Below are 56,283 nucleotides of genomic sequence, written 5' to 3'. Positions count from 1 at the left end.
CATCGCCGGCAATGACCACTTCGCCACCCTTTTTGACACCAATGATGGTGGTTCCGTGCCAGCCGGGGAATTGATCATCTGCCATTTAAGCCTCCAGTTTTGTTGCCTTCTATATGGATCTATCTCCGATGCTGTACAAGACTCGGCCGGATCAGCGGGCTTTGACCGTCCATCTGTTTTTGCCCCGGCTTGTTTCAACGCCGTTAATAAATTGCTTACGCGCTATGCACAGAGCGCAAATCGGGACTGATAAATGGGCAATTGTGAGACTCAGCAAGCTCTCCTACATGGAGCTTACAAGCAGACAACATGAATACACACGAACTTAAAGGACTAGTGCAATGACGACCGCAAACCTCCATGCGCCGCTGGGCGCAGTCTCCGTTCTTCGTTTGGTAGACGGACTCATGAACTTCAAAACCAATATGGTTGAATGGAATGAATCTCGCCAGACCCGCAAAGCGCTGTCTCAGCTCACTGCGGCACAGCTGGAAGACATCGGCCTGTCCCGGGCAGATATCACCAAACTGTAAGATCTACAGACCGGGTGCAGGATGCACCAGACGAGATAAGCCGCTCCAATCTGGGGCGGCTTTGTCTTTTTAGGAACTTAGCCGGTAAGCAGTTGCCTGATCCGGCAGCCAGGCCTCAATCGCGGCAGTGGCAACGATGTGCACCGCATCAGATTCAGGGTCCGTTACATTCAACCCGCCCTTGACGGCCCGCACGGTGGCGCGCCCACGGGGCAGGTCCTGCGCTACAAGATCACAATCCACCTGCGCCGGATCCTGCACCGCAATGGTGACATCCACCTGCATTTCGCTGTGATCAATACCCAGTTTGGCAAATAGGGTGATCGAGGAATGATGCAGCGAGTCCTGCACTGCCCGCCGCGCGGCCTTGGTGTAGTCCTGACCATAAAGATCGTTGCCAGTACCCATTTCCAGAATAATACGCTTGTTGCTCATGACATCGCCTCCATATCAAACGAGACAATCACCGCGGCATTGGCGATCACCGTCACGCTCTCAGCGTTGGGTTTTGCCACGTCCAACCCACCTTGCGTCACCGTAATGCTGGGCTGACCATAGGGAAATATCGCCTTCAGCGTGTCGATATCCACCTGATCTGGTTTTGCCACGCCAATCTCCGCATCAATGATCATGGCCTCTTTGGGAAAATCAAACAGCTCCGCAATGCTCACCGAGTTGTGCCAAAGCGCATCCTTGAGCGCGCGTTTTGCCGCCTCGGTGTAATCTTCCCGCCGCAACGACGTCCCCATGCCAAACTCCACCAAGACCCGTGTTTTACTCATGCCGACCTCCAGTCTCTCTGGCCTGTCACTCTCCGCAGCGCAGCTAAAAAGAAAACCCCCATTCTTCATTTGGCCACAAATATCCCGGGGGATAGGCCCACTAGGGCCTATGGGGGCAGCGCCTCCTTTTGAGCCAATGGCATCTGCCCCTAAGCAATCATTCACCAGATCGGATCATGTTGCGAATTCTTACCGCCTTCTCAAAATGATCCAGCTGATGGGTCTCAATCCACCAGCGCGCCACTTGCATCAGCAACAGCGGTTCATCGTTGCGATTTTTGAAAAACGCATAGAAAGACAGGCCGACACCAGGGCCTTTCTTGGCGATCTTATCGTCGCAGACTGCAATCGCTTTTTGACGAAATTCAGGGGTCATAAACCGGCCTTTCAAACCAAAAAAGACGCCCCCATTTGAGGACGCCTTTTGAAACGCAGTGATCGAATGGATCAGATGGAATCGTTGATCCAGCTCTGCAGCGCGGCCTTGGGGGCAGCACCGGCACGGTTGGAGACAACCTGACCGTCCTTGAAGATGAACAGCGCCGGAATGCCGCGTACGCCCATGGCCGCAGCGGCGTTGGGGTTGCTGTCGACATCCACTTTGGCGATCTTGATCTTGTCGCCATATTCCGCCGCCAGCTCTTCCAGAGCGGGGCCGATCTGTTTGCATGGACCACACCATTCGGCCCAGAAATCCACCACAACGGGGACTGCGGAGTTCTTGACTTCGGCGTCAAATGTTTCGTCGGTGACGGCTACGGTGGACATGGGAATGTCTCCTGAATTCTATGGCAACTGGAGTTGGAACCTAGGTAGCGCGTAACCAATCGTCAAGGTTTCAGCACCGGCTTGAGTGCTTCTGTCACAAGATCGTGCGGCAACATCATCAGGCTGGCGTTACGGGTCCACAAAAGTGCGGTCTCGATCTTGCGATCCGGGTAGATCTGCGCCAGCGCAGCAGCATAGGCACCCATCTGGCGCAACAACCCCTTGGGGCAGCTCTGCGCCTTTTCCGGCACCGCGGCATTAGATTTGAAATCCACCACCAGAACCCTGTCCGGGGTCACGATCAACCGGTCGATGATGCCATAGATACGCTGGCTGCCTAGCTGGGCAGTGACCGGCACCTCGGCCAGGGCTTCAGGCGCAAAGATATGGGAAAGCTGCGGATTGCTCAAAACAGCACTGGCTTCGGCCAAGAGTTCAGCACCATCTGTGGCCTCCGGCAACAGGCGCTCAGTTAACAGTGGCCAATCGGCGCTTGGCTGAGGGGGCAGATGTTCCAGCAACAGATGCAACCGGCTACCGCGCGCCTTTGCTTCTTCTTCGTCCAGTCCCTGATCACCAGGCAGCGCCTTGGCCCCGCCCAGATCAGAGGGCTTAATCGCGGGCTCCGGCGCCACATAGGCAGGCGCTGGCTGGGTAAAGACCTCTGGCAGAACGGGGCGGATTTTTTCCTTCACCTCATGCGCCACCAGATCCAGCGCCTCCCAATCTCCATGGCTCAGACGCAGGCCCTCGCCTCCGGGCAGATCGCAGGCTGTGGCACCCCCTTCAATCAGGGCCGCCTCGACCCGCTGATACCAGCTGTCGCCCTCTTTTGAGAGCGTCCCGGCAGTGGCCACAATCAGCCACTTTTCCGCTCGGGTCAGCGCCACATACAAGAGCCTCAATCGCTCATTCTGTTGCTTTTCCTGTGCTGCCTCGCGGGCGGAAAACAACAGGTCCGGCATCTGATCCTTGGGCAGCTTCCACAGCGGCGTGCCATCCGCCACCATGATCTCGGCATCACTGGGCGCATTGCGTTTGGCGGTATCGGGCAGGATCACAATTGGCGCTTCCAGCCCTTTCGAGCCATGCACCGACATGACCCGGATCATATCCCCCGAGGCCCCCATCTGCCGTTTGATTTCCAGATCATCGGTCTGCATCCAGACCAGAAACCCGGTGAGGCTGGGGATATCCGAACGTTCATAGGCCAACGCCTGGCTGAGCAGCGCATTGATGCCATCCTCGGCTTCAGGCCCGAGTCGGCCCAGCAGCATCTGCCGTCCTTTATGGCGGGTCAGAATGCGCTCAATGAGATCAAAGGGCCGTAGAAAGTCGGTCAGATCGCGCAGATCATCCAGCACAGCCATGGTCTCGGGGAAATCCTCCCGGCGGTCGCGCAGGGCAGGCCACAGGTGTTTGCTGCTACGGCGATGGGCGAGATCAAACAGCATCTGTTCGGACCAGCCAAACAGCGGCGATTTCAAAACCTCGGCCAGGGCCAGTGAATCCTCAGGTGTGGCCAGAAAGGACAAGAGCGCGGCGATATCTTTCACCGCCAGTTCTGCCCCAACCTTCAACCGGTCGGCACCGGCAATGGGCAGATTGGCATTTTTACAGGCGCGGATGATTTCCGAAAACAACTCGGAGCGGCGCTGTACCAGAATAAGAAAATCCCCCGCATGCACGGGGCGACGTTGAAATGTGCCGCGTTTGGGGCCGTCTTCGGGGATGGTGACTCGTGTGTCGATCATCTCCTTGATTTGGCGGGCGATGCGCTCGGCCAGAATGACCGTATGATGGCGGCTGCCGGGGCGGTCCACCGGATCGGTCCAGTCGCTGTCATCGTCATCATCGGTCTTATCCACGGCAGGCCAGAGATCCACCCGTCCAGGCAAGTCGGACTTAAAAGCGCGGTGCAGGGCATCGGCGTGAAAGCCGGCGCGGGGGCTATCTTTGAACACCAGATCCACCAGCCGGAGGATGGCGGCGGAGGAGCGAAAGGAGAATTCCAGCGCCGCATTCTGTAGGCCAGAGCCGGATTCAGAAAGCCGATTGGCAAACTCCACCTGCATCCGGTCAAAGGCATCAGGATCCGCACCCTGAAAGGAATAGATCGACTGCTTTTTGTCGCCCACCACAAAGATGGTGCGTTCCACATCGGACCGGGCACCCTCGCCGGCAGTGAATTCCTGCGCTAGTTTCTCAATCACGTCCCATTGCACCGGGCTGGTGTCCTGGGCCTCATCCACCAGAATATGATCGATGCCGCCATCCAGACGATAGAGCACCCAGGCCGCCACCGCCGGGTCATTCAGAAGATGGCGCGCGTTGAGGATCAGATCATCAAAGTCGAGCCAGCCACGTTGCTGTTTGCGCGCCTCATATTCTGGCAGGAAGGTCTGGGCAAATTGATGCAGATCGTGGGATTTCCGTGCCGCCACCAGCGCCAGCCGTTTGGCGCGGGCGTCTTCCACCCGCAGCATCAGGGGCTCCAACTGATCCATCAGGCTATGGTTGGCTTCGCGCAGTTTTTTGGTCGGGAACTTGCCGACCTTGGCAGTGAAGGGATCCGCAGCCCCGGCCCCGGTCAGGAAGATGCCTTCCAGCGTGGCCAGATCGCTCAGGGTTGGCGTGGTGATACCTGCAAGTTTGGCAGCAGCGCGTTGGTCAGTGGTGCCGCCGGTTTCCAGCATGGCACGGGTGCGCGACAGCAGCTCCGCCTCGCCGCCGATGAATACCAAAGCTTCCAAACCCGCCGAGTCAAACCCGTCAGGCAGTTCAAACCGCGATAGCAGCCCGGACCAGTCCAGCGGGACCTCAAACTCGGCCCGGCGCTGACACAGGGCCGCAGTGAGATCTTCAAAATCGCTGCCACCAACATGGCGTGCCAGCGGCTCTACCAGATGGGCCATCTCACCCTTGGCCATGTCCTCAACAATCTCGGCGCGCAACAGGGAGGCGGCGCGATCTTCCATCTCGGAAAACTGCGGGCTGACCCCGGCCTCCAGCGGAAAGCGCCGCAGCAGCGACGAACAAAATGAGTGGATTGTCTGGATTTTCAGCCCACCCGGCGTTTCAATTGCGCGGGCAAAGAGCGTGCGCGCCTGGGCCAGGTCTTCAGGCGCGGTATTGACCTCGCCCAATTCGCTGAGCGCAGCGGTGAGTTGATCGTCGCGCAGCATGGCCCATTCGCCGAGGCGCTGAAACAGGCGGTTCTGCATCTCGCTAGCGGCGGCCTTGGTATAGGTGAGGCAGAGGATGTGCTGCGGCTGCACGCCCTTCAGCAGCAGGCGTGCCACACGGTCGGTCAAAACCTTGGTCTTGCCTGACCCGGCATTGGCGGCCAGCCAGGTCGAGGCATCGGGTCGTGCGGCGCGAAACTGCGCTTCCGAGGCGGCATCGCGGTGCTTTGGAGAGATGTCGCTCATGTCAGATCCTCTGGCTCGGGCGTGGCGCTACGGTCCCATTCACCAAAGCGGGCGAGGTGATCAAAATCGCCGGCAATATCGTCGCGGTGCACCATGCGGCGGCTGGAATAGCCCTGATCCTGCTCAAAATAGGCGCCGATCAGCTGCTTCAGCTCCTCCCAGATCTTGGCCGGGGGCTGATCCTGCAGCGGCGCGGGCACTTCCTTCAGATTGCTGCCCAACCCAATAAAGGCAGCGCGGGCGACCTCGGCGGGGCCAATCTCCTTGAACGCCCCCTCTTCGGCCATCGCGGCCTCGATCAGCAATTGTTTTTCGAACTTCTTTTGCTGTGCCTCCGAGGGGGGGGCGCCAGTCTTGTAGTCATACAGATGCAGAAAACCGCGATCGTCCTGATCAATGCGATCAGCGCGGCAGGCAATGGTGAAATCCAATGGCTCCAGCCGGGCCTCGCCCATGACCTCGAGTTTCAGCGGCATGCCACGGGTCTGGCGGGATTGTTCTGCCAGGATGAATTCGCTGGCCAGACGCTGAATGCGGCTGAGCCACAACAGACGCGCTACGGGCCAGGGGACATCGCGTTCCAATAAGGCACGTGCGGTTTCAATCAGGTATTCTGCCGTTAGGCGGCTGGGATCTTCCAGACTGTCGCGGATAAAGACTTCAAAGATTTCATGCACCACAGTCCCGCGCAGCAATGCGTCCGGTTCCTGCACCAATGGGTTCAGCGGTCGCAGCCGCAGCACATGTTTGGCATAGATCGCATAGGGATCGCGGATCAGCCGTGGAATTTCGGTGATGGTCAGCCGACGCGGACGGCTGGCAACGGGTGGACGCGGAGAGGGGCGCAGGGCGCTGGGAATTTCATTGGGGTGTTCCAGAGCTTCGGCCCAGCCCAACCATTCCTGCCCCCGTGCCCGCATGGCATCCAATGCGGATTTACCGCCCTGATCGGGCAGGCCAGACAAAAGGTTGGTCAGACGGTTGAGCCAGCGCGAGGCCACCGTGTCAGCCTCATCCGAGCGCGCGGCACGGGTGAGCCAGACCTCGGGTGCGGCCACCGCCTGCTGAAAATCATGCGCCGAGAGGCCAATACGGCGTTCGGGCAGCAAGAGCCCGGCCTGATGGCGCAATTGCCGATTGAGCCAGGGGTCTGGCTTGGCGGCTTCGGGCCAGCTGCCCTCGTTCAGCCCGCCGAGGATCACCAGATCGGCGCCCTGCACCCGGGCCTCCAGCGTGCCCCAGATCATGATGGAGCCATAGGGGGTGTCGCGGTCGCGCACCTCGCCCTGGGACAGGATGGCTGACAGAAGATCGGCAAAATCGCGCGCTGACATTTCGCCACCATAGGCAGCTTCGGCCTCGAGGTTGGCAAAAATCTTGAGCGCCTCAATGCCGGCTTTTTTGTCCCAAAGCGTGCCGCTTTCGCCGGCGCCCTGTACCTGACTGCCGGCGGCAATGGCTTCGGCTCGGGCGCGCAGTAGCGCCACCCAATCGGTGAGGGGCAGCGGTGCGACCACCTGTTGGTCTGCAAAGTTCTGCGCCAGCCAGTCGATCCAACCGGGGGTTAGATCGCGTTCAGTGCCAAAGGCTTCAAAGCTGGCAGCATCGGGAAAGGGCGGTCCATTGCGGCGCAGATCCAACTCATAATCGCGGGTATGGCGCAGATGCTCACCGCGTGCGGCCTCGGCACTGCTGCCATCATGGGTCAGCGGGTGTTTCAGCAGGGTAAGCAGCGCATCCGCCGTCAGCGGGCGGCAGAACAGCTCCGCCACATGGCGCAGGAAACGCCCCGGAGGTGTCAGTTGTAGCGGCAGGCCGGCGGAATCATCCGGCAGGATGCCCCAGCGATCCAGCGCTGCAGATACCAGGCGGGTCAGCATCCGGTCAGGTGAGATCAGCGCAGCCGTCTTGCCCTCCTCGGCGGCCTGGCGCAGACGCAGAGCAATGGCCAGGGCCTCGCCGCGCGGGTTTGGGGCCTCGACCAGGGTGACATCGGCGCAGGCCTGGTCCAGCTCCGTGAGCTTTGGCCCTTCACTCATCCAGGCATGGGTAACAGGCGCCGGGCGCAGCGCCAGCGAGACCAGTCGATTGCGCGGCAGCGAGGCAGGTTGATCCGGGCTCCAGCGCTGCACATCACTGGGGGTCATGTCGAGATCCGATACCAGCTTGGCAAAGCGGTATTGCGGGTGATCCTCGGAGGTCAGCGCATCGCGCAGATGGGTCCAGACCTCGGCTGGCTGTTCATAGTCATAGCCCGGCAGCACCACCGCGCCCTGCGGCAGGCGGGCGATGGCTTCCATCAGCATATGGGTGGTGCCGCGCGATCCGGTGGAGCCGGCCAGGATAACCGGGTGCTGGGGCGGATCCATCTCCCACTTGGCGATCAGGTTCTCGACCATCTGGCGTTGCCGGGCCTGCACATCAACGGTGTCGCTATGCAGATCAACAAATTGATCCACAATGCCAATGAACTGCTGTGCCCGCGCCCAATGGCCGGACATATCCGAAATATCCAGGTTGCGGATCAACTCGGTGCTGACCCCTTCGCTTTGCATTTCATCGACCAGATTGGCGAGACTGTCGGAGAGATCATAAAGCGAAGAGCGTGCCGCAAGATCGGGCTGGGCATCCAGCAGCTTGGCGATGAGCTGCGACAGTTCCAACCGGCGGCGCAGCGGCGGCAGGGCCGGGGGCAGCCCCTGCAGGCTGGCCTCGCGGGCCAGATCGGTGAGCAGACGCATGCGCGGCAGCAGCAGGGCCGGGCCTTCCTCGAACAGGCTGCGGCAACGGCGCATCATCCGCGAGGTGTTGAGGATCACTTCGACCCGCGCCAGATCTTCAGGCGGCAGTGATTTGCCACGCTGGACCAAGCCCTGTGCAAGGGCACGGGGGAAATCAACGCCCATTGGCACGGCAAAGACGCGGGGGCTGTCCTGAGGTTCAAACAACATCATCGGCAATCAGTTCCTCGGCAATGGCGATCCCTTCGGGGTGCCCCACATCGCACCAATGGCCGGGGTATTCCACCGCAAACAACCGGTCCTTCTGGGCCATATCGTTCCATAGGATATTGAGGGAAAACACTTCTTCTTCAATATCTTGCAGCCCCTCGGTTTTGAGAATCTGTACGCCGCCATAGACCAGATCTCCGCCGCGTCTAAGGCGCCCCGCATGGTCGCGGCTGAAATCTCCAGCGCCTTTGCGGCCCCGGCAACGGCTGATGGGAATACAGACCAGCAGCGCGTCCATCTGTGCCGGATCCCAGGCGTCTAGCGCCACCTGAAACGGGTTTGCCCCTTTCCAGATCACATCCGTATTGGCGGTGAAAACGGGCGCCGTCCCCAACAGGGGCAGGGCATGGCGCAGCCCGCCGCCGGTATCCAGAACCTGCGGGAGTTCAGGACTGAGCAGCACGTCCCTGGGGGTGAGATGTGCCTCGAGCACCTGTGGCAGGTAATGCAGGTTGGCAACGATCCGGTCCGGCCGGAGTGCCTGCGCCAGCTCTAGCGTGTGGTCGATCAGGGGGCGGCCGGCAACCGGGATCATCGGTTTTGGACAGGTCTGTGTCAGCGCCTTCATACGGGTGCCAAAACCTGCGGCAAACAGCATTACATTATGAGCCATAGGAGGTTCCATCAGCGCAGCTTTGCCAGATTTTCCGGCGTCGGCGCGGGCAGTTCTTTCAACAGCCAATCAGCCAGGGGGGCGAGGGCGGGGTGCTCCAAGCCGTTGATGACATGGGCCCAGACCCGTGGGATCAGATCGATGTAATAGGGCTTGCCAAAATCCTGCGACAGCCGGGCAAAGACGCCCAATATGCGCAGATTGCGCTGCACGCCGATCACCGCATAGGCACTGCGAAACCTTGAGGCATCCAACCCGGTGGCGGCGAGGTAGCGGTTGATCATCCGCGCCTCGATGGCGGCAGGCACATCTCGGCGTGCGTCCTGCAGCAGCGACACCAGATCATAGGCGCGATGACCAAGACGGGCGTCTTGGAAATCGATCACCCCAACCTGGGCCAACCCTTCGCGATCGGGCAAATACATCAGGTTCTGCACATGAAAATCACGGTGCACAAAAACCATATCGCCTTTGACATTCTGGCGCAGGATATCCTCAAACTGGTTTTCAAACCGGCTTTGCAGGTCGGAGTTCACCGTGCCTTTGATGCCGTTGCAATAGCGTTCGATCACCAGCGAGGACATTTCCGCCATGACGCGAGGCCCAAGCGGATCAAGACTGGGCATGACCTGTGATCCAGAGGTTTTATGCAGTTGGACCAGAAAATCGGTGGCCAAAGAGTAGAGCATTTTCTCTTGGCTGGGATCCTGGTTGAGCTGTTCATAAAACCGCTGATCGCCCAGGTCTTCGGTCAGCAGAAAGCCGTTATCTTCGTCCTCGGCGATGATGGCGGGTGCGCTGAGATCCAGAGAACGCAGGTAATTGGCGATACGCACAAAGGAGCGGATGGTTTCGCCGCTGGCGGGGGGGGAATCCATCAGCACCAGGCAGCGTCCGTCCGGGCTGGTCAGCCGCTGGTAGCTGCGCGCCGAGGCATCCCCGGCCAGAGGGGCACGAGACCACTCGCCGCGGCCGATACGTTGCAAGAATGCTGAAATCTGGTCGTCACGATCTGTCATTTTCAATCTCATCCATGCGGGTTTGCCATTTGGCGTCGCTCCAGCTGAAGCGTAGGTGACGGCAGTCTTCCTCTGCGGGATCCAGCGAGAGCGTAAGATACAGGGCATGTGCCGGAGTCAGCTCTGCCAGCCGGTCGGGCCATTCAATCAGGCAGATGGCCTCGTCAAAGGCCTCCATGAGGCCCAGCTCTTCAATCTCTTCAAGGGCGGAAAGCCGATAGAGATCCGCATGCCACAGCTCCCCCGAGGGGACATCATAGGTCTGCACCAGGGTAAAGGTCGGCGAGGGCACGTCTTCGGGTTGCACCATCAGTGATTGGATCAGACTGCGGGCAAAATGGGTTTTGCCGGCCCCAATGGGGCCCTCCAGCAACAGGCAGTCGCCGGGATGCAGCTGGTGGGCGAGCTGTTGCGCCAGTTCTGCCGTTGCCTCAGGAGAGGTTAGCCTGAGGCAAATCGGGGCAGGTGGCCCGGGTAAGGCAGAAGCGGCAGAGGGGGCTGGATCAGTGGATTGTGTCATGGCCGCACAATGCCTTCGGGCTGCGCCGCCTGCAAGCGCGAAGGGGCGCAGTCACCTGGTGGGTGATCGCGCCCCTTCGGGTCCTGGGATTTGGCAAAAGGCCCTAATAATCAGGCAGAGCCGCTTTGATCCGTGATGGCAAATTTCTGTTGATCCATCGGCGGCAGACCCGGTTCTGGTGTCTGGAAGCTGACCATAGTTGCGCCATTCTGGATTGCGGTCACCTTGCAAAGCAGCGGTGTGCCATCGCGCAGTTGCACCTGAGCCCACCAGGGCGTGCGCCCCTCACTGCCGGCAACAAAGTCGCGGATCTCACCCCAGGCTGGTGTGGCGCTACAGGTATCCTGCCAGACGCGGGCGGCATCCATGATGGATACTTTGGCAAAGCTGGCATCGGGGTCCATTTTCCACAGCTCATGATAGGTCTCGTTCGAGAAGGTCATGGTGCCGTCATTGGCAAAGACGGCAATGGCTTCGCCCATCTGATCCATGATCGACTGGCCCATTTCCAGTTCAGAGCGGAACTGACGGGTCAGGGTGACCTCGGCGGTGATATCTTCAAACAGGAAGGCAATGGCACCATCGGGGTGCGGGCGACCCGAGACTGAGTAAACAGAGCCCGAGGGCAGCGACCAAGTTTCCTGATAGCGACCTTCAGCGGCGGCCTCGAGCAGGTCTTCGATCTGGTGGCGCCAGCTGGAGTAGTTTTTTGGCTCGGGCATCATGCGTTGATCGCGCAGGCGGTCAAAAAAGGTCATTATCGTGGGCCGCGAGCTGAGAAAGCCGGCGGGCAGGGCGGTGAGGTCAATCAGCACGGGATTGAACAGCACCAGCTGACGGTTGCGGTCAAAGATCGCCAGACCGATTGAAAGCTGGGCAAAGGTTTTTGCCAATGTCTGTACAAAGTTACGCTGGGCGACCTCGGCATCGACCACGGCGTTGACATCAACCGCGTGGCACAGCCAGCCGGCCTCGGTTTCGGTGGTCGAGATATTATACCACAGGCGTTTGGTCGTGTCCGGCATTGGGATCGAGATACGCTCAGCCTTGCCAGTGTTTTTCGGCTCATCCAGATTGTCGAACAGGGGCTCGGAGAATTCAGCGTCACGGCCACGGATCTTATGGCTGAGGTCATCATAGGCGAGGTTGGACCAGGTCACGGCGCCCTCATCCGATTGCAGCCAAACCGGGTAGGGGGCCTGATGAACTGCTGCGCGCAGGGTGGTGAGCTCTTGATCCAGGCTCTTGTTCTGCTCTTCCAGAGTGCTGCGGCGCAGCTGAACGCGGGTGATACCGTCAATCCACTCGCAATGGGCTTCGCGGCTTTCGGCAGAGGCGGTGCCGGACAGAACCAGTGGACCAACGTCTTTGAGGAAACCGGGGCTTTGCGGCAGGCCGGGGTAGTTGCGGGCCAATTGGTCCCGCAGCATGTTCCAGCTGAAATGCTCGGCATGTTCGCCGATGAATTTGCGCGCACCCGTGGACCAGCCGATCAGATTGGTGTCATCAAAGAGAAACACCGCATCGGTGCGGCCATCACCAACCAAGAGATCCTGTTCCATCCCTTTGGAGCGCTGCTCTGGCGAAAGCCACCAAACGGCGACAGCCGCCGTGGCGCAGCAAAGTGTGGCCAGCATCAACCACTCGATCGAGATGATATTCTGCATATTGTCCTGCCTCTAGTCAGTCCTTGTTTTCCCTATGATGGCGCGTAAATGGTTAACTGTAGTTTAATTAATTACCTAAAAATGAATAGTTAAACTTCTATCCATTTATTTTCACCCTTCGGCACGGCGTTCTCGCCGACCAATGCGTCAATCTTGTCTCGTGGCCAGCTTACCTTGACGATGGCCCCACGCCGATCCTGCGGATGCGGCAGTGGTTTGCTGGAACCATTGGCAAAGGTTAACTCGGCTCCGGTACGCTCTAACAAGGTTTTGGCGATGAACAATCCCAAACCCATTCCCTGATACTCTGGTCGTTGTTTTCGGTCACTTTCGCTGCGTCTTTTCCGCATAAAGGGATCACCAATGCGGCCAATCAGATGCGAAGGAAAACCGCGCCCGTCATCACAGATTGTCAGACAAATGCGGTCGTCGTTCCAGACCGCATCAATCCACACGGTGGAGCGGGAGAAATCGACGGCGTTTTGCACCAGGTTGCGCAGCCCGTGAATGATTTCGGGTTTGCGCAGGATAGTTGGGTGCTGAAAACTGCCATCTTCCAGCGGCCCCTCCTCAAACAGGATCTCCTTGCCACGATTGAGGTGCGGCTCAGCTGCCTCATGAATCACAGTCGAGAGCGGTGCCTGGCGCAGATGCAGGTCATCTTTGCCAGCCCGGCCCATGTCGCGCAGGATATGGCGGCAGCGTTCGGCCTGTTCGCGGATAAGTTCGGCGTCTTCGCGCAGATCCGGCTGCTCTTCCAATTCGTCAATCAATTCGGCACTGGCCAGTTTGATGGTGGCAAGCGGGGTGCCCAGCTCATGTGCGGCGGCAGCCACCACGCCGCCCAGATCGGTGAGCTTTTGTTCTCGCGACAGGGCCAGCTGGGTCGCAGCTACCGCGTCGGACATGCGCCGCATCTCGGTGCTGATGCGAAAGGAATTGGCGCCCATGAACAGGATGGCGATGACGATGGCGGTCCAGTTGCCAAAGATGAACACATCGGGGATGCGCAGGATGAAGCCCTGAGCCGTGCGCAGCGGCATGTGAAATTCAGCCATCAAGGTCACCAAAATGATGGCCGTGCCACCAATGATCAGGGTCGAGCGCAATCCCATCATAGCCGCAGAAATGGTCACCGGGGCAAGTACCAGCAAGGCAAAGGGATTATGAAGACCCCCGGTGAGGTACAGTAGAAAACCCAGTTGCAGCAGGTCGAATAGCACCATCAGAAAGTTTTCAAACTCCGACAGACGTTTGTTTTCCGGAAAGAAAAAGATCGCCAGCAAATTGCCGATCACCGAAACACCTATGGCCAACAGGCACAGGCCGAGCTCAAGTTGCAGGTTATAGAGCACCTGCGCCACGGAGATTGCGATGAGCTGACCTAAGATGGCGATCCAGCGTAACATAATGAGGGTGCGCAGACGGATCCAATGACTGCGGTCTTCTCCCTGCATCAGACCAAATTGTGTGTCGCTCATGCTAAAGCTCCTGGAGCTTGGGGTGATTTGTCGCCGGTTCACAGGCCTGTGACCATCTGGTCGGCTTGCATTGCCCGCGTTTCTTGATAGGTCTGGCGGCGGAAACGATCAACTCTCCTCCTCCAACATAAAGTGTGATCACATGGCTCGCCTCTATTCAATTCTCGCTGTTGCATTTGTCGCCGCCCTGGCTGGTGGCACCTGGTTCCTAACCCGCGGTGGTGAGGCAGATCAGTTCGCCCAGTGTCGTGGTAGCTCGATTGCCAGCGGTGGCGATACAATTGGCGGCCCTTTTGAGCTGGTCAACAGCAAGGGCGAGACGGTGACCGACAAGGATGTCTTTACCGAGCCGTCGATTCTGTATTTTGGCTATACATTCTGCCCCGATGTCTGCCCGCTGGATGTTTCACGTAATGCCGAAGCCGTTGATGTGCTGGCTGAGCGTGGGATGAGCGCCACACCGGTCTTTGTCTCCATCGACCCAGAGCGCGACACTCCAGAGGTGGTTGGCGATTTTGCTTTTAACATGCATGAAAAGATGATCGGCCTGACCGGATCGCTTGAACAGGTCAAGGCGGCGAGCCGTGCCTATAAGACCTATTTCAAGCGCCAGCCCGGTGACGAAGATTATTATTTGGTGGATCATTCCACCTTTGCCTATCTGGTGCTGCCCGAGATTGGTTTTGTTGACTTTTTCCGCCGGGATGAAACCCCTGAACAGGTTGCGGACAAGGTCAGCTGCTTTGTCGAAAACATGTGACTGGAAAACATGCAGCAAAGATGAGCTGTTTGACCTTCCCAGCCGTGTCGCTAGTATCAAATTCAAGAATGTGCGTATAACTATACGCGGAACTAGGCGGAGAACCGGGCATGGCCGATAATGCATTGCAGGAAATTGGACCAGATAAGTCACTCTTGCTTGTCGATGATGATGAACCCTTTCTGCGGCGACTGGCCAAGGCAATGGAAAAACGCGGGTTTGAAGTGGAAACCGCCGGTTCGGTTGCGGGCGGCAGCGCCATTGCAACTGCCCGCCCCCCGGCCTTTGCTGTGGTGGATCTGCGCCTAGAAGATGGCAATGGGCTGGATGTGGTCGAGGTGCTGCGTGAAAAACGCCCCGACAGCCGGGTTGTGGTTCTGACTGGATACGGCGCTATTGCCACCGCCGTGGCAGCGGTCAAGATTGGTGCAACTGATTATCTGTCGAAACCAGCGGATGCGGCGGACATCATGAGCGCACTGCTGAGCGGCGATGACGAATTGCCGCCCCCCCCCGAAAACCCGATGAGTGCTGATCGGGTCAGATGGGAGCACATCCAGCGTATCTATGAGCTCTGTGATCGCAATGTTTCCGAGACCGCGAGGCGGCTCAATATGCACCGCCGGACGCTGCAGCGTATTCTGGCGAAACGCAGCCCTCGGTAGGGATCGGAATGTCACAGAATACCAGTGGGTCGAATATTGATCCGGACAGCCAGCCCCTGCCAACCGGAGGATGGTCCGAAGAGATACTTACGCTGGCGGATGCCTGTGTGGTGCCCCCCAAGGTAAGCGCCTTGGTGCAGCCTGCGGGGGTATTATACGCCGATGGCAGCTATTGCCCCGAAGCGGCGCTCTGGCGCAAATTTCGCCCCATCTCCATCGAACCGGAACATCCAAAAAAAGTCCGGGAAACCCTGCAGGGGCGTTGGCTCTGGGGCGGGGTGCTCTGGGCGCATTTTGGGCATTTCCTGGTCGAAAGCTCGTCTCGTCTTTGGGCTTTGCCGAATGTCGAAGAGGATATCCGCGGCATTATTTTTATTCCCAAACGACCCAAAGTTGGCAAAGATGTTCGCGGCTATCATCGGGAGTATCTCTCGCTTTTTGGCACGGATTTGCCCATTCAGGTGGTCGATACCCCCACGCGCGTCGAAGAACTGGTGGTGCCGGGTCAGGGTTTTGGCCTGGGCAAAATCACCGTGGGAACCCGCAAATTCCGCCGCACGGTGCATGATCGTTTTGCCACCCATGTGGAGGCCGAAGGGCCAGAAAAAATCTATATATCTCGCTCAAAACTGGGCCTGGGCAAGGGCGGGCTGCTGGGCGAAGAGCAGCTGGAAACTCTGCTAGAAGCCGAGGGCTATGAGATCTTCCACCCCCAGGAACACAGTCTTACGGTGCAGGTTGCCCGCTATAAGGCTGCTAAAAAGGTGATTGCCGCAGATGGCTCAGCGCTGCATCTTTTTGCCATGGTGGGCGGAGCAGAGCAGAAGGTAGCGATGATCCTGCGGCGTAGTTCCGGGGCCAACAATCTGTTGGCCAAACATGTTGAGAGTTTTTGCAAATGCAATCCAGTGGTGATTGGCGGTCTGCGCGCTGAGTGGGTGCCTGAAAAGGCCGGGAAATCCAACCGGTTGAGCTTTGGTGAATTGAATCATCAGGTGATTGGTGAAACGCTGTCGCAGCATGGTTTCATCTCTGAAACCGCCGCGTGGCAGGTGCTGTCAGAAGATGAGCGTAATCAGATTCTGCAAGACAAAGGCCTGGGCGGGCAGAGCGGTTTTGTCGAAGCCAAGCCAAAGCGCAAACGCGACAAAGCCTCCTGAGCGGACCGGCAAGTACCCCCAAGATTTCAGAGATGGTTCAGCAAATCCGCATGGCGGGCCACAAAGGCCTGACGCACCTGTAGCGGTGGCCTCAGCGCAATGGTCAGCCCCGCTATGACTTCGGTTTTGGGGCGACCAAACAGTTTGTTGGCTTCGGCTTCGGAAAAGCCGGCGATCTGCACGGCCTCCATCCAGGCGCTGACCTTATCTGCCCGTTTGATCTGTGCCTTGATGGTTTTTGGCAGCTGCGCGGGCAGACCAAATTTGATGTGAATGGCCGATGTCAGACGCTGATCCAACTCACTATAGCCGGGCCCTACGGCGGCTTTCACCGGGGAAATCATATCACCAATGACATATTCCGGGGCATCATGCAGCAGGGCGGCCAACTGCCATTTGATCGGTGCCTTGGGATACATGCGCGAAAACAGCTCTTCTACCAACAACGAATGTTCAGCTACCGAATAGGCAAAATCCCCCCGCGTCTGACCGTTCCAGCGCGCCACAAAGGCCAGCCCGTGGGCGATGTCGCTGATCTCGATATCCATGGGAGTGGGGTCCAGCAGATCAAGGCGGCGGCCAGAGAGCATACGTTGCCAGGCGCGGGCGGGTTTAGCGGGCATTTCGGGCGATCCAGTGAATTCAACTTGCTTCTGCCTAGCTGGTAAGGGGCTTGGACAAAAGCCATTTTGCGGTGCTCGTGACTGATCAGAGCTGCCTTACCTTGGGGGCGCCCAAGGGAAGTTGAACGGCCGTGAGATTGAAAATGCAGCCTTTAGACCCAATGTTTACTATACCGCAGGGGCCCAGGACGCCCAATTGGCATGGCCCTTTTTATGAGACGACGCTCAACAAAAAAGGAGTCTGTCATGTTTAAACGTCTTCTCTCTTCCGCCTTGATCTTTGGTATGGCGGCGATTGCCCCGCCCGCCGTTGCCGCCAGTTGTGCCCCCCGCGATGGGGTGGTTGAACGGCTGCAACAGGCCTATTCCGAGAGCCTGAGTGCAGGCGGGCTACAGAAATCTCAGCCGGTCGATACAGTGGTCGAAGTTTGGTCTTCGACGGAAACGGGCAGCTTTACGGTCCTGGTCACGCACCCATCGGGAATCAGCTGCATTGTCGCCTCGGGTCAGCACTACTTTGAAGTGGCCACTCCGGCAGTTTTGCCGGGACTACCAGGCTGATAGGCCACCAAAACCGTGTCATCCTTGGCCATCGTAAACTTCTGCCTCTTCATTGCGCCCATCTTCGTTGCTTATAAACCATTGCAGTGGTACCTGCGGCAACCAAGATAACTCGTAACCAGAACGGAGCGGACTATGGCCGAGGACTATATTGTAAAAGACATTGCGCTGGCTGAATTTGGTCGCAAAGAATTAGATATCGCAGAAACCGAAATGCCTGGCCTGATGTCGCTGCGCGCTGAGTATGGTGACAGCAAGCCTCTCAAAGGCTCGCGTATCGTCGGTTCGCTGCACATGACCATCCAGACAGCTGTGTTGATCGAAACACTGGTGGAGCTGGGCGCCGATGTGCGCTGGGCCTCCTGCAATATCTTCTCAACCCAAGACCACGCTGCTGCCGCAATCGCAGCCGGCGGCACCCCGGTTTTTGCGATCAAGGGCCAGACCCTGACCGAGCATTGGGACTACCTGGATAAATCCTTCATGTTCCCCGAAGGCGCCAACCTGATCCTCGACGATGGTGGCGACGCGACCCTCTACGTTCTGCTGGGTGCCCGTGTTGAGGCCGGCGAGACCGATCTGATCGAAGTGCCAACTTCGGAAGAAGAAGAAGCCATCTTTGCCCAGATCAAAAAGCGCATGGCGGCAAGCCCCGGCTGGTTCACCAAAACACGTGAAGCAATTCAGGGTGTTTCCGAGGAAACCACCACCGGTGTTCACCGTCTGTATGAGCTGCAGAAAAACGGCCAGCTGCCCTTCCCTGCGATCAACGTGAACGATTCGGTCACCAAGTCGAAGTTCGACAACAAATACGGCTGCAAGGAATCGCTGGTTGACGGCATCCGCCGCGCCACTGACACCATGATGGCCGGCAAAGTTGCTGTTGTTTGTGGTTACGGCGATGTTGGCAAAGGCTCGGCTGCCTCGCTGGCCGGTGCTGGCGCCCGTGTCAAAGTCACCGAAGTTGACCCGATCTGCGCCCTGCAGGCCGCCATGGACGGTTTTGAAGTTGTGCGTCTGGAAGATGTTGTGTCCAGCGCTGATGTCTTCATCACCACCACCGGCAACAAGGACGTGATCCGCATCGAGCACATGCGCGAGATGAAGGACATGGCCATCGTTGGCAACATCGGCCACTTCGACAATGAAATTCAGGTGGCAAGCCTGAAGAACCACAAGTGGACCAACATCAAAGAACAGGTCGACATGATCGAGATGCCCTCGGGCAGCCGTCTGATCCTGCTCTCTGAAGGTCGTCTGCTGAACCTCGGCAACGCCACCGGTCACCCATCCTTCGTGATGTCGGCCTCTTTCACCAACCAGGTTCTGGCTCAGATCGAGCTGTGGATCCGCGGTGAAGAGTACAAGAACGAAGTCTACATCCTGCCCAAGCACCTGGATGAGAAAGTGGCCCGACTGCACCTGGAGCGCATCGGCGTGAAACTGTCGAGCCTGACCCCTGAGCAGGCCGCCTATATCGGTGTGACCCCAGAAGGTCCGTTCAAGCCCGAGCACTATCGCTACTAAGATCTGATCCAGATCTGAAAACTACGCCATCCAAGGGAGACCTTGGGTGGCGTCTTTATTGGAAGACAGGCTTCCAGTTTGACAGAATTGGGTGCTCGGCACTGTCTTATTGTCTTCGATAGAACTTGCAGTTGTCGGCTGTGAGACGCTGAAGCATCAGCTGGTCTGGGGGCAAACAGTCCCAATAAAAATTGGAGTTCGGGCCCAGCCTGAAGGTCATCAGGACGTCGTGATGAACAAGCGCACAGTCAATTTCATGAGGAAGCAGGTCAATGTCGCTGTGTGAAACAGCCAAGATATTGCATTGCTGCGCTGCATCTTGAACCATGAGTTTGTACCGATGCTTTTGCCATTGCAGAAAAGCTGCTCCCAGCAAGCCTAAAATCGCAGCGACCAAGAATACCCGCTTCATAGCATCCGACCTTTGTTTGCTGACAAAATGAACGAACTAGAAAACTGTCAGACTGACCCCACTGCGTAAAGATCACGGAATGCCTTGGGTGGCGTTCTTTGCATTTTCAACGCTTGAGTGTTGTTTTCACTCACTTCTCTCTACTCAGTCCTTCCTCTAGATCGACTGGTGCTAACCAGGTCGAAAAACTCTTCGGCCGAAAAGGTTTCTGACTGACAGTCGAACAAGTCTTGGTGGAGGGTGACTGTCTGCTTTTGGGGGTCTACTTCCAAAGTAAAAGTGTTAAACGGCAGCTCAGCGTTGTTCTTCGTTTTCAACGTTTTTTGAACGCGCTGTTTTACCCAAGCGACACTCTCGGCAGCTTCCATGTCCAAATATGAGATTGCAATGTCTCTGTTGCTTGCTGTCATGGTTGATCTCTGTCCGATCCTTGTTGCCCATCATAAGAGCTTCAGAATATCTTCAGCGGGGAAAAGCAGGCAAAACTTTTCCTTTGTCTCTTCTCGATCTGGCGTTAGTCTTTCGTTAAGCCTCTGCAATTTCTTAATTTTGGCCGACGACAACACTGTAGCTGGAGAACGTTTATGGGTAAGAGAGACGATCTGATCGCGCAATATGCTGACGATCTGAAAAACAAATGCGGCATGGACGCAGATATGGACCTGCTGACCAAGGTTACTATTGGTTGTGGTCCCGCGATCTATAACGCTGATGCCTCTACCGTGGCCTCCAGCCAGGAGAGCGAGCTGGAAACTGTTAAAGACAACTTCCTGATCAAGAAACTTGGCCTGGCTGACGGTCCTGAACTGATGGAAGCGATTGGCAAAGTTGTGGAAACCTACGGCAAATCCGAGCGCAACAAATATCGCGCCGTGGTCTACTACATGCTGACCAAACATTTTGGCAAAGAATCCGTCTACGGTTAAGCCAAAAACAAAAATGTGTTCAGGCTTAATTGTCTGATTTATATGGTTAAAACTAATTTTTTCGAGCAAGGAACACTCGGCGGAACTGCCGAGTGTTTTGCATTTGAATGGTATTGTCCGCGCATAGGGTTTGCCAAAACAACCACAAGTAGGCTACCACAGAGAGACCAGCCAGGACGGCTAGGACGGAATTTTCATACGCGTGTGGTGGACTGTGGAGCACGCGGGGTGGAAGGGAAGATCCTAACATTTCGGTTGGATCTTCCCTTTTCTATTTTTAGCCCTGAGGGCGGAGCTTTGAAAACAGCTCTAGGTTGCTAGATCTGCTTGTGACTTAGAACAGGGACAGCACCAGGCCGATTGCGGCGCAGGCCAATGCGGCATAGCCGCCGTCAATCACAGTCAGTTTCACCGGGCGCCCGGCATAGAGGTTGTTCAGCGCAATCCAGGGCGTGATGAAAAACAACCCAACACCCAGACCGGCAACCATACCAGCCCCTGCGCTGCCTATCCCTGACAAGGTAAAAACATGGCGCATCATGCCGGCGACGATTAGCTGCAGCACAAAGCTGAGCGCAAATATCGCCGGTGTTTGGTCGCTTTCGGGTTTGCCATCGGTGCCACGCTTGATACCGGCGGCGACCATCCAGGGCTCTGCCAAAATCCCGTAATAGACCGCGCCTAGGGCAAAACCGGCCGCAGCGGCGACAAGAACATTCAGAATTTCCAAGGGTCATCTCCTCCCGAACACATCCGTTTGGGAAAAGATTGGCAGATCAATCCGCCTCTGTCTGCCCCAAGGCGCAGATCGTGACCCATTCCTCTCGGGTGACAGGCTGCACCGAGAGGCGGGAGTTTTTGACCAGAATCATCTCTTCCAGTTGCGGATCGGTCTTGATCTGATCCAGCGTCACCGGCTGGGTAAATCCGCGCACCGCCTTGATATCGACGCAGTCCCAGCGGTCGTCCTCGGTGGTGCTGTCGGGATGGGCCTCGGCGCAGACCTCGACAATACCCACCACCGATTTTTCTTTTTGAGAGTGATAGAAAAAGCCGCGATCTCCCAGCTTCATCTCCCGCATGAAGTTGCGCGCCTGATAATTGCGCACGCCGTCCCATTCCTCGCCGCTCTCGCCCTTGTCGATCTGGTCTTGCCAGCCCCAGGTTGAAGGCTCGGATTTGAACAGCCAGTAGCGCATCAGCCGATGACCTTTTTCCAGGTGATCAGCTCGACCGCTTCAAACAGACCGGCCTTGTTATAGGGGTCCGCAGCGGCCCAGGCTTCGCCTGCGGCCATGTCTTCCACATCAAGAACAACAAGCGATCCGGCCATTTCGCCGTTTTGGTCCAGCAGCGGGCCAGCCTCGGCGACAACACCGGTTTCTTCGATATAGGCAAGGTGCGCCGCGCGGTTGTCCACTCGGGTTTGCAAATGGTCCGGTTTGTCGCGGGCGATCAGGGCAATCAGCATTTCATTCCTCTTTCAACGGGCGTGCCAGCAGTTGAGCGCTGGCAGTGGCAATCGTCAAGTCACCATTCAGTAATCCAACGACGGTCTCGGTCAGGGGCATGTCCAGCCCCATGGTTTTGGCTTTGGCGGCTGTGGCGCGTGCAGTGGCGGCCCCTTCGACGGTGATGTTTGGGTCAAACCCGTCACCGCGCCCAATCGACAGCCCCAATTGATAGTTGCGTGACAGGGTCGAGCTGCAGGTGAGGGTCAGATCGCCAAAGCCCGATAGCCCGGCCAGAGTTTCCGGTTTCGCGCCACAGGCCAGCGCCATGCGCTGCATTTCGGCATATCCGCGTGTCATCAGCGCCGCACGGGCGCTATCGCCCAGCCCGGCGCCGATCACCGCGCCACAGGCAATGGCGATGATGTTTTTCAAGGCCCCGCCCAGCTCGGCGCCGCTGGTGTCGGTGGTACGGTAGAGCCGCAGGTTTGTGGTGGTCAGCTGCTCTTGCAACTGGCGGCACAGATCCGCATCGGCGCAGGCCAGGGTCAGTGCTGTGGGCAGGCCACGGGCGATATCGGCGGCAAAACTGGGGCCGGTCAGCAGGGCTGATCTGGCATCTGGCAGCACCTCAGAGATTACCGCGATCGGGCCCAGCCCGGTTTTCAGCTCGATCCCCTTGCAGCAGGCCACCAGCACCTTTCCGTTCAGTTCAGCGCGCCGCTCTTGCAGCACCAAACGCAATTTCTGCATTGGCACCGCCAGCAACAGCACCTCTGCCTCAGCAGCCTGGCTGAAATCACTGGTCGGCGTCAGTTTCTCTGACAGCGGCACATCAGGCAGCCGGGCTGCGTTGCAGCCTGTTTGCTGCATCTCTGCCGCCTGCTGGGCGTCGCGTGCCCATAGGGTGACAGGGGCCTCTTTGGCCAGAGAGATGGCCAGAGCGGTGCCAAAAGCGCCGGCGCCGAGCACGGAGATGCTCATGCCTTGGCTCCTTTGCGTCCCGAGCCCAGCATGGCGGGGCTGGTTTGATCCAGGGGCCAGCGGGGGCGGGCGGTCAGATCCATTCCGTCGCGGGCGCCTGCTTTGAACCGCTCCATGCCGGCATAGGCGATCATCGCGGCATTATCTGTACACAGCGCCAATGGTGGGGCCACAAATTGAGTATTCAGCTCGGCACAAACAGTCTCTAATTTGGAGCGAATTGCGGTATTCGCGGCCACTCCCCCTGCCACAGCCAAGGTCGGCGTGGCGGGATTTTCAGCCAGATAGATCGCCAGGGCACGGCGGGTTTTGGAGGCCAGAACATCCGCAACAGCGGCCTGAAACCCTGCGCAAAGATCGGCGCGGTCCTGCCGTGTCAGGCCGGATTTTTCATCCACGATCTGATCACGCATCCGCATCAGGGCGGTTTTCAACCCAGAGAAAGACAGGTTGCAATCGGCGCGCTGAATCAGCGGACGCGGAAAGCGGAATCGTTTGGAAACGCCGCTCTCGGCCTCTTTCTGGACCGAGGGACCACCGGGCTGTGGCAGCCCCAGCAGGCGCGCGGTCTTGTCAAAGGCCTCGCCCGGGGCGTCATCAATAGTGCCGCCCAGCCGGGTGAAATCCTCGGGGCCGCGGGCGATCAGATATTGGCAATGCCCGCCCGAGACCAGCAGCATCAGGTAGGGATAGGCCACATCATCGGTCAGTCGGGGCGTCAGCGCATGGCCCGCCAGGTGGTTTACCCCGACCAGCGGCAATCCGGTTGCTGCGGCAATGCCCTTGGCGCACATCACCCCGGACATCACCCCGCCAATCAATCCCGGCCCGGCGGTGACGGCAATGGCATCGAGATCCTGTAGGGTCACCCCGGCAGCGGCCAGAGCATCCACAACGCAGTGGTCGAGTTTCTCCGCATGGGCGCGGGCAGCAATTTCGGGGACAACGCCACCAAAGGCGCTGTGCAGCTCGGTCTGGCCAAAGACCACGGAGGACAGCACCTCGGCGCGCTGGCCGGGTTCTTGCCGCACCACGGCGGCGGCGGTATCGTCACAGCTGCTTTCCAGTCCCAAAAGTGTCAGGCTTTGTGTCATGGTCTACCCGTTGCATCAGATTGCTGGTGGAGCTAGCACCTATGGGTGATGCAAACAATCCCAGGAGCCAAAGCATGAGTGACGCCCCGGTCTCCGGAACCGCTGCCAAAGCGCCAATGGTTGCCCTGTTGATGACCCGTCCAAGGCAGGCCTCGCAGCAATTTGTGGCGCAGTTGCCGCTCGAGCTGCAGGCGCAGATCACGGTGATCTATGCGCCGCTCATGCAGATCACCCCTCTAAACACAGAGATTGATTCTCAGGGCTACACAGGGCTGATCTTTACCTCGGCCAATGGGGTTGCGGCAGCAGGCGAGGCTCCGGTGCCCCTGCCGGCCTTTTGCGTCGGGCAGCACACCACCGCAGCTGCAGAACAGGCGGGATGGCAGGCGCAGCTCTGTGGTGGTTCGGCGACAGAGCTGGTCACGCATCTTTGTAAGGTGAAGCCTGCAGCGCCCCTGTTACATCTGCATGGGCGCCATACCCGTGGAGATATTGCCCAAACCCTGACTGCGGCGGGCCTGCCTTGTGAGGGGCAGGTGGTCTATGAACAGCAGCTGTTGTCGCCCAGCGGTGAGATGAAACAGAAGATTATTGAGCAAACCTCCGTGATTGTGCCGCTTTTTTCACCGCGTACTGCGCGGCATTTTGCCAGTCTGGGGTTGGATCAAGTGAATTTGTCTTTGATTGCGCTAAGTCAGGCCGTGGCGGCTGAGGTGAAGGGCTTGCACTACAAGGACTTGCAGGTAAGTAAGACGCCAGATGCTCGCAATATGGCTGTGATGGTCCGTGATGCCGCAGTTCGTTTGGCGCACCTTGAGGGTGGCAATCCGGCGCAGTAGGGTCTGGGGTATTGTGGTGAGTTTAGGTGATTTGAGAATCGAGGGGAGGCCAGGGTGGCTGACAAGACAACTGCGGATGATGTGATCAAGCCAGAGGCTGACACGCAGGACCCTGGGGCAAAGGATGTGCCATCCTCTGAGACCGAGAGCTCTGCCACTGAGGAGCTGGTCGAAGCCGAGGTGCTTGACCAGGAAGAGGTTGAGGTTCCCTCTGAGACTGAGACTGTTGAAGAAGCGCCAGTGCCACCCGCCCCCCAGCCCGAAGTGGAACGCATCATCGAAAAGCGCGGCGGATTTGGCTCGGCCCTACTTGGCGGCGCCGTGGCTGCTGTGCTTGGTTTTGTTGTTGGCCAGGGCGGATTTCTTAATTCAGTTCTGCCTGCCAGCCTTTTGGGCAGTGGCGGCGTAGACCAAGCAGCCTATGAGGCTGATGTGGCGGCCAACGCACAAGTACAAACAGCTCTGAAAGAGCAGCTGGCCGCCCTGCAAGCACAGCTTGGCGAGATGGATCTGCCGGATGTTGCGCCGCTGACAGCCCGGATTGAGACGTTGGAAGGCACAGTTACCTCTTTGAACGAAGCCCCTGCCGCCGGATCTGCGAGCGCGGCCGAGATTGCGGCCCTGGCGAGCCGGTTGGAGCAGATCGAATCGCGTCCGCTCACCGATGCGGCCTCTCCCGAAGCGGTTGCCGCCTTTGAAAGCGAATTGGCCAAGCTGCAAGCGAGCCTGGCAGAGCAGCGCTCTGAGGTCGAAGAGATGCTGGCTGAGGCCCGCCTGACAGAACAGGCTAGCTTGGAGGCAGCGCGCATTGCATCCGCGCAATTGGCGCTGGCAAAAATCCGTATCTCCCTGGATGCGGGGGGCAGCTTTGCTGAACCCCTGGCCGAATTGCAAAGCCTACAGGTTGATGTGCCGACGGATCTGGCGGGAAGCGGTGAGGCCGGTGTTGCCACGCTGTCGAACCTGCAGGCCAGCTATGCGCCGCTGGCGCGCGAGGCGCTGGCATTGGCGCGGCAGGAAACCAAGGGCAGCGGTGGTCTGATGGACTATGTCAATCGTCACCTCGGCGCCCGCTCGGTCACCCCGCAAGAGGGCGAGGGTGCTGATGCAGTACTGTCTCGCGCCGAGGCAGCGTTGCAGTCCGGTGCTGTTGCCGATGCGCTTTCCGAGATCGAGGCCCTGCCCGAGGCAGCCCGTGCCGCCTTTGCCGCTTGGCAGGCCTCAGCCCAAACACGTCTGGCAGCCATTGCTGCCACCGATCAACTGGCCCAAAGCCTGAACGCAAAATAAGGAAGCCGACATGCTCTGGTCATTGTTGAAAATTCTGGTCTTTGTTGCCCTGGTGGCGCTGATCGCCTTTGGTGCGGGGATCCTGATGGAAACCGCAGGCGGGGTGCAGGTCACCGTTGCTGGAACCGAATATACCCTTGGGGCGCTGCAATCCGTCCTGGCGCTGGGCGTTCTGGTGCTGTCAGTCTGGATCTTTCTGAAACTGCTGACGCTGCTGGTGGCGACGCTCAAGTTCCTAAATGGCGATGAGACCGCAATGTCGCGCTATTTTGACAAAGGGCGCGAGCGCAAGGGCTATCAGGCGCTGTCTGATGGCATGATGGCGCTGGCCTCTGGCGAGGGACGTCTGGCGCTGATCAAGGCGTCAAAGGCGGCACGCTATCTCAACAACCCCGAACTCACCGATCTGTTGACCGCCCAAGCGGCAGAGATGGCCGGGGATACCCATAAGGCGGCCGAGGCCTATAAGCGCTTGCTGAGCAACCAGAGCACCCGCTTTGTCGGGGTGCGTGGCATCATGAAGCAGAAACTGTCTGAGGGCGACAAGGAGACCGCGCTGCAGCTGGCCGAAAAGGCGCTGGCGCTGCGTCCCAAACACGAAGAAGTGCAGGATACCCTGTTGCAGTTGCAGGCTCAGGCCGAGGATTGGGCTGGGGCGCGCAAGACCCTGACCGCCAAGCTGAAATCCGGCTCCTTGCCGCGTGATGTTTTCAAGCGTCGCGATGCGGTATTGGCGCTCTCGGCCTCACGCGGGGTAGCGGACGAGGCAGCCAGTATCGAGCAGCGCGAGCAGGCGATCGAGGCCAACCGGCTGTCCCCTGATCTGGTGCCGGCGGCGGCCATGGCGGCGCGCGCCTATCTGGAGCAGGGCAAGAAGCGCAATGCCATCAAGGTGCTGAAAAAGGCCTGGGAGGCGCAGCCACATCCGGATCTTGCCCATGTCTTTGCCGAGGTGGAGCCCGAGGAAACGGCCGAACAGCGGGTCAAACGCTTTGAGCAGCTGGCGCGGCTCAGACCGCAAGACGATGAAACCCGGCTGGTCATGGCAGAGCTGCATATCGTTGCCGAAGACTTCCCCGAAGCGCGCCGTGCCTTGGCCGATATGGTCGAACGGGCGCCGGATGCGCGGGTGCTGACGCTGATGGCGGCCATCGAGAAGGGCGAGGGCGCAGACAATGCAGTGACCCAGGCCTGGCTGGCACGGGCCCTGACGGCCCCTCGCGGGCCACAGTGGCTCTGCACCAACTGCAATCACATCCACGCGGAATGGGCGCCGGTTTGTGAGCATTGCACCAGCTTTGATACCCTGAGCTGGCAGCGGCCAGAAACCCCAGAGGTGGCCAGCGCCACAGGCGTGCATATGCTGCCCCTGATCACCGGTGCGGCGACAGCTTCTGATGCTGTGGTCGTGCAAGATGTCATCGACGCCGAAGAGCTCGATGATGTAAGCGAGAGCGATGAAACCTCTGAAGGCTCGCGATCAGAAGACAGCAGCGAAGCGAAGGCTTAACTGAGCACAGCGAGAGGGCCGCAGCGGGCAGATCTTAGCCGCTGCGGCCCTTTTCTTTGGAGCAGTCCAATGTGCCACCCTCCCAAATTACGCTGAGTAAGTCTGGACAGAGCCTGCCGGCTTGGCTCTGCTTATCCCCAAAGGGTTGTATGGGGAGGGAATAGCAATGCAGTTTGACTATGTGATCGTTGGCGGGGGCTCTGCGGGGTCCACATTGGCCGCGCGTCTGAGCGAAGATTCTTCAACCACGGTTTGCCTGATTGAGGCAGGCGGCAAAGGTGACGGTATTCTGGTCCGTGCCCCTGCTGCGGTTGTTGCCATGCTGCCGGGCCGCCCCAAAATCAACAACTGGGCCTTTGAAACCGTACCGCAGCCAGGGTTGAACGGGCGCAAAGGCTATCAGCCGCGCGGCAAAGCGCTGGGTGGCTCCAGCGCCATCAATGCCATGCTCTATGTGCGCGGCCATGCCAAGGACTATGACGAATGGGCCGATCTGGGCTGTGACGGCTGGAACTGGGAGGCGGTGCTGCCCTATTTCAAACGGTCGGAAAACAACGAGCGCGGCGGCGATTCCGCCCATGGCGACAGTGGTCCGCTACAGGTCAGCAACCAGAAATCCCCACGCCCCATTACCCGCGCCTTTGTCGAGGCCGGTCAGGCGCTGCAAATCCGTGAGGTTGCCGATTTCAACACCGGCGACAACGAAGGTATCGGTGAATACCAGGTCACCCAGTTTCACGCCAAGGATAAGAACGGCGAGCGTTGCTCGGCGGCGGCAGCCTATCTGCACCCGGTGATGGACCGCCCCAATCTGACGGTTCTGACCAAGGCTCATGCCAGCCGCGTCCTGTTTGAGGGCAAGCGCGCCACAGGCGTTGCCTATCGTCAGGGCGGTCAGGACAAGGAGGTCACGGCAAAGCGCGAGGTGATTCTATGCGGCGGGGCGTTTAACTCACCGCAATTGTTGCAGCTCTCCGGTGTTGGTCGGGCTGAGGATATCGAGCCTCATGGCATCGATATGGTGCATGAGCTGCCCGGCGTCGGGCAGAACCTTCAGGACCATCTGGATTTCACTCTGGCCTACAAAAGCAAGGATCGCGACAACTTTGGCATCTCGCTGCCCGGCAGTCTGTCGCTGCTGAAACATATCAACAACTGGCGCAAATCGGGGCAGGGTATGATTGCCACCCCCTTTGCCGAAGGCGCGGCTTTCCTCAAAACCAAGAGCAATCTGGAACGGGCGGATATTCAGCTGCATTTTGTCATTTCCATCGTGGATGATCATGCGCGCAAACTGCATATGGGTCATGGCTTTAGCTGCCATGTCTGCGTGCTCAGGCCAAAATCCCGAGGCTCGGTTGGGCTGACTTCAGCTGACCCAATGGCGCCGCCACGCATTGACCCACAGTTCCTGTCAGACCCGCAAGATCTGGCGGTGCTGATGAAGGGCGCGCGCAAGACACGGCAGCTGATGCAGACCGCGCCGTTGGCGGGCTATATCCACAAAGAACTCTTTATCAAAGAAGAGCCGGATGACGCAGCGTTGGAGCAGCACATCCGCTCCCGCTCGGATACGATTTATCATCCGGTGGGAACCTGTAAGATGGGGCAGGATGACTTGGCTGTTGTCGATCCGGAATTGAAGGTGCGGGGCCTGGCGGGGCTGCGCGTTGTTGATGCCTCTGTCATGCCTCGGCTGGTCGGGGGTAATACCAACGCGCCCACCATTATGATTGCCGAAAAGGCTGCGGATCTGATCCGCGGCCATGCAGCGCTGGCTGCAGAATAACTTTGAGGAGACAGGCGAAATGCTTGGCAAAATGATGCACAAACCGCTGACGATCAGCTCGTTGATCGAACATGCGGGCCGTTACCACGGCGAAACCACGGTGACTTCGGTCGAGACCTCTGGGGAGGTGGTGCATTCCAGCTGGAGTGAGATTGAGGCCAATGCCCGTAAACTGGCGGCTGCATTGGAGCGTCTGGGTGTGGCGCAGGGGGAGCGCTGCGGGACCATCGCCTGGAACAACCGCCGCCACCTGGAGATCTATTTCGGCGTCGCCGGTGCCGGGATGATCTGCCACACGATCAATCCGCGCCTAAAACCAGAGCAGCTGATCTACATCATCAATCATGCTGCCGATCAGGTGCTGTTCATTGATGCCACTTTTGTCGCTGCCGTGGGCCAGCTGAAAGAACACTTCAAGACCATCAAACACATCGTTCTGATGGGGCCTCGGGATGAGGGTGCGGCTGAGGCGGTGCCCGGTATCCTGTTTTATGACGAGCTGATCGCGGCCGAAGCGGATGACTACAGCTGGCCGGAGTTGGACGAGAACATGCCCTCCAGCCTGTGTTATACCTCCGGTACCACCGGCAACCCCAAGGGTGTGCAATATACCCACCGTACGACGGTGTTGCACTCGCTGGGGGGAAATCAGCCGGATGGTCTGGCGATTTCGGCGCGCGATACTGTCATGGCCGTGGTGCCGATGTTCCACGTCAACGCCTGGGGTGTGCCCTATATTGCCGCCGGTGTCGGCGCCAAGCTGGTGCTGCCGGGGCCAAACCTGGATGGAGAAAGCCTGGTGCGCCTGATCGACGGCGAGCAGGTGACACTGGCACTGGGCGTACCCACCATCTGGATGGGCCTGTTGCAGGCCTTGGAGAAGACCGGCAGCAAGGCCGAGAGCCTGACCCGCACTGTCGTTGGTGGCTCGGCGTTGCCAACCGTGATGATCCCGGCCTTCCGCGATAAATACGGGGTTGAGCTGATCCATGCCTGGGGCATGACCGAAACCAGCCCGCTGGGGACGCTGAACCATCTGCTGCAAAAGCACCAGGATCTGTCCGACACCGAAAAAGGCGCCATCCGTGAGGGCCAGGGCCGTCCGCCCTATGGCGTCGAGCTGCGCATTGTCGACGAAAGTGGCCATGTGTTGCCTCATGATGGGGAAACCCAGGGTGAGCTGCAAATTCGAGGTCACTGGATCATCGACACCTACTTTGGCCAGGAGGAGAGTGCGCTGACCATGGATGGCTGGTTTGATACCGGTGATGTCGCCACCATAGATGGCGATGGCTATATGATCATTCGCGATCGCTCCAAGGATATCATCAAATCCGGTGGCGAGTGGATCTCGACCGTTGAGCTGGAAGATATCGCCATGTCGCACCCACTGGTGGCGCAGGCGGCGGCCATCGCGGCACAGCACCCCAAATGGGATGAACGTCCGGTGGTGATCGCGATCAAATCCGACAGCGCACTGACCGAAGAGGATTTGCTGTCGCATTATGAGGGCAAAGTGGCCAGCTGGCAGATCCCTGACAAGGTGGTCTTTGTCACTGAACTGCCGCTGGGTGGGACTGGTAAAGTCCTGAAAAACAAACTGCGCGAATCGTTTGGCTCGATTCTGCTTGCGGATTAAGCAAGTGATCTGCGCCCCGGATTTTCTGTATCGGGGTGCAGATCGTTCATTCTATTTTTGCCAGAATTTGCAATGGTGCGGATGAATTCAGGCAGCCTCTGGGCCCAGATCAGGGGAAACCCCCTATTTATATGTCTTAACTGCCGGCAAATTTAACTGTTAAGGACCATTTAACACCCCAGCTGATATCCCAATAGTGGGTGAAAATTAGTGGTGGTGGATATGAGCGCACAAAATGGAATGGCGCCCATTATCATCAAGAAGAAAAAAGTCGTTAGTGGCGGTGGCCACCATGGGGGCGCCTGGAAGGTGGCCTATGCGGACTTTGTGACGGCCATGATGGCGTTCTTCTTGTTGATGTGGCTGTTGAACGCAACAACTGAAAAACAACGTAAGGGTCTGGCGGATTACTTCTCGCCATCGATCCCGCTGAGCCGGATTTCTGGTGGTGGCAATGGCGCCTTTCAGGGCGACAGTATGTTCACCGAAGATATCCAGCCACAGTCCGGCACCGGTGCCTCTGACATCAATCCGATGGATGCGCAGAAAGCCCAGGGCGAGACTGGCGTCAGTGATGCCGAAAAAGCCGAGGAAGACACCAAGTTTCGCGCCATCGAAGAGCAGCTTCAGGGCCGTGGCGGTGAAAGCATGGTCTCGGTTGAGATGTCACGCCACATCGTTACCCGCGTTACCGACGAAGGTTTGATCATTGAGCTGTTTGAGACCGACGGGGTTCATCTCTTTGCGGCGGGCGAAGCGGAACCAACGCCGTTGTTCCGGGATCTGGTGCGTATGGTTGCACGGGTCAGTGGCAATGTGACCAATGACATTGCAATTGCAGGGCACATTCAATCGCATCCGGTGGTTCTGGCCCAGAACCCGGTGTGGGAGATGTCTCATGCCCGGGCAAATGTCACCCGCACCCTGCTCGAATCGGGTGGCATGAAATCCAGCCGAATCCATCGAGTTACCGGCCATGCGGACCGTAAACTGGCAGTGACCAACCCGATGGCGGTCCGGAATAACCGCGTGGAAATCATCCTGCTTCGCGAATGATCCTCATATAATTCACCCTCGGGCGGCGCAGAATAAATTGCATTTTATCTGTTAGCCGCCCGTTAAGTGCTGATGCGCTAGCTGTTGCTCCAAGAACGACTTATTGCAGCAGAAAGGCGCAACATGACAATTTCTTCCGCCCTGAATGCCGGTGTTTCCGGATTGAGCGCAAACGCGAGTTCTTTGGCCGCAATTTCGGACAATATCGCGAACTCCTCTACCAGCGGATACAAGAGAGTTGAGACGGATTTCCAATCCATGGTGGTTGGCTCCTCTGGTGGCAGGTATTCTGCTGGTGGTGTGTCCGCCAGCAATATGCGTCTGATTGACCAGCGCGGCCCCCTAGTTGGAACCAATAACTCGACTGACCTGGCTGTTAGTGGCCGTGGCATGCTGCCCGTGGCCTCGCTGACCGAGATCGAAGGCGGCAACGGCTCTCCAACCATGATGATGACCACAACCGGGTCCTTTCGTACCAATGCTGATGGCTATCTGACGACAAATTCAGGTCTGGTTCTGCTGGGTTGGCCTGCCAACCCGGATGGCACGGTTTCTGACGGTCCGCGCGACACAGCCGAAGGGTTGGAACCTATTCAGTACAACATGAACCAGCTGACTGGTGAGCCGACAACAAATGTGGGTTTAGGGGTGAACCTCCCTGCGACTGATACCGAAGCAGGCAGCGCCGGTACTGTGCGCAACATGACGGTTGAGTATTATGACAACCTGGGCAGCTCGCAGACGCTGGGGATTACCTATACCCCAACTGTACCCGCAACCGGCACCTCGAACGAATGGACCATGCAGATTACCGATAGTGCCTCTGGTGGCGCGGTGATTGGCGAATATACCATGACCTTCAATGATTCTCGGACGGCGGGTGGCTCCTTGGCCTCTGTTACCGCCGTGACAGGTGGTGCCTATGATGGGACAACTGGCAGCGTTGTGGTCAACGTTGATGGTGGTCCGATGGAAATCAACCTTGGCATGATTGGTGAAAGCGATGGGTTTACCCAGCTTTCGGATACTTTTGCCCCGGCTTCGGTGACCAAAGACGGTTCTGAAGTTGGCACCATGGTTGGTGTTGAGGTCGATCCACAAGGCTACGTCCGCGCCAATTACGATTCCGGTGCCAGCCGCGTCATCTTTAAGGTGCCACTGGTGGATGTTCCCAATCTGAACGGTTTGAAATCTCAGGATAACCAGACCTATCTGCCTTCATCAGACAGTGGATCCTACTTCCTCTGGGATGCGGGTGATGGACCAACAGGCGAAGTCGCGTCTTATGCGCAGGAAGAATCCGCCACCGATGTTGCGACCGAACTCACGGATATGATCAAGACACAGCGGGCCTATTCTTCCAATGCCAAAGTGATCCAGACCGTCGATGAGATGCTTCAGGAAACCACCAACATCAAGCGGTAAGCACCGCTGATACTTTGACACCGGCTTAGAAAGAGCGCCTGACATGTCTATCACAAGTGCACTTAACTCCGCGATGACCGGACTGACCGCGAATGCGCGGCTGTCCCAAGTGACCTCGGAGAACCTCGCCAATGCGTTGACGCCTGGCTACTCCTCTCAAAAGCTGAACCTGTCCACCAGCCAATACGCGGCTGGTGTCAGGATCGGGGACGTGGAACGCAATGTCGATCCGGCATTGCAATCCACCACCCGCAAGGCTGAAGCAGAATATGCCAAGGTCGGCGTCTATTCGGATTTCTACGCCCGAATGTCCGGCTATGTTGGCACAGTTGACGACAGTACTTCGATCTCGGCTCAGATCTCGAACTTTGATGCAGCCCTGGTTGAGGCAACCTCGCGTCCGGATTCAACGGAGCGATTGCATGATCTCTCGGTGAAGGCGGGTTTGATTGTTCAATCCATCACCGACGCGGCTGAAGGATTGAACAAGCAGCGCGAAGCTGCTGAATCTTCCATCGATGTACAGGTCAATCAACTGAACGATCAGTTGAAAGAACTGGAAAAAATCAATGCTCGTATTGTTGTCTCCAAGGCAGCGGGCAGCAGCACCACGGCTATGGAAGACCAGCGGGATAAGCTGATTGATTCAGTGAATCAGTCAATTCCGGTAAATGTTGTTCAACGTGATCAGGGGCGCGTTGCCCTTTATACGGTTGGCGGTGTTGCCTTGCTGGATGGGAAGGCTGCTGAGCTGACCTTTGATGCAAAGCGCACGATTGAGCCACAGATGACCCAGGCCAACGGACTGTTGTCCGGTTTGGAAATCAATGGCTTGGCAATGGATACCTCTAATGGCGGACCTTTGCGGGGCGGCACGCTGGTCGCGGCCTTTGATATTCGCGACAATGTCGCTGTCGAAGCGCAGACTGATCTGGATACCATGGCCCGTGATCTGGTCGAGCGGTTTCAGGATCCGGCACTGGATACCACTATCGGGGTCACGGATGCCGGGATCTTTACCGACGGTGGCGGCGCGTTTGATCCAGCCGACACAGTTGGTCTGTCTGCGCGGCTGCAGTTGAATGATCTGGTTTCATTGGACGGGCAGGCCGAAACCTGGCGTCTGCGCGATGGGCTCTATGCTGCGGCTGAGGGCGATCCCGGTGACGCCAGCCAGTTGATCGCCTATTCCGAAGCCATCAGCGCAAACCGGACCGTATCGACAACCAAGCTGGGCACCATTTCATCTGATCTCAACACGCTCAGCGCCTCTCTGATGTCGCGGTTTGCCCGCGACAGCGATAGCGCCAACAATTCACTGAGCTATGCCGCAACCAGCTACACCGAGCTGGCCAAGGCAGAGCTTGCCCTTGGTGTGGATTCGGACGCCGAGCTCCAAAATATGATGCTCATCGAGAACGCCTATGCAGCAAACGCAAAAATGCTCTCGGCTATTGATGAGATGATGCAAACTCTTTTGAGGATGTGATGAATGATCTATAATTCCTACGGCGACCTAACCACGCATAGCTTCCTGCGCAATCGCAATGCGGAGCTGAAGCTGGATCTTGCCACTCTGTCGGAAGAGGTCTCGACAGGCAAAAAATCCAATCTGACCGAGGAGCTGGGTGGTGACTTCTCTTATCTGGCGGATATTGAAAACAACCTGAAGCGGATCGAAAGCCAGACGGTTGCTACTGGTGAGACCAAACTGTTCGCGCTTAGCATCCAGGACAGCCTGGCGCGTGTGCAGGAAGGAACACAGCAGTTGCGGGATGACATCTATTCCGTCTCACCCGCCCTGACTGAAAACGATGCAACGCAGTTTGCCAAAGAGGCGGAGCGCAAGCTGGAAGCCGCGATCGGTTCCTTTAACGGTTGGGCCGGTGGGCGCAGCCTTTTTGCCGGCACCGCCACGGGGACCACCCCGTTGAACAGTGCTGACACACTGATGACGGAACTCATCGGGGAGGTTTCCGGCCTGACGGATGCCGATGACATTATCCAGGCGGTAAAGGATTGGTTTGCAGATCCGACAGGGTTTGACACCGCTATGTACAACGGATCCACCACGAATATCGCGCCGGTCGAAGTGGGCGCGGGGGAGAAAGTGTCGCTGAGTTTGCGGGCTGACGATGACAATCTGAAGAGCTCTTTGCAAAGCTATGCCATCATTGCCTTGCTTGATGAACCGGCCCTTGGACTGTCTGCGGATACCAAAACCGAACTGACCTTCAAGGGAGGTGGGGAGCTTGCGGATAGCACGGAACGGCTGATCACGGCCCAGGCCGATATTGGGTTTATGGAGGCCCAGCTGGAACGGGTAAGCGCCCGAAACCTGGCCACGAAAACAGCTCTCAGCCTGGCCTTTAATGACATCGTTTTGGCCGATCAGTACGAGGTTTCCGCCAAGATGAAAACCACCGAGACCCAGCTGGAGATCCTTTATACGGTGACTGCGCGCAGCGCCCAACTCAGCCTTGTGAAGCATATGTGATGATGAAATTCTTTCGCCTTCTGATCGCCTGCCTGCTGCTGCCGACCCTGGCACAGGCCAATGCAATCCGCCTCAAGGATCTTGTCGAATTTGACGGGGTGCGCGGCAATGATCTGGTGGGATACGGCCTGGTGGTTGGTCTCAACGGGACCGGGGACGGGTTGCGCAACTCACCCTTCACCGAAGAAATCATGTCCAATATTCTGGAACGTCTCGGGGTCAATGTGACTGGCGAACAGTTCCGACCCAAAAACGTGGCGGCGGTTATTGTGACAGCGACCCTGCCGCCTTTTGCGCGGGTTGGCGGAACCGTGGATGTCACGGTCTCCGCTATTGGTGATTCCAAAAGCCTGTTGGGCGGCACCCTGGTGATGACACCGCTGAATGCGGCGGATGGTCAGATCTACGCGGTTGCCCAGGGCACCATTCTTGCGGGTGGGGCCGTGGCCGAAGGCGATGGCGCCAGCGTCACCCAGGGGGTGCCGACCTCGGGGGGCATTCCTGCGGGCGCGCGGGTTGAGCGCGAGATCGATTTTGATCTGTCGTCGCTGACCACTATGCGGCTGGCCCTGCGCGAGCCGGATTTCACCACCGCTGAGCGGATCGAACGTGTTGTAAACGATGAATTTGGCCGTGGTGTTGCCCTGATGCGCGATTCCGGCACGGTGGAGATCGACATTCAGCGCACCAATGCCCGATCAACGGCCCATGCTGTGGGACGCATGGAAAACCTGCTGGTGGAGCCCCAGCGCAAAGCGCGTGTGGTGGTGGACCAGCGCTCTGGCACCATTGTGATGGGCAGTGACGTGCGGATCTCGCGGGTTGCCGTGGCCCAGGGCAACTTGACCCTGCGTATCGAAGAAGCCCCGTTGGTGTCCCAGCCAAGCCCCTTTACCGATGGCGAAACCGTTGTGGTGCCGCGCACCACTGCTGCCATCGACGAAGAGGAGGGCATCCAGCTGGCAGAGGTGCGCGAAACCACATCGCTGTCTGAGGTGGTTGCAGGTCTGAACGCGCTGGGCGTGTCGCCGCGCGATATGATCGATATCCTCAAAAGCTTGAAGGCCGCAGGGGCGCTGCACGCCGAATTTGTGGTGCGCTGACCCGGCTGTCGATGCACAAGCGGCAGACTAAAAAAGAACCCCGGACCAGAGTTATGGTCCGGGGTTTTTCATTTGCTGTCAGATTTCCATTTCTGGATCTATTACCGGGTCAATGACAACAACCAGCCGGGTCTCGCCGGTGCCCTCTATTGGCGGAGAACGGTGTAACAGGCCTGAGCGCGGGTATTCCGGCCATTTTGTGCCGCGCAGCACAATAGGCGCGCCGGTGGGGACCGTTAGCAAACACTGCGGTTCATCGTTTTGGTCCTGCATGCCCAATTGGGTTCCGGTGCCACGATAGGTGCAGACGAGACGGGCGCGGACAGCATCCACATGGAACTTTCTGCAGGCATTGGTTTGCACCACATCCAGCCGCAGCCGGATGTAGTCTACCTTCATCATTTGCGAAAACTGCTCTGCCAATTCAGCGATATCTGCTGTCAGCAGATCCTGTTCGGGGCAGGGGGTAATCTCGGCGCCTTCAAACAGATGAATTATGCTGCGCGCGACTGCATCTGGCCGCAGGATCAGGCGGGCCCGCGGCAGCTGCTCTGGGTTCAAGGCATCAAGCCAGGCCTCGCAGCCGGGCAGGGGTGCCTTGTTCCAGATCGCAGCGGCGCAGTCGGGGAGATGGATCACCGACAGATCCACGGCCTGCTCTACAACGCTGACACCTACTGGCACCTGCTGCAGCGTGTTACGAAGAAGGGTGTCCGGCATCAGCGCTGGCCCCATTGGGGGAAGGGGTCTGCCATATCGGCCCAGGCCCAGGGCAGGAACTCATCCGCATCGACCAGCGCGGCGTTCAGGCGTTCGCAGATCACCTCGCGCTCCAACCCGGAGCCGATAAAGACCAGCTCTTGTCGGCGGTCACCCCAGGGCTCCACCCAGTTGCGGGCAATTTCAGCCTGCGCCTGCGGATGGGTCGGCAGGCGGTCTTCGGGGACCGAGGCCCACCAGCGTCCCAGGGGGGCGATAGAGGATAGGGCACCGGCCAGACTGAACTCGGCAGCCCATTCGGGACGGGTGGCAATCCAGAAATGACCTTTGGCGCGGATCACACCGGGGAGGGAGCCATTCAGAACGGCGTGCAGCTTCTTGGGATCAAAGGGCGCGCGGGCGTGATAGACGAAGGATTCAATGCCGTATTCCTCGTCCTCGGGGGTGTGGTTGGCAAAGCCATAAAGTTCTTTGGCCCACATTGGGTGTTCATGCGCGGTGTCAAAGTCAAAAAGACCGGTGTCGAGGATGGTTTCGGCGTCAACCTCTGAATGATTGGTTTCAATGATCTTGGCGTCGCCATTCAGGGCGCGGATGATCTTGCGGGCATTCTCGGTGCGCTGGGGGCCGGCGTCTGCGACCTTGTTCAGGATAACCACATCGGCAAATTCGATCTGTTCCGTGAGCAGGCTGACCAGACTGCGGTCGTCGCCCTCGCCCAGGGATTCGCCGCGATCGGTCAAAAAGTCATGGCTGGAGAAATCCTGCAGCAGGTTCACCGCATCCACAACCGTGACCATGGTATCCAGCCGGGCCACATCTGACAGGCTGTGACCGTCTTCGTCGCGAAAATCAAAGGTGGCGGCCACCGGAAGGGGTTCCGAAATCCCGGTGGATTCGATGAGCAAGTAGTCAAAGCGACCTTCCTCGGAAAGCTGCCGCACTTCCTTCAACAGGTCATCACGCAGGGTGCAGCAGATGCAGCCGTTGGACATCTCTACCAGGGTTTCCTCGGAGCGCGACAGCTCGGTGCCTTCGCGCACCAGATCGGCGTCGATGTTCACTTCGGACATATCGTTGACGATGACCGCTACGCGGCGCCCATCGCGGTTGTTCAACACGCGGTTCAACAGTGTGGTCTTGCCGGCGCCCAGAAAACCAGAAAGCACAGTTACGGGAAGGCGGGCGTCATCAGGGGCGGAGTCACGCATGTCTTTGGGTCCTTGGATATCTGGGAAAAGATGAATTTCTCAAGCTGATTTTGTAATGTTATTGTGTAACAACATGCAAGAGTAGTTTCTACTTTCTATTGGAAAAGACTGTGCGCTGTCCGCCTCTTGCCCCCAGGCATGCAAAAGCCCCGGCACAGGGCCGGGGCTCGGAAGAAAACAGCGCAGTGAAGCGCGGGATTTATCTCTTATTTTAGCGGCTAGGGATAATAGCTGCGCACCAGGGCGGTGGCGATCAGGCTCCAGCCGTCGGCAACCACAAAGAAAGCCAGTTTGAACGGCAAAGAAACCACCGCTGGTGGTACCATCATCATACCCATCGACATCAGGACAGCTGCTACCACGAGATCGATGACCAGGAAGGGCAGGAAGACCAGAAAGCCGATCTGAAAGGCGCGGGAGATTTCAGACAGCAGGAAGCTGGGGATCAAAACCGAAAGCGGTGCTTCGGGGGTGGGATCCATGGCTTCCATTTCGGGCCGCAGATTGGAAATCGCGTAGAAGGTATCCGGATCCAGACGATTGGCCATGAAGGCCCGGAAGGGCTCAAGGCCGCGCATCAATCCGGTTTCAATGTCGATCTGTTCTTCGATCAACGGGCTGATGCCAACCTGCCAGGCCTCGGTGAACACCGGCTCCATCACAAAATAGGTGAGGAACAGCGCCAGGCTGATCATCATCATATTGGGCGGTGCCTGTTGCAGGCCCAGACCCTGACGCAGGATCGACAGAACCGTCACCAGAAATGGAAAACAGGTGATCATGATCAGCAGGCCGGGGGCCAGGCTGAGCACGGTAATCAGCAGGATAAGCTGGATTGAGCGGGCAGAAATGGATTGCCCCTCTGCCAGCGAGAGGCTCAGCTCCTGTGCCATTGCCGCCTGCGGCAGCATCAGCGCCGCGCAGGAGACAACAAGAGTGAGAATGAAGGCTGTGCGTGTCATCCCAGACCGTTTTGCAAATCGGCGATCTCGGTCAGGCGTACTGCCAGTTGACCGGCCTGATCGCCTTCCATTTCTTCCAGCTGACCACGGGCAACCAACCGGTCACCCACATAAAGATCGACGGGATCTTCTACACGCTTATCCAGTGCCAGGATTGCGTTTTCACACAGGCCGACCAGGTCGCGGACCAGTGGGCGGGCTTTGCCAACCGAGACAACCACTTCGACGGGAACGGAAACAAATGGGTTGCTGGCGTCGGTGGCCTTCATGTTGAGATCCTCGGCGTCATCCATACTGACTTTCCTCTCTGATGTGGTAGGTGAAGGCGTCGATCGAGTCCTGAATGGATTCAACCAGCCCTGAGCTGTTGATTTCGCGTTCCGAAGTTCCGGTACGCAGATAGGCCTGACCCGGTGCCAGGTTTTCGTCTTCCTGAACCTGAACCGGAGTGGCAAAAGAATCGGGCAATAGGGAGCGCACGGCGGGCGCTTCCCCTGGCGAGACAAAGATGCTCATCGGCTGATCCGTGTGAGTCTTGGCCATGTCGGTCATCTGATCGACAATATGGTGGCCAAAGGTCGCCGCCATGGTATCGGGCAGCACTGCACTGGTCAGAACCTTGAACATGGGATCCAGCGATTCGATCAGCTGCGACTGCGCCTCTTTGTAGGTGAAATTCAGATCCTCCAGCGAACTCGTCAAAGTGGCTGAAAGCTGAGCCGTTTCTTTCCCCTTGGCGGTCACCGCATCGTCCCAGCCGGCCCCGTAACCCTTTTCATAAGAGACAGCACGTTCTTCTTCGATTTCTTCTTCTGATACTTCAGGAAAAGACATCGGTGCGACGATGGCTGCAGTTCCAAAATCTTCTAGCAGGTGAGTAATGCCCATTAGGCCCGCTCCTCATTTTCTTCCAGCCAGCCGCGCAGGATCTGGACAGTTTCTTCTTGGCGTTCGCCAATCATTTCACGCAGACGGTCAACCGGGTTCTCGGCGCCACCGCCGAGGGCAGGCAGGCCACCCATGCCGCCCATGTCACCAATTCCGCCCATGTCACCCATGCCGCCGAACTGGCCACCGCCATCCTGGATTTCACCATCTAGGGCGATGTTGGAGCCAAGATCCGGGTTCATCATGAAGTCCCCCATGCCAGGGGCCGTGCCCATAGCGGGAAGATCTGGCAGCCCACTCATCGGATCCGCATCCGGAGCACCAAGAGCAGGAATGCTTTCGTTCGTTCCCGCCAGAATTGGCCGAACCACAAAGAGACCAAGCACAAGCGTCACAATGGCAAGTGCTGCCATCTGAATGAGCGCCATGGCATCAAAGTAGATATTATCCATAAAGGACGAGGTTACCTCGGTGCCTGCCGGTTCAATGGTAGGGAGATCCATTGACTTGAGGGTAATGACATCGCCTCGACCCTCATCAAACCCGATCGCAGCCGAGATCAGTTCACGCAGGGCGCCGAGCTCTTCTTCGGGACGGGGTTCAAACACGGTTTCGCCAGCGTCATTGGTAATTGTCTGGCCATTGATCAAAACAGCAACCGTCAGTCGTTTGATTGCACCGGGGCCGCGAATGATTTCTTTTTCGGTCTCGGAAATCTCATAGTTCACCCGTTCGCGAGTCGCGGTGGCGTTGTTCTTTGATCCCTGACCCGAGGCCGCATCGCCATCCGGGATATTCGAGGCCACGGTGACCTCACCGGATTGATTGCTGGACACATCGGCGCGTTCTTCGACATCTGTACTGATGGCAACCCGGCTAGAAGGATCAACCAGCTTTTCGCGGATCGATTCGGTGTCGGTGACGGTATCGACGCTCACTTCGACCACGGCATTGCCATGACCCACGCGAGCTTCGACCAAGCGCATGACCCGTTCGCGAATCGACTGAGAGCGATCATCTGTTCCAGCGCCGGCAGCAGCCGCAGCTTCTGGAGATCCGATCAGAGCACCATTGGCATCGATCACCGCAACATTATCAACTGCAAGGCCTGTGACGGCAGAAGCAACCAGGAAGCGAATCGCATTGGCCTGGGGTGGGGTGATCGGCGATCCCAGAGGCACGACGGATACGGAGGCTGTTGGATCCACGGTGCGTTGAAAGGGATTGGCGCCAGTATTGGCAATATGAACGCGGGCCTGGCTGATATGGGGGCTGCCAACGATAGTACGGGCCAGCTCTCCTTCTTTGGCGCGCCAGTAGGCGGCATCAAACATCTGCGATGTTGTGCCAAACCCGGTCAGCGAATCGAGGAGTTCATAGCCACGACCGCCATTTGCAGGCAGGCCTTCGCTGGCCAGCGTCATGCGCAGCTCATCGCGGCGCTCAGCCGGGACATATATAGAGCCACCGCGGACTTCGTATTGTGTGCCGGTCTGTTCCAGCGACCGTACAACATCCCCAGCAGAGCCACTTTCGAGCCCAGCATAGAGTAATTTCATCGTTGGCTTGCTCGCCACATGGGACATCGCAAGCACACTCGCAATCACCGCTACTGTGGCGCCAACCACAACCAGCCGCTTGCGTGCATCTAACTCGGTCCAGACATTCTTGATCTGCTGCAATTTAACCTCCGTCGCACCGGCATTCTGTCCGGCGTGATCCCTTTTTGACGGAGGGGCCTTAACATTCGGTTAGTTCCTCAGGGGTTATGAAGGCTTTGCACGACGTTTTAGGGAAAGCCATGACAGACGCTGTAGTGAATGCGGAAGAAGACGCACCGGGTAAAAAAAGCAAACTGCCCCTCATCATTGGGGTCGTCCTTGCAGTTGCAGGCGGCGGTGGCGGATTTTTTGCAGTTTCGTCAGGGCTACTTCCCTTTGGTCAATCCGCAGAGTCCGAAGAGACTCATGCGGCTGTAGAAGCGCCAGAAGGCGTAGATAGTGGTGAGACGGCGGAAGATATCGCCAAGCTCGCCTTCATCGAGATGGAACCGATTGTGATTACGCTGCGCAAAGCCAGCGGCATCAAACACCTACGGTTCAGCGCACAATTAGAGGTGGACCTGATCCACCAGGCCGAGGTCGAAAAAGTCCTCCCCCGTGTAGTCGATGTACTGAATAGCTATCTTCGCGCTTTGGAGCTTGAGGATCTGTCTGATCCGATGGCGCTGCCAAAACTGCGCGCGCAGATGCTGCGGCGAATCAACATAGCCACCGGACAGGGGCGTGTGCGTGATTTGCTGATTATGGAATTCGTACTGAACTAGGAGAACGGGATGGACCTTATTGCTGATATCCTGCTTGCGGCGGGGGCCCTTGGGGCCGGATTTTATTGCCTGGTGCTTTCGCGCCGGTTGAAACGGTTCAATGACCTGGAAAAGGGCGTCGGCGGTGCCGTTGCCGTGCTTTCCTCGCAAGTAGATGACTTGAACAAATCTTTTGCCTCTGCCCGGCAAATCACCGAGGGCTCCAGCCAGGCGCTGGACCAGCTGACCGGGCGGGCCGAATCGGTGGCGCAGCGGTTGGAGCTGATGATGGCCTCGATGCATGACATGCCCGAGGCTGCACCGCAGCCACAACGGCCAGTTGCCGCGCAGGCGGAAGAAAATGATGCTCTGGCTGTCGCCTATGAGACCGAAGCAGCCCCAGAAGCGCCGGTTCAGGCCGAAGATCCAAATAAATCGGCTGGTGTAATGTTTGTGCGCCATAACCGCGACAAGAATCGGGTGGCGTGATGACTGCGAAAAAACCCAAGGAAAAGAAGCAAAAGCAGCCAGGACGCAGCCGTAGCCGGGCCTTGTTCATGTTGTCTCTACTCTTGATCGGTTCGGCGCTGGTGCGTCTGGGCATGGAGGCCGGACCTGCGATTGCGCGGGAAGTTTCCAACCTGCAAAACGGTAAGCAGGAAGATCCCAACCACGGCGGCACATTGCAGAATGTCGGCATGCCCTCTTCTGCTGAGTTGCAGGCGATGCTGGCGGCTTTCCAGGAGCGCGAAGCTGTTCTGGAAGTTCGTGAAGCAGAAATCGAAGACCGTATGAAGGCTCTGGAAATTGCTGACGAGGCAATTGATCGCAAACTGGCGGCCTTGCAGCTGGCAGAGGAAGAGCTGCGCACAACATTGGCCTTGGCTGATGGGGCGACAGAGGCGGATGTTGGTCGTCTGACCACGGTTTATGAACAGATGAAGCCAAAAGAATCGGCGGCGCTGTTTGAAGAAATGGACCCCAATTTTGCAGCCGGTTTCCTGGCGCGTATGCGGCCTGAAGCGGCGGCTGGCATTATGGCCGGTCTGAGCCCGGAAGCGGCCTATACAATCAGTGTTGTCATGGCGGGCCGTAACAGCGGAGTTCCCAAGGAATAACTTGGGATCCGCGCTCAGGCTTTCTTAATCCGACTCGCCTAAGTTTAGATAAAGCAACGGAATTTGGAGTGACCCTATGGTCGGAATAGCAGGCATCCTGGTAATTTTTGTCATGGTATTCGGTGGGTATCTACTGGCCGGCGGCAAAATGGGGATTATCCTTAAATCGCTTCCCTTTGAGATGATGATGATTGGTGGTGCCGCGGTTGGTGCCTTCCTGATCAGCAACGACATGGGCGGTATCAAACATACGCTCAAAGACCTTGGGAAAGTTTTCAAAGGCGCCAAATGGAAGTCCGATGATTACCGGGATCTTTTGTGCCTTTTGTTCTCGCTGATCCGAATTGCGCGGGCCAACCCGGTCGAGGTGGAACAGCACATCGAGGACCCGGAGAACTCCTCTGTGTTCAACAAATACCCCAAGATCCTGGCGGATAGCGAAGCGGTGAACCTGATCTGTGATACCATGCGCTCGGCCTCGATGAACTATGATGATCCGCATCAGGTCGAAGAGGTTCTGGAAAAGCGCATGGAGGCGAATCATCACCACGCTCTGCACTCCAGCCACGCTCTGCAGACCATGGCAGATGGCCTTCCGGCGCTGGGGATTGTTGCGGCGGTTTTGGGTGTTATCAAAACCATGGCCTCGATTGATCAGCCACCAGAGGTTCTGGGTAAGATGATTGGTGGCGCGCTTGTTGGGACATTCCTTGGCGTTTTCCTCGCCTATGGCTTGGTTGGTCCCTTTGCCGACAAGGTGAAAACCATCACCGAGGAAGATTCTCACTTTTACAAATTGATCCGCGAAGTGTTGGTTGCGAACCTTCACAACCATGCGGCCGCCATCTGCATCGAAGTTGGTCGCCAGAACACACCTTCGCATATTCGCCCCGGTTTCTCTGAACTGGAAGAAGCCCTTAGATCGGTAAAACAGGACGCAGCATGATTTGGCGCGCATTTGCGATAGCCGCCACAACGTTGGCGGCGGGCTCCTCTGCCCAGGCCGAGATCATCACCGCCCGCTCGGGCGAGCACGATGGCTTCTCGCGCCTGGTCATGCGCCTGCCTGATGGGGCTCAATGGGCGCTCAGTCAATCTGGGCGTACCGCAAGCCTAAAAATTAATTCGTCTACCGCTGTATTTGACACCTCGCGGGTCTGGGACCTGATCCCCCGCGACCGCTTGCAGGGCCTGACCCAAAGCGGCCCCGGACAACCCCTGCGTATGCAGCTGGGCTGCGATTGTGAAATCCAGTCTTACCTGCAAAGCGACGGCTATCTGGTTGTCGATATTTCTGATGGTCGCGGTGCCACGGTCCCCTCCAATCCGACACAGGGCAATTTTGGCGCCCTGACGCTTGGCGCACCAGTAGAACCTGCGGTCTCAGAGCCCGCGATGACCCGGGCAACACCGGGATACCGCTTTAATCTGTCTCAGGGGGCCATTGCAGATGCCCGTTTGGCGTTGAACCTGAAATCAGCGATCAGTGCTGATCAGGGGGGGCATGTCACCAGGCAACAGCCTGAAGCTGACCCGGACTCTGTCAAAACCAGCCAGGAACTGGCAGCCGAATCTGCACGCCTGAAAGAACCCGAGCCCGTAGGGTCACGCGGTGCGGCGGTTTTGGCCGCTGGGCTGGATGCTGAACTGGGCCTGAACCAAACACCATCTTCTGCCAGCACCGAAATGGCAGCAGAGGAGGAGATCGCGGCGCAGGAACCGGCAGAAGAGTCGCATGAACTGCCCGAGATGAATTTGCTCCTGAATATGGACGAAACAGCGCGGGCCGCGACAGTGAATGCTTCTGAGCATCGCCTGTTGCAACAGATTGGCCGGGCCGCCAACCAGGGGCTGCTGGATGTGGCACAGTCAGAGCGTGACGTGGATGGCAATCGGCCACTGGAGTTGCTGGGGAGGTCAGATCGGCCTTTGAACGCGCTGGATAATATCTCGGTCACCTCGGCGATTGACCGCGAAACAGGGCTGATCGCGCGGGCGCCCACGGGTTCCAATATCGATGACCATTGCCTGCCGGATCGTAAGCTTGCCATTCACACCTGGGGCAACGACAGTTCTTTTGCTGATCAGCTAGGCCCATTGCGCGGTGCGCTGGTGCGAGAGTTTGATGATATCAACCCCGCCAGTGTGCGTGCGCTTGCCAAGCTCTATCTGTATTTTGGCTTTGGCGCTGAGGCACGTGGCATGCTTGGCATGCTTCCGGCAGAGCGGGTTGACGCCGAGCAACAGGCAACGCTTTTGGCGATGGCGGATTTGATGGATGGCAAAGAGATTGGAATCAACCACCCGTTTTCCGGGCAGCAGGGCTGTAATGGGCATACGGCACTGTGGTCGGTTCTAGCGGATGGGAACATTCGCAAAACCGCCAATACCGATGCAATTCAACAGGCCTTTGCCACTTTGCCAGTGCATCTGCGGGTGAATTTTGGTCCCCGGCTGAGTTCGATGTTCGCCGAATCTGGCGATCTGCATATTGCCGAGGCCGTCTTGCGCTCTGTCGGCCGGACCGGAATGGAGTTTGTGCCGGAACTCAACCTTGCCGAAGCCGCAATTGCAGAGCTGGAAGGCGATACCGAAGAGGTTGCAGAGAAGCTGATCGAGGAGGTTGCCGAGCGTACCGAAAGCGCGCCAACGGCCCTGATTGATCTTGTTGCGCTTAGCTATGATGAACGCAAGGCCCTGTCGCCGGATGTGCCAGAGCTGATCGCCTCATATGAATTGGAGAGCCGCGATACCAAGTTTGGGGGGGCTTTGCGCCAGGCAGGGGTAGTGTCTCTGGCGTTGACTGGACAGTTTGCGCAGGCCTTTGATGAGCTGACGCAGGTTACCCGGCGTGACGGCCCAGCCGCACGGGCCGATGTGATTGACCCGCTGATGACCCTGCTGACGGAACGCTCTGATGATGTCACCTTCCTGCAGTATGGTCTGGTGTTTGCCGGTCAATCCACCGCCGCCGAAGCCGCTCCTGTGGCTGAGTTGATGGCGCGTCGCCTATTGGATCTGGGTTTTGCCGAGCAGGCGCAGTCCTTGCTGCAAAAGCTGGCCCTGGAGCCGGAAAACAAAGATCGCCGTTTGATGATGGCCGAAACCGCGCTGGCGATGGGCAAGCCCCATAACGCCCTGGTGGAACTGATGGGGCTGGAAGGTTCCGAAGCCAATCGAATGCGGGCCGAAGCCCTGTGGCGCAACGGTGAATATGCGCGCTCTGGCGAGTATATGCTGGAAGAAGAAGACGTGAACGCCGCAGCGCGCGGTTTCTGGCACTCGCAGGACATGGAGGCGATCGAGACCATGACACCAGCCGAAGACGCGCCCTTTGGCCAGGTTGCCACCGTGACCAGCCAGATATCAAAGACCAGCCAGGATCCCGAGGGTCTTACACCATTGGCCCATGCGCGTGCTCTGGTCGAGAGCAGTGTTGGAACCCGGGATAATATTCTGGACCTGTTGAACAGGGTCGACAGTGCAAACGACCCGGCGGCGGACTAAATGGCGTATCGCTAGCCCCCGATTAGTTTTGAAGAATTAGCACGAGGGCCGCCTGTTAGGGCGGCCTTTCGCTGTTCGTGCTAACACTTTGTCAACTGTCTGAAACTACCTTGGATTTTAGATGAATCCGCGATTGGACAGGCAGAATGCCGTTAGCTATCAGAATTCCGGACCGGCGCATGTCGCGGTCTATGCACCATCGGTTGATCCATGCTGTCTTTGGGCTGCTGGCTATGGTGATCTCCAGTGATCTTGTGACCACTGCAAAAGACGCCATGGTGTCTTCATCCACTCATTCCAAAATTGTGACCTGCGCAGGGACCCCCATGTTTTGTGGCGGGTTTTGGCAGGTCATCAAAGATCATTTTGAAATCAGCAGCCTGATTGCTCCAGAACGAGAGAATGCTTGTGCCTAAACTAACCGTTCAACAGCTTTTTAGCCCGACCGTGCTTTTGGCGCTGGCTCTGATGGCGATCATCGTGATGATGATCCTGCCGATGCCTGCCTGGGTTTTGGATGTGGGCCTTGCCGCCTCCTTTGGTCTGGCGATCCTGATCTTCACCATCACCCTGTTTATCGAGCGTCCGCTGGATTTCTCGTCCTTTCCGACGATCCTGCTGGCCTCCTTGATGCTGCGTCTGTCGCTGAATATCTCCTCAACCAAGCTGATCATTGGGCAGGGTCATACCGGCACCGATGCGGCGGGTAATGTGATCCAGGGGTTTGCCCAGTTTGTCATGGGCGGCAGCGTCTTTCTGGGGCTGGTGACCTTTGGGGTTCTGCTGATTGTGAACTTCATGGTCATCAACAAGGGCGCCGCCCGGATGGCCGAAGTTGGCGCCCGATTTGCACTGGACGGGATGCCCGGTAAACAGATGGCGATTGACGCGGATATGGCAGCTGGTGCGATTGATCACGCCACCGCCAAGGCCCGCCGTGAGAATGATCAGAAGGAAACCACCTTCTTTGGCTCGCTGGATGGTGCCTCGAAATTTGTCAAAGGTGACGCGGTTGCCGGGTTGTTGATTACCCTGCTGAACCTGGTGATGGGGCTGGTGATGGGCGTGCTGGTGCATGGCATGCCGGTTTCTACCGCCTTTGAGACCTATGCGATTCTGACCGTGGGTGACGGGCTTGTCTCGCAAATCCCATCTGTGATCATCTCGATTGCTGCAGCGCTATTGCTGGCCCGCGGTGGTGCCACCGGGGCAACTGATATTGCCCTGATGGATCAGTTCGGCAAGCACCCGGCCGCCTTGGCCACGGTTGCAGTTCTGATGGTTATGTTTGCGCTGGTGCCTGGCCTGCCTTTCCTGCCCTTTGTTCTTGGCGGTGCGGTTCTGGGATTTGCGGCTTACCGTATCCATCAGAAAGTCAAAGCCGAGGAAGAGGCCGAGATTGAAGAGGAAATGGAAGAAAACGCCAATCCAACTCCAGCCAAGGCGCTGGGCGATATTCTTGACCTTGATGATCTGCATCTGGAGTTTGCCCCCGATCTGGTGAGCATGGTTCTGGATGCCGGCACCGGCCTCGATGCCCGCATCGCCAATATGCGAACCCATATCGCCACCAGTTTTGGCCTGATCCTGCCCGAAATCCGCCTGACCGATCAGGCGGATCTGGAGCGCGGCACCTATGTGGTCAAGGTACAGGGGGTTGAGCAGGTGCGTGGAACCTTGCACCCGGACATGGTTTTGGCGCTGATGCCTGACAATCACGATGCCCTGCCACCCGGATCCGATGTGACCGAGCCTGTCTATGGCGCGCCGGCGCGTTGGATCAATGCGGCACAACAACAGGACGCGGTTCTGGCCGGGGCCACGGTTGTGACCCCACCGGAAATTCTGGCGACCCATCTTTTGGAAGTGATCAAGCAGAACTTTGCCCGCTTGCTGACCTTCAAATCGCTGCGCCGCCTGCTGAACGAAATGAGCGAGCTGTCTGATCCCTTCCGCGCTGAAGCCAATCGCAAGCTGCTTGAGGATCTGGTTCCCGACAAGGTGCCACTGGATACCCTGCATTCGGTGCTGCGTCTGTTGCTGGAAGAGCGGGTCTCGATCCGAAATATCCCGCTCATTCTGGAGGCTATTGCGGAGGCACGTATTCATTCTACCCAGCCCGAAGTGATCTGCGAGCAGGTGCGTCAGCGTCTGGGCTTCCAGCTGGTTGCTGAAATGAAGCGCGAGGACGGAACCATCCCGCTTATCCAGTTGGCACCGGAATGGGAGGATACCTTTGCGACCTATCAGGTGGATGTCAGCGCTGGCAATCTGGACGTGGCCCTGCCGCCGGATATGTTTAATCGCCTGGCGGAAGGTCTGAGCGAACGTCTGAATACGGTGACGGAACAGGGCGTTTTTGCCGCTGTGGTGACCTCGACCCGGCGTCGCCGCTACCTGCGTACGATTCTGAAATCACGCGGCATCACCAATCCGGTGCTCTCCTTTGAGGAAATTGGCCTGGAAGCCCGTCCTGCATTGGTGGGCATGGTAGCTGCATGACACTGCTGGACTTTCCTCCGGAGTTGCGCGCGTTTCTTGGGGCGAGTTTCTGGCATTTTGCCATTGTTTTTCTGCGGGTTGGCGCCATGACGGCGGTATTACCAGCCTTTGGCGAACAATATGTCCCGATGAATGTGAAACTGGGAATTGCCGTTGCCTTCACCTTTGTAGTGGCACCGGCCTTGCCCCTGTTTCCAGAACCCGCAACCCCGCTGCATTTTGCCGGTCTGGCCACCAGCGAGGCCATTGTTGGCCTGGCTTTGGGGGTGTCGGTGCGATTGTTTATCTTTGCGTTGCAGATTGCCGGGACAATTGCCGCGCAAAGCACCTCCTTGTCGCAGGTTCTGGGCAATATCGGTGCGGATTCGTTGCCTGCGATCGGTGGTGTTCTGCTGGTATCTGGCCTGGCGCTTGCCGTGATGATGGGGCTGCATGTTCGGGTGGCGGAGTTTCTGATCTATTCCTACCAGATCTTTCCGGTCGGCGCCTATCCAGAGCCTGCGGGCTTTTCCGAATGGGGGCTGCACCGGATCTCCAGAGCCTTTTACATGGCTTTCACCCTCTCTGCGCCCTTCCTGATCACGGCGGTGATCTACAATCTGACGCTGGGCGTGATCAACCGCGCCATGCCTCAGTTGATGGTTGTCTTCATTGGTGCTCCGGTGATCACCTTTGGTGGTCTGTTCATTTTGATGGTTGGCAGCCCGATGATCCTGGATACCTGGCTGCGCGAGATGATGACATTCTTTTCTGATCCCGGAGGTGGCCTGCAATGAGCGGCGGCGACGACGATTCAGACAAGTCATTTGAGCCAACAGAAGCCAAGCTCAAGAAAGCGCGCGATAAAGGCGAGGTGGCCAAATCCACTGATCTATCGGTCGCGGCGGCCTATATGGGGCTGGTTGTCGCCTTCTATGCGGCTGGCCATACAATGGTAACTGAATTTGGCACTGTGCTGATGTCGATCATCGACCAACCCGATCGATTGGCAAAACAGCTGTTCTCCGGCAATGGCACGCCCCCCGTTGGCGGTATGATTGCAGCCATGGTCTGGCCCTTGATTCCTCTGTTCATGATCCCTTTTGTGTTGGTGCTGTTGTCGATCGTCGGCCAAAGAGCAATGGTTTTTGCGCCAACCAAGCTGGAACCAAAGATGTCGCGGATTTCGGTGATCTCCAACGCCAAGAACAAGTTTGGCCGTGCCGGGCTGTTTGAATTTGGCAAAAGCGCCTTCAAACTAACGATCTATTCGATTTGCCTCGGGGTCTACCTCAACTACCGGATGCCCGAGATGATTGCCTCTGCGGCAACCGGGGCCTCTTCGGTGATCAAGATGCTGGCAGAGCTGGGCATGGAGTTCCTGGTGATTGCGATGCTGATTTCGATGTGCATCGGGGTGGTGGATGCAATTTTCCAGCACGATGAACATCGGCGCAAGAATATGATGTCGCGCAAGGAAATCCAGGACGAGACCAAGGATGCCGAGGGTGATCCCCATATGAAGGGCAAACGGCGCCAGAAAGCGATGGAAATTGCAACCGGCCAGATGATGGCTGCGGTGCCCGAAGCCAGCGTTGTGATCGTTAACCCGACCCACTATGCGGTGGCGCTGAAATGGGAAGGTGGCGCTGGCACGGCTCCGGTCTGCGTGGCCAAAGGTGTTGACGAGGTCGCCGCGACCATCCGCCGGATCGCCAATGAAAACGCCATTCCGATCCACAGTGATCCGCCTACGGCGCGGGCGCTCTATGCCACAATCGGCATCGGGGATGAGGTCGAGGAAGAGTATTACGCGCCAGTGGCGGCCGCGATCCGCTTTGCCGATGAGATGCGTGAACGCGCCAAGGGAGGCCTGTAATGAAACAGAAGATGGCCATGCTGCAACAGATGGCGGCAGTTACTGAGGCGCAATATCTGAAAGAACATGCCAAGATAAAGCCGATCCTGGACCAGGAGGCGCGGCTGCGTGGTCAATTGAGCAAACTGGAGGCACAGGTTCAGGAGGCCCGCGCAGAAGTGGATGGGGACATCCCGATGAAGGCGCTGGGCGCTGATCTGTTGTGGCAGGGCTGGCATTTGAACACCCGGCGGAACCTCAACATGCAGCTGGCCCAGGTCACCGCTCACAAGCTGATGGCGATGGACCGTCTGCGTAAGACCTTTGGCCGTAAAACGGCGGTGGGTGAGATGGAAAAGGCCGAAAAACTGCGTCTCAAAACGGCACGGGCAAAATCACTGGAAGAGCAGCTGCTTGGTCTTTGAGAGACAGAGCCCTCCCTAAGGCCAGTCATCGCGTCTCTGCTGAGTCAGAGTGCCGGGACCGCATGGATCTACCGAACCGGACCTTTCCCCAGCGCGTAGAGAACGGCGGTTATGAGGCCAAAGTGATTGAATACTGATTGCAGCAAGAGCTCTGGTAACAAACGTCGATCGTCGAGCTGCAAAACCTCCGTTGATCAAATGTTTAATCCACAGAAACACAGACCAGGATTGGAACGGATTTGAGCTGCGGTGACACAGGTCATCTAAAGACACTGATGTCACCGCAACTTGAAACCTAGGCTAGCTCAGCTTAATTGATGATGCCTGCCATGGCCTCTTTTTCCTGAAGAACACCATCGATCAACGGTATCATTTTCACGTTGTTACCTGAGATTTTCACACGCATACAAACGACCTTATTGTTTTCGGGAGTGATGCATAGATCGTCTTCTTTTGAATCGTATGACGCCGAACCGCCTGGAAACGGAAAGCCGGAGGCATCAAAAGCTTCTATCGTCACCGTGCCCTTGGCATCAAAGCCCCATATCGTCTTTCCCTTAGCGTCTTCCGCAGTAATGGTCCGGCCATGCAGAGTTCGGGCAAGCTTCCCATCGAACGCGATCACGTCGCGTAAAGGCATGCCAGTTTCATTGATAAAATACCCTTCCCAAAGCTGACCATCCTCGCTCCCACTTGGGACACGTAAAACCAGTTCGGTGTCGGTGAATTTGACCACATCAGCACAGGAGCGCCGACGTTCGTTCTCCAAACAAACAGTTTGTCCCTTAACTTCCCATTTCGCCAATTCGTCTGGGCGGCCGCGATTTTCCTCTTTCAAGATGCCACCGTCCAGAAAGTTCAGAAACGAGCCCTTTGGCATGTCATCGCTCGCCATTCGTCTACCGGCGAGTTGCTGCTCCAAGGCATGCGCTGATGGGATCACTGCGGTATCGTTGGCTTCTGCCTGCATACATTGAGCGCATGTCATGAGCACAGCGGTTAAGGTAAGGATTTTTTTCATGATTTGTTACGTTCATCACTTTTGACGACCATACAGAAATGCACGATCGTACTAACTACAAATAAAAACGGATACTTAAGCACCCACTCGCGCGATGGGTGTATTTCCGAACTCGTTAACCGTCAACCGATCAGCACAGTTAATCCCGCACCTTTCCATGCACAGGCTTCGCATTCGGCAACTGTCCGCCGCTTGCAGCTCAAACCTATTTTCAGGGTACAGTGGGAAGCCGCAGAGGAGGTGCATGACCCAAATGCTTCAACGGGCCTGCTGGAGAGAGCAGGCCCGTTGAAGCATTTGGATTTTAGTCCGCGTTTAGACGTCCTGGCGCGAGATCTCGACGATCAGGACATCATAGACACCTTTGCCCAATTCTTTTTGCGCGGCCTCGCGGAGGGCTGTGCGCAGCGGGTTGAGAACATCAGAGCGGGTGAAGGCGCCGCGAAATCCCCCCATATTGGCGTGATCAAACAGCACCTGCAAAAAGGCGTCGCGCAGCTTGGGCTCGTACAGGTGGATCTTGTCCCCCATGCCGGCTTTGGCCTCCAGGCTCAGCGCGATTACCACCAGCGAGGAGAGGTTTTCGCGCTCCACCACCGGGATCACAAACTGGTTGGCGATCTTGATGTATTCCCGGTCAGGATCGGGGCCAAGCCCATCCTCACCGGTGTCATCTTCTGCGTGGTCCTCAGCATCATCAGCGTGATCGATGTCATCGCCCATGTTGTCGCCCGAGGCATGTTCCATCTTGGGCTCAGGAGCGGGAGCGAGCATGAGGCCCGCGCCAATCCCGGCGGCAGTGCCGACGACTAGCAAGATAACTGGAAGTAATTTAGCGATCATGGCTCACCTCAGAATGGTAGGATCGCGTCCAGCACCTGCTGGCCGTATCGCGGTTGTTGCACATCGGTGATCTGACCACGGCCACCATAGGAGATCCGCGCCGAGGCGATCTTGTCATAGGTGATCTGGTTCTGGCGGCTGATATCCTGCGGGCGCACATAGCCCGAGACCAGAAGCTCACGCAGTTCGAAGTTCACCCGGACCTCCTGTTTGCCGCTGATGGCAAGCACCCCATTGGGCAGAACATCAACCACCGTTGCGGCGACGCGCATTTCCAGTTTTTCGTTCCGTTTGACCGATCCGTTGCCTTTGGAGCTGCTGGCGCCGCTCAGATCAACGGCGTTTGCCATCGAGGCCCCTTCGGGGAGTTTGCCGTCGATGCGCTGTGGCAGGCCGAACAGCTGGGGGACACCCATGCTTTCGGCGCTGGAACGCGACCGGCTGGTGCCGTTGGAAATCTCGGCCTCTTCATCAAATTCAATGACAACAGTGAGGATATCACCTCTGTTCACCGCGCGACGATCCCCCAGAAGCGAGTTTTGCGAGCCGCTCCACAGCGAGGCGCCGTCTACGGCGCGCTGATTCTGAACCTCAGTCGGCAGACCCTGCCACAGCATGGCAACATGTTCCGGCGACTCGGTCGATTCCGACAGGGTCGGCGGCTTGCCGAGATGATCCATACGGGCGCAGGCCCCCAGTAAGACCAGGCCGGTCAGCGCAAGTTTGGTGGCAATCGATTTCTTGTTCATTATTTTACCTCTACTGACCCATCTGCGTTTACACGCCCGGTCACGGTGCTCCGTGAAGCCAAGTTCATAACCTTGATCCATTCGCCCTCAGATCCGCGTCCCAGGGCGCGTCCCTCTGCCATGATGGTTAGCCCGTTGCGGCGAAAGGCGAGTGTAACAAGGTCGTTTCGGTCGATGATGGCGGGTGGGCCGATATCGCCGGGACGCATGGGGCGACCGGGATACAGCGGCACACGGGCTTCCATTCCCACCACTTCGTTTGCATCGGACAAGGCGCCTGCCACATTGACCTGTTTGAAGGTCAGATCGGTGGCGAGGATGATCTCCTTGGCACGAATGGTCCGCAGAGGCACCAGAATTTCGGCCCAGGCGGTCTGGGCTGTCAGTGCGATGAGAAGGGCGAGAATGTGTTTCATTAGCGGATCTGTGTGGTGGCAGACATCATCTGATCGACGGCAGAGATGACTTTGGAGTTCATTTCATAGCCACGCTGGGCTTCGATCAACTCGGTGACTTCGCGCACCGAATCAACAGAGCTGCCCTCGAGATAGCCCTGGCGGAATGTGCCAAGTCCATCTTCGCCTGCGGTCGACACATTGGGCGCGCCAGAGGCTTCGGTCTCGGTGAAGAGATTGCCGCCAATCGCCTCCAGACCCTTGGGGTTGGTAAAGCTGGCAAGGTTGAACTGGCCCAGCAGCTGACCCTCCGCGGTCTCTTCAAAATAGGCATAGATCTCACCGGAGGCATTGATCGAGATGCTGAGCGCGTCGTCAGGGACGGTCACATCCGGCGCCACAGCAAGACCATCGGAGGTGACGATCAGACCCTCAGCCGAGCGCTTGAGCGCACCATCGCGGGTATAGCCGCTTTGCCCCGAGGGCAGGGTGACTTCGAGGTAGCCTTTGCCTTCAATGGCGACATCCAGATCGCTGCCTGTCTGCTCCAGAGGGCCCTGTTGCAGATGTACGGAAATGGCCGAAGGACGGACACCCAGACCCACCTGAACACCGGTTGGCAGGATGGTGCCATCAGAGGCATTCACCGTACCGGCGCGGGTAA

The 56,283-nt window shown here is 57.8% G+C and carries 57 protein-coding genes (2 of these 57 running past the window's edge); 27 read left to right on the top strand and 30 right to left on the bottom strand.

The features are described 5' to 3' along the window. Positions 1-85 carry the start of an ATP-dependent protease subunit HslV gene (gene hslV / locus ED661_RS13500; protein ID WP_122074438.1) on the bottom strand. 506 nt of this gene lie to the left of the window's left edge, so only the first 85 of its 591 coding nucleotides appear in the window; it begins with the start codon at positions 83-85; its stop codon lies off the left edge, out of view. Between the two features lie 256 nt (positions 86-341). Here hslV and ED661_RS13495 point away from each other — a divergent pair, with 256 nt between their 5' ends. Then, positions 342-533: a DUF1127 domain-containing protein gene (locus ED661_RS13495; protein WP_122074437.1), complete on the top strand. Its 192-nt coding sequence runs from the start codon at positions 342-344 to the stop codon at positions 531-533. A gap of 69 nt (positions 534-602) precedes the next feature. Here ED661_RS13495 and ED661_RS13490 read toward each other — a convergent pair whose 3' ends face one another. From ED661_RS13490 to regB, 11 genes are all read right to left on the bottom strand, one after another. Further along, positions 603-968: a Lin0512 family protein gene (locus tag ED661_RS13490; RefSeq protein WP_122074436.1), complete on the bottom strand. Its 366-nt coding sequence runs from the start codon at positions 966-968 to the stop codon at positions 603-605. Beyond that, on the bottom strand, positions 965-1,315 hold the full coding sequence (locus ED661_RS13485; protein ID WP_122074435.1) for a Lin0512 family protein: 351 nt from the start codon (positions 1,313-1,315) through the stop codon (positions 965-967). Before ED661_RS13485 ends, ED661_RS13490 begins: the two co-directional genes overlap by 4 nt. Before the next feature lie 157 nt (positions 1,316-1,472). Beyond that, positions 1,473-1,691: a DUF6500 family protein gene (locus tag ED661_RS13480; RefSeq protein WP_122074434.1), complete on the bottom strand. Its 219-nt coding sequence runs from the start codon at positions 1,689-1,691 to the stop codon at positions 1,473-1,475. Positions 1,692-1,762: 71 nt separating this feature from the next. After that, entirely contained in the window at positions 1,763-2,083 is a 321-nt protein-coding gene (gene trxA / locus ED661_RS13475; RefSeq protein ID WP_122074433.1) for a thioredoxin, read from the bottom strand. 62 nt (positions 2,084-2,145) lie between these two features. After that, a complete protein-coding gene (gene addA / locus ED661_RS13470) occupies positions 2,146-5,514 on the bottom strand; it encodes a double-strand break repair helicase AddA (protein WP_122074432.1) in 3,369 nt (1,122 codons plus the stop codon). Next, positions 5,511-8,465 (bottom strand): double-strand break repair protein AddB, encoded by a 2,955-nt coding sequence (gene addB, locus ED661_RS13465; RefSeq protein WP_122074660.1) that lies wholly within the window; start codon positions 8,463-8,465, stop codon positions 5,511-5,513. Before addB ends, addA begins: the two co-directional genes overlap by 4 nt. Continuing rightward, on the bottom strand, positions 8,455-9,138 hold the full coding sequence (locus ED661_RS13460; protein ID WP_254054839.1) for a nucleotidyltransferase family protein: 684 nt from the start codon (positions 9,136-9,138) through the stop codon (positions 8,455-8,457). The genes addB and ED661_RS13460 overlap by 11 nt, the downstream gene beginning before the upstream one ends. 11 nt (positions 9,139-9,149) lie before the next feature. Next, positions 9,150-10,157 carry an aminoglycoside phosphotransferase family protein gene (locus ED661_RS13455; RefSeq protein WP_122074431.1) on the bottom strand — a complete coding sequence of 336 codons (1,008 nt, stop codon included), beginning with the start codon at positions 10,155-10,157 and terminating at the stop codon, positions 9,150-9,152. Continuing rightward, positions 10,144-10,677, bottom strand: a complete 534-nt coding sequence (tsaE, locus tag ED661_RS13450; RefSeq protein WP_122074430.1) for a tRNA (adenosine(37)-N6)-threonylcarbamoyltransferase complex ATPase subunit type 1 TsaE — start codon at positions 10,675-10,677, stop codon at positions 10,144-10,146. Before tsaE ends, ED661_RS13455 begins: the two co-directional genes overlap by 14 nt. Positions 10,678-10,787: 110 nt before the next feature. Further along, positions 10,788-12,344, bottom strand: a complete 1,557-nt coding sequence (locus tag ED661_RS13445; RefSeq protein ID WP_122074429.1) for a PAS-domain containing protein — start codon at positions 12,342-12,344, stop codon at positions 10,788-10,790. A gap of 89 nt (positions 12,345-12,433) precedes the next feature. Next, positions 12,434-13,825 (bottom strand): sensor histidine kinase RegB, encoded by a 1,392-nt coding sequence (gene regB / locus ED661_RS13440; protein WP_122074428.1) that lies wholly within the window; start codon positions 13,823-13,825, stop codon positions 12,434-12,436. Positions 13,826-13,967: 142 nt separating this feature from the next. Here regB and ED661_RS13435 point away from each other — a divergent pair, with 142 nt between their 5' ends. The 3 genes from ED661_RS13435 (at position 13,968) to ED661_RS13425 (ending at position 16,410) form a co-directional block, all read left to right on the top strand. Then, positions 13,968-14,585, top strand: a complete 618-nt coding sequence (locus tag ED661_RS13435; RefSeq protein WP_122074427.1) for an SCO family protein — start codon at positions 13,968-13,970, stop codon at positions 14,583-14,585. A 110-nt stretch (positions 14,586-14,695) separates the two neighbouring features. Further along, positions 14,696-15,250 carry an ActR/PrrA/RegA family redox response regulator transcription factor gene (locus tag ED661_RS13430; RefSeq protein ID WP_122074426.1) on the top strand — a complete coding sequence of 185 codons (555 nt, stop codon included), beginning with the start codon at positions 14,696-14,698 and terminating at the stop codon, positions 15,248-15,250. A gap of 8 nt (positions 15,251-15,258) precedes the next feature. Further along, positions 15,259-16,410, top strand: coding sequence for a DUF563 domain-containing protein (locus ED661_RS13425; protein ID WP_122074425.1), 1,152 nt, complete (start codon positions 15,259-15,261; stop codon positions 16,408-16,410). 26 nt (positions 16,411-16,436) lie between these two features. Here the strand turns inward: ED661_RS13425 and ED661_RS13420 are convergent, their stop codons facing one another. Next, positions 16,437-17,033: an HD family hydrolase gene (locus tag ED661_RS13420; RefSeq protein ID WP_122074424.1), complete on the bottom strand. Its 597-nt coding sequence runs from the start codon at positions 17,031-17,033 to the stop codon at positions 16,437-16,439. Positions 17,034-17,279: 246 nt separating this feature from the next. Between ED661_RS13420 and ED661_RS13415 the strand changes: the two genes are divergently transcribed. Both ED661_RS13415 and ahcY read left to right on the top strand, forming a co-directional pair. Beyond that, a complete protein-coding gene (locus ED661_RS13415; protein WP_122074423.1) occupies positions 17,280-17,594 on the top strand; it encodes a hypothetical protein in 315 nt (104 codons plus the stop codon). Positions 17,595-17,729: 135 nt separating this feature from the next. Then, positions 17,730-19,121, top strand: coding sequence for an adenosylhomocysteinase (ahcY, locus tag ED661_RS13410; protein WP_122074422.1), 1,392 nt, complete (start codon positions 17,730-17,732; stop codon positions 19,119-19,121). A gap of 106 nt (positions 19,122-19,227) precedes the next feature. On the opposite strand, the gene ED661_RS13405 is transcribed toward ahcY, so the two are convergent. Next, the gene (locus ED661_RS13405) at positions 19,228-19,533 is read right to left on the bottom strand and encodes a hypothetical protein (RefSeq protein WP_122074421.1); all 306 of its coding nucleotides are present in this window, start codon (positions 19,531-19,533) and stop codon (positions 19,228-19,230) included. A gap of 584 nt (positions 19,534-20,117) precedes the next feature. On the opposite strand from ED661_RS13405, the gene ED661_RS13395 reads away from it, so the two are divergent. After that, positions 20,118-20,459, top strand: coding sequence for a DUF2853 family protein (locus ED661_RS13395; RefSeq protein ID WP_122074419.1), 342 nt, complete (start codon positions 20,118-20,120; stop codon positions 20,457-20,459). Between the two features lie 334 nt (positions 20,460-20,793). Here the strand turns inward: ED661_RS13395 and ED661_RS13390 are convergent, their stop codons facing one another. From ED661_RS13390 to tsaD, 5 genes are read right to left on the bottom strand one after another with little or no spacing between them, the layout of a single operon-like run. Then, positions 20,794-21,189 carry a DUF1761 domain-containing protein gene (locus ED661_RS13390; protein ID WP_122074418.1) on the bottom strand — a complete coding sequence of 132 codons (396 nt, stop codon included), beginning with the start codon at positions 21,187-21,189 and terminating at the stop codon, positions 20,794-20,796. 46 nt (positions 21,190-21,235) lie between these two features. Next, positions 21,236-21,658 (bottom strand): EVE domain-containing protein, encoded by a 423-nt coding sequence (locus tag ED661_RS13385; protein WP_122074417.1) that lies wholly within the window; start codon positions 21,656-21,658, stop codon positions 21,236-21,238. Then, a complete protein-coding gene (locus ED661_RS13380; RefSeq protein WP_122074416.1) occupies positions 21,658-21,930 on the bottom strand; it encodes a YciI family protein in 273 nt (90 codons plus the stop codon). The genes ED661_RS13385 and ED661_RS13380 overlap by 1 nt, the downstream gene beginning before the upstream one ends. 1 nt (position 21,931) lies before the next feature. Continuing rightward, positions 21,932-22,894: an NAD(P)H-dependent glycerol-3-phosphate dehydrogenase gene (locus ED661_RS13375; RefSeq protein ID WP_122074415.1), complete on the bottom strand. Its 963-nt coding sequence runs from the start codon at positions 22,892-22,894 to the stop codon at positions 21,932-21,934. After that, on the bottom strand, positions 22,891-23,988 hold the full coding sequence (gene tsaD / locus ED661_RS13370) for a tRNA (adenosine(37)-N6)-threonylcarbamoyltransferase complex transferase subunit TsaD (protein ID WP_122074414.1): 1,098 nt from the start codon (positions 23,986-23,988) through the stop codon (positions 22,891-22,893). The genes ED661_RS13375 and tsaD overlap by 4 nt, the downstream gene beginning before the upstream one ends. Before the next feature lie 74 nt (positions 23,989-24,062). Here tsaD and ED661_RS13365 point away from each other — a divergent pair, with 74 nt between their 5' ends. The 10 genes from ED661_RS13365 to ED661_RS13320 all read left to right on the top strand — a co-directional run bounded on the left by ED661_RS13365 (position 24,063) and on the right by ED661_RS13320 (position 37,136). After that, entirely contained in the window at positions 24,063-24,827 is a 765-nt protein-coding gene (locus ED661_RS13365; RefSeq protein WP_122074413.1) for a uroporphyrinogen-III synthase, read from the top strand. A gap of 54 nt (positions 24,828-24,881) precedes the next feature. Further along, entirely contained in the window at positions 24,882-26,117 is a 1,236-nt protein-coding gene (locus ED661_RS13360) for a COG4223 family protein (RefSeq protein WP_122074412.1), read from the top strand. 10 nt (positions 26,118-26,127) lie between these two features. Further along, on the top strand, positions 26,128-27,627 hold the full coding sequence (locus ED661_RS13355) for a heme biosynthesis protein HemY (RefSeq protein ID WP_122074411.1): 1,500 nt from the start codon (positions 26,128-26,130) through the stop codon (positions 27,625-27,627). Positions 27,628-27,793: 166 nt separating this feature from the next. Next, positions 27,794-29,416, top strand: coding sequence for a GMC family oxidoreductase (locus ED661_RS13350; RefSeq protein ID WP_122074410.1), 1,623 nt, complete (start codon positions 27,794-27,796; stop codon positions 29,414-29,416). A 19-nt stretch (positions 29,417-29,435) separates the two neighbouring features. Then, complete coding sequence (locus ED661_RS13345) at positions 29,436-31,055, top strand: long-chain-fatty-acid--CoA ligase (RefSeq protein ID WP_122074659.1); 1,620 nt, start codon at positions 29,436-29,438, stop codon at positions 31,053-31,055. A gap of 222 nt (positions 31,056-31,277) precedes the next feature. Then, entirely contained in the window at positions 31,278-32,111 is an 834-nt protein-coding gene (locus ED661_RS13340; RefSeq protein WP_122074409.1) for a flagellar motor protein MotB, read from the top strand. 123 nt (positions 32,112-32,234) lie between these two features. Continuing rightward, the gene (locus ED661_RS13335) at positions 32,235-33,536 is read left to right on the top strand and encodes a flagellar hook protein FlgE (RefSeq protein WP_122074408.1); all 1,302 of its coding nucleotides are present in this window, start codon (positions 32,235-32,237) and stop codon (positions 33,534-33,536) included. A 43-nt stretch (positions 33,537-33,579) separates the two neighbouring features. Next, positions 33,580-35,025: a flagellar hook-associated protein FlgK gene (gene flgK / locus ED661_RS13330; RefSeq protein WP_122074407.1), complete on the top strand. Its 1,446-nt coding sequence runs from the start codon at positions 33,580-33,582 to the stop codon at positions 35,023-35,025. Between the two features lie 3 nt (positions 35,026-35,028). Next, complete coding sequence (locus ED661_RS13325) at positions 35,029-36,033, top strand: flagellin (RefSeq protein ID WP_122074406.1); 1,005 nt, start codon at positions 35,029-35,031, stop codon at positions 36,031-36,033. Positions 36,034-36,035: 2 nt separating this feature from the next. Continuing rightward, positions 36,036-37,136: a flagellar basal body P-ring protein FlgI gene (locus ED661_RS13320; protein ID WP_371412449.1), complete on the top strand. Its 1,101-nt coding sequence runs from the start codon at positions 36,036-36,038 to the stop codon at positions 37,134-37,136. Between the two features lie 78 nt (positions 37,137-37,214). Here ED661_RS13320 and ED661_RS13315 read toward each other — a convergent pair whose 3' ends face one another. The 6 genes from ED661_RS13315 to fliF all read right to left on the bottom strand — a co-directional run bounded on the left by ED661_RS13315 (position 37,215) and on the right by fliF (position 42,599). Continuing rightward, entirely contained in the window at positions 37,215-37,856 is a 642-nt protein-coding gene (locus ED661_RS13315) for a DUF1826 domain-containing protein (protein ID WP_122074658.1), read from the bottom strand. Next, on the bottom strand, positions 37,856-39,067 hold the full coding sequence (locus ED661_RS13310; protein ID WP_122074404.1) for a GTP-binding protein: 1,212 nt from the start codon (positions 39,065-39,067) through the stop codon (positions 37,856-37,858). The genes ED661_RS13315 and ED661_RS13310 overlap by 1 nt, the downstream gene beginning before the upstream one ends. A 218-nt stretch (positions 39,068-39,285) precedes the next feature. After that, positions 39,286-40,029 carry a flagellar type III secretion system pore protein FliP gene (fliP, locus tag ED661_RS13305; RefSeq protein ID WP_122074403.1) on the bottom strand — a complete coding sequence of 248 codons (744 nt, stop codon included), beginning with the start codon at positions 40,027-40,029 and terminating at the stop codon, positions 39,286-39,288. Further along, on the bottom strand, positions 40,026-40,322 hold the full coding sequence (locus ED661_RS13300) for a FliM/FliN family flagellar motor C-terminal domain-containing protein (RefSeq protein ID WP_122074402.1): 297 nt from the start codon (positions 40,320-40,322) through the stop codon (positions 40,026-40,028). Before ED661_RS13300 ends, fliP begins: the two co-directional genes overlap by 4 nt. Next, positions 40,315-40,917 (bottom strand): ABC transporter ATP-binding protein, encoded by a 603-nt coding sequence (locus ED661_RS13295; RefSeq protein ID WP_122074401.1) that lies wholly within the window; start codon positions 40,915-40,917, stop codon positions 40,315-40,317. Before ED661_RS13295 ends, ED661_RS13300 begins: the two co-directional genes overlap by 8 nt. Next, positions 40,917-42,599, bottom strand: coding sequence for a flagellar basal-body MS-ring/collar protein FliF (gene fliF, locus ED661_RS13290; RefSeq protein ID WP_122074400.1), 1,683 nt, complete (start codon positions 42,597-42,599; stop codon positions 40,917-40,919). The genes ED661_RS13295 and fliF overlap by 1 nt, the downstream gene beginning before the upstream one ends. A gap of 119 nt (positions 42,600-42,718) precedes the next feature. Here fliF and fliL point away from each other — a divergent pair, with 119 nt between their 5' ends. From fliL to ED661_RS13240, 10 genes are all read left to right on the top strand, one after another. Continuing rightward, on the top strand, positions 42,719-43,243 hold the full coding sequence (fliL, locus tag ED661_RS13285) for a flagellar basal body-associated protein FliL (protein ID WP_122074399.1): 525 nt from the start codon (positions 42,719-42,721) through the stop codon (positions 43,241-43,243). A gap of 9 nt (positions 43,244-43,252) precedes the next feature. Next, on the top strand, positions 43,253-43,711 hold the full coding sequence (locus tag ED661_RS13280) for a hypothetical protein (RefSeq protein WP_122074398.1): 459 nt from the start codon (positions 43,253-43,255) through the stop codon (positions 43,709-43,711). Continuing rightward, complete coding sequence (locus ED661_RS13275) at positions 43,711-44,340, top strand: MotE family protein (protein WP_122074397.1); 630 nt, start codon at positions 43,711-43,713, stop codon at positions 44,338-44,340. Before ED661_RS13280 ends, ED661_RS13275 begins: the two co-directional genes overlap by 1 nt. A 76-nt stretch (positions 44,341-44,416) precedes the next feature. After that, positions 44,417-45,286: a flagellar motor stator protein MotA gene (gene motA / locus ED661_RS13270; protein WP_054458609.1), complete on the top strand. Its 870-nt coding sequence runs from the start codon at positions 44,417-44,419 to the stop codon at positions 45,284-45,286. Next, positions 45,283-47,847 (top strand): hypothetical protein, encoded by a 2,565-nt coding sequence (locus tag ED661_RS13265; RefSeq protein ID WP_174214184.1) that lies wholly within the window; start codon positions 45,283-45,285, stop codon positions 47,845-47,847. The genes motA and ED661_RS13265 overlap by 4 nt, the downstream gene beginning before the upstream one ends. 146 nt (positions 47,848-47,993) lie before the next feature. Then, positions 47,994-48,263, top strand: coding sequence for a hypothetical protein (locus tag ED661_RS13260; RefSeq protein WP_162930133.1), 270 nt, complete (start codon positions 47,994-47,996; stop codon positions 48,261-48,263). A 52-nt stretch (positions 48,264-48,315) separates the two neighbouring features. Beyond that, positions 48,316-50,349 carry a flagellar biosynthesis protein FlhA gene (gene flhA, locus ED661_RS13255; protein WP_371412448.1) on the top strand — a complete coding sequence of 678 codons (2,034 nt, stop codon included), beginning with the start codon at positions 48,316-48,318 and terminating at the stop codon, positions 50,347-50,349. Beyond that, positions 50,346-51,125: a flagellar biosynthetic protein FliR gene (locus ED661_RS13250; RefSeq protein ID WP_122074395.1), complete on the top strand. Its 780-nt coding sequence runs from the start codon at positions 50,346-50,348 to the stop codon at positions 51,123-51,125. The genes flhA and ED661_RS13250 overlap by 4 nt, the downstream gene beginning before the upstream one ends. Next, positions 51,122-52,207: a flagellar type III secretion system protein FlhB gene (flhB, locus tag ED661_RS13245; protein WP_122074394.1), complete on the top strand. Its 1,086-nt coding sequence runs from the start codon at positions 51,122-51,124 to the stop codon at positions 52,205-52,207. Before ED661_RS13250 ends, flhB begins: the two co-directional genes overlap by 4 nt. Then, positions 52,207-52,611, top strand: a complete 405-nt coding sequence (locus tag ED661_RS13240) for a hypothetical protein (protein WP_122074393.1) — start codon at positions 52,207-52,209, stop codon at positions 52,609-52,611. Before flhB ends, ED661_RS13240 begins: the two co-directional genes overlap by 1 nt. Before the next feature lie 310 nt (positions 52,612-52,921). Here ED661_RS13240 and ED661_RS13235 read toward each other — a convergent pair whose 3' ends face one another. The 5 genes from ED661_RS13235 to flgG all read right to left on the bottom strand — a co-directional run. Beyond that, positions 52,922-53,632, bottom strand: a complete 711-nt coding sequence (locus ED661_RS13235; RefSeq protein ID WP_122074392.1) for a hypothetical protein — start codon at positions 53,630-53,632, stop codon at positions 52,922-52,924. Positions 53,633-53,947: 315 nt separating this feature from the next. Continuing rightward, complete coding sequence (locus ED661_RS13230; RefSeq protein ID WP_122074391.1) at positions 53,948-54,475, bottom strand: flagellar basal body-associated FliL family protein; 528 nt, start codon at positions 54,473-54,475, stop codon at positions 53,948-53,950. An 8-nt stretch (positions 54,476-54,483) separates the two neighbouring features. Beyond that, positions 54,484-55,224: a flagellar basal body L-ring protein FlgH gene (gene flgH, locus ED661_RS13225; RefSeq protein ID WP_122074390.1), complete on the bottom strand. Its 741-nt coding sequence runs from the start codon at positions 55,222-55,224 to the stop codon at positions 54,484-54,486. Then, complete coding sequence (gene flgA, locus ED661_RS13220; protein WP_122074389.1) at positions 55,224-55,640, bottom strand: flagellar basal body P-ring formation chaperone FlgA; 417 nt, start codon at positions 55,638-55,640, stop codon at positions 55,224-55,226. Before flgA ends, flgH begins: the two co-directional genes overlap by 1 nt. Then, positions 55,640-56,283: the 3' portion of a flagellar basal-body rod protein FlgG gene (gene flgG, locus ED661_RS13215; protein ID WP_122074388.1), read on the bottom strand. Its footprint extends 142 nt past the window's final position; the window shows 644 of its 786 coding nt (coding positions 143-786); its start codon lies off the right edge, out of view; it ends in the stop codon at positions 55,640-55,642. Before flgG ends, flgA begins: the two co-directional genes overlap by 1 nt.

Source organism: Pseudophaeobacter sp. EL27, assembly GCF_900313025.1.
Classification (GTDB): domain Bacteria; phylum Pseudomonadota; class Alphaproteobacteria; order Rhodobacterales; family Rhodobacteraceae; genus Pseudophaeobacter.
This window is presented reverse-complemented; position numbering and strand designations above follow the sequence as displayed.

Coding starts and splice junctions, on each gene's coding strand:
- ED661_RS13495 (WP_122074437.1), top strand. CDS start 342: ATGACGACCGCAAACCTCCATGCGCCGCTGGGCGCAGTCTCCGTTCTT.
- ED661_RS13490 (WP_122074436.1), bottom strand. CDS start 968: ATGAGCAACAAGCGTATTATTCTGGAAATGGGTACTGGCAACGATCTT.
- ED661_RS13485 (WP_122074435.1), bottom strand. CDS start 1,315: ATGAGTAAAACACGGGTCTTGGTGGAGTTTGGCATGGGGACGTCGTTG.
- ED661_RS13480 (WP_122074434.1), bottom strand. CDS start 1,691: ATGACCCCTGAATTTCGTCAAAAAGCGATTGCAGTCTGCGACGATAAG.
- trxA (WP_122074433.1), bottom strand. CDS start 2,083: ATGTCCACCGTAGCCGTCACCGACGAAACATTTGACGCCGAAGTCAAG.
- addA (WP_122074432.1), bottom strand. CDS start 5,514: ATGAGCGACATCTCTCCAAAGCACCGCGATGCCGCCTCGGAAGCGCAG.
- addB (WP_122074660.1), bottom strand. CDS start 8,465: ATGTTGTTTGAACCTCAGGACAGCCCCCGCGTCTTTGCCGTGCCAATG.
- ED661_RS13460 (WP_254054839.1), bottom strand. CDS start 9,138: ATGGCTCATAATGTAATGCTGTTTGCCGCAGGTTTTGGCACCCGTATG.
- ED661_RS13455 (WP_122074431.1), bottom strand. CDS start 10,157: ATGACAGATCGTGACGACCAGATTTCAGCATTCTTGCAACGTATCGGC.
- tsaE (WP_122074430.1), bottom strand. CDS start 10,677: ATGACACAATCCACTGATCCAGCCCCCTCTGCCGCTTCTGCCTTACCC.
- ED661_RS13445 (WP_122074429.1), bottom strand. CDS start 12,344: ATGCAGAATATCATCTCGATCGAGTGGTTGATGCTGGCCACACTTTGC.
- regB (WP_122074428.1), bottom strand. CDS start 13,825: ATGAGCGACACACAATTTGGTCTGATGCAGGGAGAAGACCGCAGTCAT.
- ED661_RS13435 (WP_122074427.1), top strand. CDS start 13,968: ATGGCTCGCCTCTATTCAATTCTCGCTGTTGCATTTGTCGCCGCCCTG.
- ED661_RS13430 (WP_122074426.1), top strand. CDS start 14,696: ATGGCCGATAATGCATTGCAGGAAATTGGACCAGATAAGTCACTCTTG.
- ED661_RS13425 (WP_122074425.1), top strand. CDS start 15,259: ATGTCACAGAATACCAGTGGGTCGAATATTGATCCGGACAGCCAGCCC.
- ED661_RS13420 (WP_122074424.1), bottom strand. CDS start 17,033: ATGCCCGCTAAACCCGCCCGCGCCTGGCAACGTATGCTCTCTGGCCGC.
- ED661_RS13415 (WP_122074423.1), top strand. CDS start 17,280: ATGTTTAAACGTCTTCTCTCTTCCGCCTTGATCTTTGGTATGGCGGCG.
- ahcY (WP_122074422.1), top strand. CDS start 17,730: ATGGCCGAGGACTATATTGTAAAAGACATTGCGCTGGCTGAATTTGGT.
- ED661_RS13405 (WP_122074421.1), bottom strand. CDS start 19,533: ATGAAGCGGGTATTCTTGGTCGCTGCGATTTTAGGCTTGCTGGGAGCA.
- ED661_RS13395 (WP_122074419.1), top strand. CDS start 20,118: ATGGGTAAGAGAGACGATCTGATCGCGCAATATGCTGACGATCTGAAA.
- ED661_RS13385 (WP_122074417.1), bottom strand. CDS start 21,658: ATGCGCTACTGGCTGTTCAAATCCGAGCCTTCAACCTGGGGCTGGCAA.
- ED661_RS13380 (WP_122074416.1), bottom strand. CDS start 21,930: ATGCTGATTGCCCTGATCGCCCGCGACAAACCGGACCATTTGCAAACC.
- ED661_RS13375 (WP_122074415.1), bottom strand. CDS start 22,894: ATGAGCATCTCCGTGCTCGGCGCCGGCGCTTTTGGCACCGCTCTGGCC.
- tsaD (WP_122074414.1), bottom strand. CDS start 23,988: ATGACACAAAGCCTGACACTTTTGGGACTGGAAAGCAGCTGTGACGAT.
- ED661_RS13365 (WP_122074413.1), top strand. CDS start 24,063: ATGAGTGACGCCCCGGTCTCCGGAACCGCTGCCAAAGCGCCAATGGTT.
- ED661_RS13355 (WP_122074411.1), top strand. CDS start 26,128: ATGCTCTGGTCATTGTTGAAAATTCTGGTCTTTGTTGCCCTGGTGGCG.
- ED661_RS13350 (WP_122074410.1), top strand. CDS start 27,794: ATGCAGTTTGACTATGTGATCGTTGGCGGGGGCTCTGCGGGGTCCACA.
- ED661_RS13345 (WP_122074659.1), top strand. CDS start 29,436: ATGCTTGGCAAAATGATGCACAAACCGCTGACGATCAGCTCGTTGATC.
- ED661_RS13340 (WP_122074409.1), top strand. CDS start 31,278: ATGAGCGCACAAAATGGAATGGCGCCCATTATCATCAAGAAGAAAAAA.
- ED661_RS13335 (WP_122074408.1), top strand. CDS start 32,235: ATGACAATTTCTTCCGCCCTGAATGCCGGTGTTTCCGGATTGAGCGCA.
- flgK (WP_122074407.1), top strand. CDS start 33,580: ATGTCTATCACAAGTGCACTTAACTCCGCGATGACCGGACTGACCGCG.
- ED661_RS13325 (WP_122074406.1), top strand. CDS start 35,029: ATGATCTATAATTCCTACGGCGACCTAACCACGCATAGCTTCCTGCGC.
- ED661_RS13320 (WP_371412449.1), top strand. CDS start 36,036: ATGAAATTCTTTCGCCTTCTGATCGCCTGCCTGCTGCTGCCGACCCTG.
- ED661_RS13315 (WP_122074658.1), bottom strand. CDS start 37,856: ATGCCGGACACCCTTCTTCGTAACACGCTGCAGCAGGTGCCAGTAGGT.
- ED661_RS13310 (WP_122074404.1), bottom strand. CDS start 39,067: ATGCGTGACTCCGCCCCTGATGACGCCCGCCTTCCCGTAACTGTGCTT.
- fliP (WP_122074403.1), bottom strand. CDS start 40,029: ATGACACGCACAGCCTTCATTCTCACTCTTGTTGTCTCCTGCGCGGCG.
- ED661_RS13300 (WP_122074402.1), bottom strand. CDS start 40,322: ATGGATGACGCCGAGGATCTCAACATGAAGGCCACCGACGCCAGCAAC.
- ED661_RS13295 (WP_122074401.1), bottom strand. CDS start 40,917: ATGGGCATTACTCACCTGCTAGAAGATTTTGGAACTGCAGCCATCGTC.
- fliL (WP_122074399.1), top strand. CDS start 42,719: ATGACAGACGCTGTAGTGAATGCGGAAGAAGACGCACCGGGTAAAAAA.
- ED661_RS13280 (WP_122074398.1), top strand. CDS start 43,253: ATGGACCTTATTGCTGATATCCTGCTTGCGGCGGGGGCCCTTGGGGCC.
- ED661_RS13275 (WP_122074397.1), top strand. CDS start 43,711: ATGACTGCGAAAAAACCCAAGGAAAAGAAGCAAAAGCAGCCAGGACGC.
- motA (WP_054458609.1), top strand. CDS start 44,417: ATGGTCGGAATAGCAGGCATCCTGGTAATTTTTGTCATGGTATTCGGT.
- ED661_RS13265 (WP_174214184.1), top strand. CDS start 45,283: ATGATTTGGCGCGCATTTGCGATAGCCGCCACAACGTTGGCGGCGGGC.
- ED661_RS13260 (WP_162930133.1), top strand. CDS start 47,994: ATGCCGTTAGCTATCAGAATTCCGGACCGGCGCATGTCGCGGTCTATG.
- flhA (WP_371412448.1), top strand. CDS start 48,316: ATGGCGATCATCGTGATGATGATCCTGCCGATGCCTGCCTGGGTTTTG.
- ED661_RS13250 (WP_122074395.1), top strand. CDS start 50,346: ATGACACTGCTGGACTTTCCTCCGGAGTTGCGCGCGTTTCTTGGGGCG.
- flhB (WP_122074394.1), top strand. CDS start 51,122: ATGAGCGGCGGCGACGACGATTCAGACAAGTCATTTGAGCCAACAGAA.
- ED661_RS13240 (WP_122074393.1), top strand. CDS start 52,207: ATGAAACAGAAGATGGCCATGCTGCAACAGATGGCGGCAGTTACTGAG.
- ED661_RS13235 (WP_122074392.1), bottom strand. CDS start 53,632: ATGAAAAAAATCCTTACCTTAACCGCTGTGCTCATGACATGCGCTCAA.
- ED661_RS13230 (WP_122074391.1), bottom strand. CDS start 54,475: ATGATCGCTAAATTACTTCCAGTTATCTTGCTAGTCGTCGGCACTGCC.
- flgH (WP_122074390.1), bottom strand. CDS start 55,224: ATGAACAAGAAATCGATTGCCACCAAACTTGCGCTGACCGGCCTGGTC.
- flgA (WP_122074389.1), bottom strand. CDS start 55,640: ATGAAACACATTCTCGCCCTTCTCATCGCACTGACAGCCCAGACCGCC.